The organism is Hydrogenophaga atypica, assembly GCF_042665215.1.
GTDB classification, from domain to species: domain Bacteria; phylum Pseudomonadota; class Gammaproteobacteria; order Burkholderiales; family Burkholderiaceae_C; genus Hydrogenophaga; species Hydrogenophaga defluvii_A.
The window spans coordinates 1-55,431 of the sequence record NZ_JBHTCA010000022.1 but is presented as its reverse complement, the minus strand read 5'-3'; the positions used below and the strand labels follow the sequence as shown (position 1 = coordinate 55,431).

Genomic DNA, 55,431 nt, shown 5'->3' with positions numbered 1-55,431 from the left:
TCCATCCTGTGGGTGGTGTTTGGTTTCTCCATGGTTCTGCTCTGGGACCAATGGCAGGTCTACAACGGCAACAAGGCGACGTTTTTCCCGACGCCTGCGCCGGCCAGCAGCGCCGCCAAAACAACCGACAGCCCAGCCGCCACCCCCAAGGCAGCCGATGGCAGCGTGCCCGCGACCAGCGCCGCAGGTGCTCCGGCCAACGTCGATGCGGTGCCGGCAGCGGCTGCGCCCCGCACCCTGCACACCATCAGCACCGACGTGCTGAAGCTGGTGATCGACAGCCAGGGCGCGGCCGTCGTGCGCGCCGAATTGCTCAAACATGACGCGCGCACGCCGCCGCCGAAAGGCCAGCCGGTTGAACCGTTGGTGCTGCTGGAAACCGACAAGAACTATGCCGCGCAGTCGGGCCTGGTGGGCAACGGTATGCCCAACCACACCACCCCGATGACACTGACCACACCGGCCACCACGCTGGCCGATGGGCAGGACCGCCTCGAACTGCGTTTCGAGTCGCCGGTGCTGGGCGGGGTCAAGCTGGTCAAGACCTACACCCTTCAACGCGGCGCCTATGACATCGCCGTGCGCCACGAGGTGATCAACCAGGGTGCTGCCGCCATCGAGCCCCAGCTCTACCTGCAACTGGTGCGTGATGGCAGCATTGCCGGCAGCGCCACGCCGTTCTACTCCACCTTCACCGGCCCCGTGGTCTACAGCAGCACGGCCAAGTACCAGAAGGTCGAATTCACCGACATCGACAAGGGCAAAGCCACTTTCGAGAAGAGCGCCAGTGACGGCTACGTGGCCATGGTGCAGCACTACTTTGCCAGCGCCTGGCTGCTGGCCGACGGCAGCCGCGACAACTACGTGGACCGCGTCACCGTCAACCAAACCCATCGCTACCGCACGGGGGCCATCACGCCGATGGCCACGGTGGCGCCGGGCGCCAGCGGCGCCTTCGACGCACGCCTGTTCCTGGGCCCCCAAGACGAAAAGCTGCTGGAACGCATGGCCCCTGGTCTCGAGCTGGTCAAGGACTACGGCTGGCTCACCATTCTCGCCAAACCGCTGTACTGGCTGCTGGAAAAAATCCACGGTTTTGTGGGCAACTGGGGTTGGGCCATCGTGCTGCTGGTCGTGCTGATCAAGGCCGCGTTCTACTGGCTCAACGCCACCGCTTACCGCAGCATGGCCAAGATGAAGGCGATCAACCCACGCATCATGGAAATGCGCGAACGCCTCAAGAGCAACCCGCAGCAGATGCAGCAGGAAATGATGAAGATCTACCGTGAGGAGAAGGTCAACCCGCTGGGCGGCTGCTTCCCCATCATGGTTCAGATCCCGGTGTTCATCGCGCTGTACTGGGTGCTGCTGTCCAGCGTTGAAATGCGCAACGCACCCTGGGTGGGCTGGATCGTGGACCTGTCCACACCCGATCCGTTCTACATCCTGCCGTTTGTGATGGCACTGACCACCGTGGTGCAAACCGCGCTCAACCCCACGCCGCCGGACCCGATGCAGGCCAAGCTGATGTGGTACATGCCGTTGATCTTCTCGGTCATGTTCTTCTTCTTCCCGGCCGGTCTGGTGCTGTACTGGATCACCAACAACGTGTTGACCATCGCTCAGCAGGCCTACATCAACCACAGCATGGGTGTGCCGTTCCAGTTCAATCTCCCCTGGAGCAAGAAGTAACCCCCCTGCGCCGCTGCGCGGCTTCCCCCCTGGGAGGGGGGGCGGCGCCACTGGACCGGCAGAGCCGGATCCACGGCGCCCACCCGGTTCGGGCACTTCGCGCCGGCCGATAGGCGCGATCACGCGGCCCGATACACTGCGGCCCACCTATGCTCTCCCGCCACGATGATCCAATTGCCGCCATCGCCACCGCCCCCGGGCGGGGTGCGGTGGGCATCGTGCGGGTGTCGGGCAAAGGCTTGGCGCCGTTGGTCGAAGCCATCTGTGGACGCGCACTGAAGGCGCGTGAAGCCACTTACCTGCCGTTTCGCGATGCCCACGGCGAGGCCATCGACCAGGGGCTGGCCCTGTTTTTTCCTTCGCCCCATTCCTACACCGGCGAAGACGTGCTGGAGTTGCAGGCCCACGGCGGGCCGGTGGTGTTGCAGCTGCTGCTGGCGCGCTGCCTGCAGGCGGCGGCCGAAGGTGCGCCCGCCCGCCTGCCCCACCTGCGTCTGGCCGAGCCCGGCGAATTCACCCAGCGCGCCTTCCTCAACCACAAGATCGACCTGGCCCAGGCGGAAGCCATCGCCGACCTGATCGACGCCAGCACCGAGGCGGCCGCGCGCAGTGCCGGGCGCTCGCTCTCGGGTGCTTTCTCCAAAGAGATTCACAGCCTGCGTGACGCGCTCATCCACCTGCGTATGCTGGTTGAGGCGACGCTGGACTTCCCCGAGGAAGACATCGACTTTCTGCAGCAGGCCGACGCGCGTGGCCAGCTCACCCGCCTGCAAACCCAACTGGCCGCCGTGCTGGCGCGTGCCCACCAGGGTGCGCTGCTGCGCGAGGGCATCAAGGTGGTGATCGCCGGCCAGCCCAACGCGGGCAAAAGTTCGCTGCTCAACGCCCTGGCCGGTGCCGAACTGGCCATCGTCACCCCCATCGCGGGCACCACCCGCGACGTGGTGAGCCAGACCATACAAATCGACGGCGTGCCCCTGCATGTGGTGGACACCGCCGGCCTGCGCGACACCAGCCTGCCCGAGGTGGACGTGGTGGAAAAAATCGGCATCGAACGGGCCTGGGGCCAGATCGAGGCGGCCGATGCGGTGCTGTTCCTGCACGACCTGACCCGACACGACCAGCCCGCCTACGCCAGCGCCGACGCCGCCCTGGCCCAGCGCCTGCCTGGCCACCTGCCCGTCATCCACCTCTGGAACAAGGCCGATGCTGCGCAGACGGCAGCACCCGGCGAGGGTCTGCGCATCTCGGCCAAAGCTGGCACCGGATTGGCCGAGCTGAGGGCGGAGTTGCTGCGCATCGCCGGCTGGCAATCCGCGCCCGAGGGTGTGTTCATCGCCCGCGAGCGCCACCTGCGCGCGCTGCGCGAGGTGGACGACCACCTGCAACAGGCCAACACCCAGATCGATGCCCGGGTGCCCGCGCTCGATTTGCTGGCCGAAGAACTGCGCCTGGCGCAAAACGCGCTCAACACCATCACCGGTGAATTCGGCGCCGACGACCTGCTGGGCGTCATCTTTTCCCAGTTCTGCATCGGCAAATAAGGCGCGGCCCTTGCGGGCGTCTCCGCCCTCCGCGATGGCGAGGGTGGCACCTTGCCGCGCCTCAATAGCCCTTCAACTCACTCGGAATTGCACCACCGGCCCCAGTTGCGCGTACCATTGATTCCGTAATGAATCATCGTTTCTTCAATGAAACAACTAACGCCAACATGAACGCTGAAATTCGATTGGAAGGCCGCCGTGTGCTGGTCACCGGTTCCGCACGAGGCCTGGGCGAGAGTTTTGCACGGGCGCTGGTCGCCGCCGGTGCCCGCGTGGCCATCAGCGACGTGTTGCACGACCGTGGCCAGGCCCTGGCCACCGAGCTGGGCATGCCCTATGTGCCCATGGACTTGATGGACCCGCAAGCGATCAGTGAAGGTGTGACCGCCGCCGCTGCCGCACTGGGCGGGCTGGACGGCCTGATCAACAACGCCGCCATCACCAACTCCGGCGGCAAAGACATGAACGACATCACCGTGGACACCTGGGACCGCGTGATGGACGTCAACGTGCGTGGCACCTGGCTGGTGACCGCCGCCGCCCGCCCGTTTCTCGCCGCCAGCGGCACGGGTCGCGTGGTCAACCTGGCCTCCGACACCGCCCTGTGGGGCGCGCCGCGCCTGCTGGCCTATGTGGCGAGCAAGGGCGCGGTCGTGTCCATGACGCGGTCACTGGCGCGCGAACTGGGCCCCGAGGGCATCACCGTCAACGCCATCGCCCCCGGCCTCACGCTGGTCGAGGCCACCGAATACGTGCCCCAGGCGCGCCATGAGTACTACGCCCAGGGCCGCGCCATCAGCCGCGCGCAGGTGCCTGACGACCTGAACGCCACAGCCTTGTTTCTGCTCTCGCGCGGGGCAGGCTACATCACCGGCCAACTGCTGCCCGTCAACGGCGGCTTTGTCATGAACTGAAGGAGAAACCCACCATGAACGCACCCATCAAGAACGACGTGTTGGCCGCCAACGCGCCCCAATTCAACGAACGTGGCCTGCTGGACGCCAACATCCCGCCGGAAGCCGAAATCCAGGCCGGCATGATGCAGAAGAGCGGCCAGAGCTTTGAGCAGTGGATGGAAAGCCGCGTGGCCCGCCGCGCCAGCCGCCGCTACGACTGGGACGCCTTGAAGTTCCAGGCCGACTACGACCCCAAGTACCGCCGCGCCCAGATGCGCTACGTGGGCACCGGTGGCACCGGCGTCAACAGCGACGTCAACACCGTGCCCGCCGGCCACTTCACGTTCTCCACCATGGTCATCCCGGCCGGCAACATCGGCCCTTCGCACATCCACCACGACGTGGAAGAAATCTTCTTCGTGTTGCGCGGCCAGATGAAGGTCATCTGCGAAAAGGACGGCCAGAAGTGGGAAGCCACCCTGGGCGAACGTGACCTGATCTCGGTGCCGCCCGGCGTGTACCGCGAAGAACACAACACCGGCGAGGAAGACGCGCTGATGTGCGTGATGCTGGGCTCGCCCAAGCCCATCACCCCGGTCTACCCGCCCGATTCGCCCCTGGCCAAGATCAAGCGCTGAGCCACTGCACCCGTCGCACGAGACCGACCATGGCCCATCTGTCGCCCCACGCCGCGCTGCAGCACTTCCCCACCGCCCTGGCGCTGCGCCCAGACGAGGTGGTGCAGTACCGCCAGGCGGGCCGCGCCGCCCGCGTGACCCACCTGCTGCTGCACGGCATCGGCTCCGGCTCGGGCAGCTGGGTGCGCCAGTTGCAGGCCGCCGAACCCCGCACCGATGTGCGCGTGCTGGCCTGGGACGCGCCCGGTTATGGCCGCAGCGCACCGCTCTCGCCCATCCACCCCCACGCCACCGACTACGCACGCCGCCTGTGGCAATGGATGGACGCGATGGACCAGCACCAACCCATCACCCTGGTGGGCCATTCGCTGGGCGCGCTGATGGCCGCCGCCGCCGCCGTGTTGCAACCACAGCGTGTGGCCGAGCTGGTGCTGCTGGCGCCCGCCCGGGGCTACGGCGATGCCGATGAGGTCGAACGCGAAGCCAAGCTCAGCGGTCGCCTGGCCACGCTGCAGAAGCTGGGTCCACAAGGCATGGCCAACGCGCGTGCCGCTGCCATGCTCTCGCCCGACGCCACACCCGAGATGGTGGACCTGGTGCGCGACACCATGGCCCGGATCCACCCGGCCGGCTACACCCAGGCTTCGCGCATGTTGTCCACCGGGCGGCTTGATGCCGACCTGGCCCGCGTCTCGGTGCCCCTCATCGTGGCCAGCGGCAGTGCCGACACCATCACCCCGCCCGCCGCCTGCGCCGACGTGGCGCACCGCAAGAACCTGGTCTGGGTCGACCTCGGGCCGGTGGGCCATGTGTGTGCCCTGGAAGCCGCCGAGCGCGTGAACCAGTTGCTGGGCCTTTGAACGCCAACGCCGCAGGAGACACCCCATGAGCGACCCCAAAAACGAAGACACCACCGACGGCAAGGGCGAAGACCGCTACACCGTGCCCGCGCTGGCACGTGGCCTGCAGTTGCTGATGAGCTTCAACCGCGACGAGCGCGAACTCACGGGTGCCGAACTCTCGCGCCGGCTCGACCTGCCCCGCGCCTCGGTGTTTCGCATGCTGCAAACCCTGGAGCAGGGCGGCTTTGTGGAGCGTGTGGGCGACGGCGCCAGCTACAAGCTGGGCTTGTCGGTGCTGCGCCTGGGTTTTGAGTACCTGGCCTCGATGGAACTGACGGAACACGGCCGACCCGTCATCGAAGACCTGCGCGACCTGTGCGGCTACTCGGCCCACGTGGTGGTGCGCGACAACCGCGATGTGGTGTTCGTGGCCAAGGCCGCTGGCCGCAGCGCCATGTTCCATTCCATCCAGGTCGGCGCCCGCCTGCCGGCCCACGCCACGGTACTGGGCCGCCTGCTGCTGTCCGATCTCGACCTCAACAGCCTGCGCCACCTCTACCCCGAGGAGCCGCTGCCCGCCTACACCGCCCGCACGCCCACCACGCTGGCCCAGCTCAAGGGCTTGATCGACGAAGACCGCGCACGCGGCTACGCCGTCAGCCAGGGTGGGTTTGAAACCGGGATTTCCACCATCGCCGCGCCTGTGTTCAACGACCGCAATGAAGTGGTCGCCTGCGTCAGCATCACCGTGCCGGCACAACGCGTGCAGGAAGGCGAACTGGATGTGCTGATCAACCAAGTCCGCGACGCCGCCGCCCAACTCACCGAACGCATCAGCCACACCCCGCACCGCGGCCAATGGCTGAACAAACCCAACGACAAAAAAGCCGCCTGAGCCCGAGCATGAGCCCCACCACCACGCAAACCACCGCCACCACCCGCATCACCGTGGGCGAGCTCGCCGTCCGCTTCCTGGAGCAATGTGGCGTGCGCGCCGCCTTCGGCGTGATCTCCATCCACAACATGCCCATCCTGGACGCCTTCCACGTGCGCCAGAAGATCCGCTTCGTGTCGGCGCGGGGTGAAGCCGGCGCCTGCAACATGGCCGACAGCTACGCCCGCGTCAGCGGCACGCTGGGCGTGTGCGTCACCAGCACCGGCACCGGCTGTGGCAACGCCGCTGGCGCCATGGTCGAGGCGATCACCGCCGGCACCCCCATGCTGCACCTCACGGGCCAGATCGAGTCGCCCTTCCTGGACCGCGACCTGGGCTACATCCACGAGCACCCGGCGCAGCTGGCCATGCTCAAGGCCGTCGGCAAGGACGCCTTCCGCATCCGCAACCCCGAGACCGCCCTGGCCACGCTGCGCGAAGCCGTGCGCCTGGCGCAAACGCCGCCTTGTGGCCCGGTCAGCATCGAGATCCCCATCGACGTGCAGAAGATGATGCTGGACCTCCCAGCCGACATCTCGCCCGTTGCCATGGCGCCCGTTCAGCCCAACCTGGCGGCGGTGGACCTGCTGGCCGAGCGCCTGGCCCAGGCCAAGCGTCCGCTGCTGTGGCTGGGCGGTGGCGCACGCGGCGCCACCGAAGCCGTGGCCCGTTTCGTGAAGCTGGGTTTTGCGGTGGTGACCTCGGTGCAAGGCCGTGGCATCGTGGCGGAAGACCACCCACAGACCCTGGGCAGCTACAACCTGCAAAAGCCGGCCGAGCAGTTCTACGAAACGGTGGACGCCATGCTGGCCGTGGGCACCCGCCTGCGCAGCAACGAAACGCTGAACTACAAGCTCAAGCTGCCCACGCGCCGTTTCCGCATCGACGCCAACACCTTGGTGGAAAACCGGGGCTACGAGACCGAGCTGTTCGTGCATGGCGACGCCACGCTGACCCTGAACGCGCTGGCAGATCGCCTGGAAGGCCGCATGTCCATCGACCCCCAGCTCACCGCCGACGTGCAAGCCGCACGCCAAGCCGCAGCCGCCTTGGTGGACAGCACGCTGGGCGCCTACGTCAAGCTCAAGAACACCATCGGCGAAGTGGCCGGCCAGAACATCTGGTGGGTGCGCGACATCACGCTCTCGAACAGCATGTGGGGCAACCGCGCCCCGGTGCTCAACCACCCCCGCGCCGGCGTGCACGCCCTGGGCGGCGGCATCGGCCAGGGCCTGGCCATGGGCGTAGGCGTGGCGGTGGCGAATGCCGAACACCAACTGGGCCGCAAGACGCTGTCGCTGTGTGGCGACGGTGGCTTCATGCTCAACGTGGGTGAACTCGCCTGCGCCGCACAAGAGAAGGCCGACGTGCTGTTCATCGTCATGAACGACAGCCGCTACGGTGTGATCAAGAACATCCAGGACGACATCTACGGCAGCCGCCACGCCTACGTGGAGCTGCACACGCCCAACTTCGCCCAGTTCTGCGCCAGCCTGCAGGTGCCGCACTTCAAAGTCAGCGACCCGTCCAACACCGCTGACACGCTGCGCGAAGCCCTGGCCATCAAGGGCCCGGCCGTGCTGGAAATCGACATGGACGCCTGGGGCCCGTTTGCCGTGAAGTTTGCCGGCCCGCCCAAGAAGAAAGACTGACCATGCAGAACGTCACCCTGATCGGCTTCGGTGCCATCGGCCGCACGCTGTTCCAGCGCATGGCCGGTGTGCCAGGCCTGCGCATCACCCACATCGTGGTGCCCCCCGAACACGCGGCCGCCGCACGCGAACACGCGGGCGACGCCCAGGTGGTCTCCACGGTGCCTGTGGACACCGACCTTGTCGTTGAGTGCGCGGGCCACCAGGCCCTGACCGAACACGTGCTGCCGGCCCTGGCCCGTGGCACCGAATGCGCGGTGTTGTCCATCGGCGCACTCAGCGAGCCCGGCCTGCCCGAGCAGCTGGCCGAAGCCGCCGCGAAGGGCGGTACGCAGGTGCACCTGCTGTCGGGTGCCATCGGTGGGGTGGACGCCATCGCGGCCGCACGCATTGCCGGCCTGGACAGCGTGACCTACACCGGCCGCAAGCCACCCACCGGCTGGCGTGGCACCCCCGCTGAAGACGTCGTGAACCTCGACACCCTCACCGAGCCCACGGTGATCCTGGAAAACACGGCGCGCGAAGCGGCACGCCTGTACCCCAAAAACGCCAACGTGGCCGCCACCGTGTCGCTGGCCGGCCTGGGCCTGGACCACACCCAGGTGCGCCTGATCGCCGACCCCACGGTGACGGAAAACATCCACCACATCGACGTGCGTGGCGCCTTTGGCGAAATGCAGATCACCATGCGCGGCAAGCCCCTGCCCGACAACCCCAAGACCTCGGCGCTCACCGTTCTGTCGGCGCTGCGCTTCCTGCACAACCGCGTGGGCGCGGTCACGATATGAAGCGCACCCCTGCGCCGCTTCGCGTCACCCCCTCAAGGGGGCGGCACTGGCAGACCGGCAAAGCCGGATCTGCGGTGCCCCCGGCTATGACATTGGCGTATGGCCGTGTCTCATTCTGAGAAAGGCACCCTCTCCATGACTGAACAACTCAAGAGCTTCATCGCCGGCCAGTGGCGCGATGCCTCCGGCCCCGAATACACCACCGAATACCCACACGACGGCAGCATCGTCGCGCGCCTGAACGCCGCCACCGCCGCCGATGTGGACGAGGCGGTGCAAGCGGCCGAGAAGGCTCGCCACCAACCCGCCTGGGCCAAGCTCAAGCACCACGAGCGCGCCGGCATCCTCTACCGCATCGCCACCGGCATCCGCGAGCGCGCCGAGGAACTGGCCCAGCTGCAGCGCCTGGACAACGGCAAGCCCATCAAGGAATGCCGCGCCCTGGTGGCCAGCGCCGCCGGCACCTTCCAGTTCTTCGCTGCCGCCGCCGAAACCTGGGAAGACACCATCACCCCCTCGCGGGGCGACTTCGTGAGCATGAGCGTCAACGAGCCGCTGGGCGTCGTCGGGGCCATCACGCCCTGGAACAGCCCCATCGCCAGCGAGGCGCAAAAGCTCGCCCCCGCGCTGGCCGCTGGCTGCGCCATGGTGTTCAAGCCGGCCGAAATCACGCCGCGCATGGCGCTGGAGCTGGCCAAGATTTGCCAGCAGGCCGGCGTGCCCGACGGCATCGTCAGCGTGTTGCCTGGCAAGGGCTCCATCGTTGGCGACGCGCTGGTCAAGCACCCGCTGATCAAGCGCATCGCCTTCACCGGCGGCACCACCGTGGGCATGGGCATCCAGCGCCTGGCGGCCGAAAAGCTCATGCCCACCTCGCTGGAACTGGGCGGCAAGTCACCCACCATCGTGATGCCTGACGCCGACCTCGACCACGCGGTGGCCGGCGTGCTGTACGGCATCTTCAGTTCCTCGGGCGAATCGTGTATTGCCGGCTCGCGCGCCTTTGTGCACGAAAGCCTGTACGACGAGTTCAAGCGCCGCCTGCTCGAAGGTGTGAAGAAACTGCGCGTGGGCGACCCCTCGCGCGAAGACACACAAATGGGCCCGCTGGTCAACCTGGGGCACCGCGCCTCGGTCGAAAAATACGTGCAGCTGGGCCGCGACGAAGGCGGCACCGTGTTGTGCGGCGGCGAGCGCCCCACCGGCGGTTATTTCGACGGCGGCAGCTACTACCTGCCCACCATCTTCGAAGGCCTGCCCAACAGCGCCCGCATGTGCCAGGAAGAAATCTTCGGCCCGGTGCTGGCCCTGCTGCCCTGGAAGGACGAGGACGACCTGATCGCCCAGTGCAACGACAACATGTTCGGTCTGGCCTCGGGCATCTGGACGCGCGACTTCAAGAACGCCTGGCGCATCGGCCGCGCGCTGCAGACCGGCACCGTGTGGGTCAACACCTACAAGGTGTTCTCCATCAGCACGCCCTTCAGCGGCGTGAAGATGAGTGGCTACGGCCAGGAGAAGGGCCGACTCGGCATCCTGGAATACACCAGTCAGAAGAGCTTTTACTTCGGCCTCAACGAAGCGCCCATGCCTTGGGCCAACAGCTGAGAGGGACCCCATGATTGTTCGCCGCTCCCTTCTGGTGGCTTGTGCGCTCATTGCAGCGAGTGTCACCGCCCACGCGCAGACCGCCGCCGAAAAAGCCCTGGCCGCCGACAAGTTCACCCTGGTCGCGCCCTTCCCGCCCGGCGGCCCCATCGACACACTGGCGCGCATCATTGCCGATGGCCTGGGCAAACGCTACGGCCAGGTGGCGCTGGTGGACAACGCGCCGGGCGCGGCCGGCAACATTGGCATGGAGAAGGTGAAAAAAGCCAAGCCCGATGGCCACACCCTGCTGGTCATCCCCGCCGGCAACCTGACCATCAACCCCACGCTGATGCCGAAGTTCCCGTTCAACGTGGACAAGGACTTCGTGCCCGTGGCCATGCTGGCCAAGACGCCCAACGTGCTGGTCACGCACCCCGGCACCGGCCTCAAGTCGGTGGCCGATTTGATCAAAGCAGCCAAGGCGAAGCCCGACAGCCTGTCCTACGCCTCGCCCGGCATCGGCAGCGGCTTGCACCTGGCGGGCGAGTTGTTCAAAGACCAGGCCAAGGTCGAGATGCTGCACGTGGCCTACAAGGGCACACCGCCCGCGCTCAACGACGTGCTGGGCGGCACCGTGCCGCTGATGTTCAGCAACCTGCCCACCGTGTTGCCCCACCTCAAGAGCGGCAAGCTGGTGGCGCTGGCCGTGACCGACAGCACGCGCACGCCCAGCGCACCCGACGTCCCCACCATGACCGAGGCCGGCGTGCCCGGCATCGTCGTGCCCTCGTGGTACGGCCTGCTGGCGCCGGCCGGCACACCCACCGACGTGGCCGAGCAACTCGCCCGCGACGCGCAAGACATCCTGACGCAGCCCGCCGTGCGCGAGCAGCTCAAGGCCCAGGGCATGACCGAGTGGAACCTGCAGACCGGCGCTTTTGGTGCCCACATCCGCGACGAGACCGCGCGCTGGGCCAAGGTCATCAAGGCCCGCAACATCACGATGGAATAACGCAATGGATCTCGGCATTCAAGGCAAAAAAGCCCTGGTCTGCGGCGCCAGCGCCGGGCTGGGTTTCGCATGCGCCCAGGCGCTGGTGCAAGCGGGTGCGCACGTGGTCATCGTGGCGCGCACGGAAGGGCCCTTGCGTGAGGCGGCCGAACGACTGAACGCGATCGGCCCCGGCCGAGCCGAAGGCGTGGCGGCCGACGTCACCACCGATGAGGGGCGTGCGCGCATTTTCACGCAGCACCCGGACTTCGACATCGTCGTCACCAACGCCGGCGGCCCGCCGCCGGGCGACTTCCGCCAATGGAACCGCGACACCTGGCATGCCGCCATCGACGCCAACATGCTCGCGCCCATCGAACTCATCAAAGCCACCGTGGACGGCATGATGGCGCGCGGCTGGGGCCGCATCGTCAACATCACCTCCAGCGCGGTCAAGTCGCCGGTCGATGGCCTGGGCCTGTCCACCGGGGCGCGCAGCGGCCTGACCGGTTTTGTCTCGGGCCTGGCGCGCACGACGGTGGCCAAGGGCGTGACCATCAACAACATCCTGCCCGGCACCTTTGACACCGCGCGCCTGGCCGGCAACTTTGTGGCCCAGGCCCAGCGCGAAGGCAAAAGTGTGGAAGACGTCAAGGCCGCGCGCCTGGCCAAACACCCGGCCCACCGTTTTGGTCAACCCAGCGAGCTGGGCCACACCTGCGCCTTTTTGTGCAGCGCCCACGCGGGCTACATCAACGGGCAGAACCTGCTGCTCGACGGTGGCTCGTTCACCGGCGTTTTCTGAAGCCAGAACGCCCCATTTTTTTCACCCCGCCCTCAACCCTTCGTAGGAGCTTTTCATGAACGTCCGTCGCAAACTGCTCGTGGCTGCCGCCGCAGCCACCACCCTGGCCCTGGGTTCGGGGGCCGCTCTGGCCCAGGCCTACCCCAGCAAGCCCATCAGCATCATCGTGTCCTTCCCACCCGGGGGTGACACCGACGCCCTGGCCCGCGTGTTTGCTGAAAAGCTCTCGGCCCGCGTCGGCCAGCCCGTGGTGGTGGAAAACAAAACCGGCGCCAGCGGCACCATCGGCAACTCGTTTGTGGCCAAGGCCAACCCCGATGGCTACACCCTGCTGTTCACGCCCAACACCATGGCCACCGCACCGCTGGTGCTCAAGCCGGGCACCGGCGCGGTGTACGACCCGGTCAACGACTTCACCCCCATCATCCTGGCCGGCACGCAGTCGCTGTTCCTGGTGGTCAATTCGAGCACCGGTCTCACCAACCTGAAGGACTTTGTGGCCGCGGCCAAGTCGGGCAAGGTGCAGGCCTACGCCAGCCCCGGCAGCGGTTCGCCCATGCACATCCTGGGCGAAATGTTCAACAAGGCCGCAGGCGTGAAGCTGCAACAGATTCCCTACCGTGGCAGCGGCCCGGCCGTGATCGACCTGGTGTCGGGTCAGGTGCCGGCCTTCTACACCACGCTGGGTCCGGTGCAGCAGTACATCAGCAACGGCCGCCTGACCAACATCGGTGTGGCCGACCCCAAGCGTTCGCCGCTGCAACCCAACGTGCCCACCTTTGCCGAAGGTGGCGTGAAAGACGCCGAAGTGGGCGCTTGGCAAGGTTTTGTCGGCCCCAAAGGTTTGCCCGCCGACATCGTGCGCACCCTCAACGGCCACTTCAATGACATCCTGAAGATGCCCGATGTGCTGGACCGCATGAAGACCCTGGCCCTGATCCCGGCCGGTGGCGCACCCGATGCGCTGGCCAAGGTGGTGGTGGAGCACAACACCCGTTATGGCAAGGTCATCAAGGAAACGGGGATCATGGCGGATTAAGGCCCCACCCCCGTTTCTCGCTCACTTCGTGTAGCTCGAATCCCCCCTCAAGGGGGCGACACCAGCCGTCCGGCAGAGCCGGCCCGGCGGTGTCCACCCGGAGGGGACACTTCACGCGGCGCGTCTCGGCCGTCCAACAGTCTTGCCTTCGCACCATGACCGACCTCAGCTTATCGCTCGCCGACGATCCGGATTCGCAAATGCCTTTGCCGTTTCCGGCGGCGGTGGACTACGCACGCACCGTGATGGCGTGGTCGCGCGAGCCGCTGCCGGCAAGGGTGGTGGCCACGCTGGACCAGGCCTATGGGTCACACCGTCTGCAGCGTTTTGACGTGTACGCACCTGCCGGTGCACAGGCCGCACCGGTGCTGGTGTTCTGGCACGGCGGTGGCTGGACCAACGGCTACCGCGATTGGGTGCGTTTCATGGCGCCACATGTGGCGGCGCTGGGGTTGGTGCTGGTGGCACCGAGCTACCGCCTGGTCACCGAATGCCCTTTCCCCGCCGCGCCCGACGATGCACTTGCTGTGTTGGCCCACCTGCAACACACGCTGCCCACCTGGGGCGGTGCCCCGCGCCGGCTGCTGTTGGGCGGCCACTCAGCGGGCGGGCACCTCGCGGCGCTCACCGCTTTGCGCCACACACTGTGGCCACGTTGGGGCATCGCACCCGATCTGGTGGGTGGCTGCCTGCCCATCAGCGGCATCATGGACCTGCACGACCCACAACCCGCGCCTGGCAGCCTGGAAGAGCGGGTCTACACCACCGTGCTGCGTGGGCTGGACCCGCAGCAGGATGGCGTCTTCAGCCCCCTGTGCTGGGGCAGCGGCAACCGCGTGCCGTTTGACCTGGGCTTTGGCCAACACGACAGCCCCCGGGTGCAGCGTGGCAACCGCCGCCTCTTGCCCCTGTTGCAAACCCAGGCGCCACCGGCCTCCTTGACCGAATGGCCCGGCCTGGACCACTTTCAAACCCACACGCAACTGCGCGACCCGGACAACGCCTGGTACGGCCGCCTGCGCCAAATGGCTGATCGCCTGGCCTGAGCCTCAGGCGTCGGCTGGCACGGAGGTCGGGGTCCCCATGGCCGCGCGCCGCGCCAGCTCGCGTTTGGCATAGGCCGTGGGCGACAGGCCGGCCCAGCGCCGGAAAGCACGCGCGAACACCTTGTCGGATTCGTAACCCGCGTCCTGCACCACCTGCGCCAGCGGCAGGCGCCCGGCCTCCAGTTGCTCGGCCGCCAGCGCCATGCGGTGCGCCCCCAGGTAGCCCATGGGGGTGTCACCCACCAGGGCCTTGAAACGCTCGCTGAACCGCGAGCGCGACATGGCTGCCTCGCGCGCCAGTGCCTCCACCGTCCAGGCGCGCGCGGGGTCTCGGTGCATGTGGGTGATGGCGCGTGCGATGGCGGGGTCGGACAGCGCCCGCCACCAGCCGGCATCACTGGAACCCACGGCGCGCAGCAGGTGCTCGCGCAGGATGTTGACCAGCAGCAGCTCGCCCATGCGGCTGGCCGACAGCCGCCAGCCCGGGCGCTGGGCCAGGGTTTCGGTGACCAGCGCCTCCATGGTGCCGGCCAGGCTGCCGGCCATGGGCAACTCGCTGGCGCGCACATGGATGAGCGGGGGCAGGATGCGCAGCACCGAATGCCGGCAGTAGGCGGAGAACCACAACAGCGCACTGAACATCTCGCAGGCTTCGCCACCACCGCCGTGGCGCAGGGTGAGCGGCGCCTCGTCGCGGGCGCCGGGTGTGCGCTGCGCCAGCAGTTCCGCAAATGGCACGGCCGGCACGTCGGGGGCCGAACCCATGCGGTGCGGCGCGCCCAGCGGCAGCATCACCAGGTCACCCGGTGCCACACACACAGGCGCCCGGCCTGCCACCTCTATCCACCAGGGCGCACCACGGGCCATGCGGATGATGGCGCTGCCTGCCACACCGTCGGAGCGCAGGCCCCAGGGCGCGAACAAATGGAAGCGCGCCGTCACCGCGCGTTCGGCGCGGCAGATGGCCAGGATTTCGCTCAAAACATCCATGCAGAAACCGGGCGTCTAGTGGGTGAAACGGGCTGGACGAATCGTGCCCAATCGCGGCGTTGCGGCGGTTGAGCGCAGCGGGCGACGCTTGAACAATCACCCCCATCGTAAAGCCAGGAGGCCACATGGGCACATTGAAAATCGGAATCGCCGGAGGCGGTGTGGGTGGATTGGCCGCCGCCATCGCGCTGCGCCAGCAAGGCCACGACGTCACCGTCTTTGAGCAAGCCAAGGGCTTCTCGAAGGTGGGGGCCGACATCAACCTCACGCCCAACGTGGTGCGCGCCATCGACGGCCTGGGCGCCGGTGCTGCCATCCGCGAGCGCGGTGCCCGCCCCACCTTCCGCATCAGCCGCGACTGGGACACCGGCCGGGAAACCTCGCGCCTGGGCATGAGCGACGTGGCCGAGCAGCAGTACGGCGCGCCGCAGGTCACCATCCACCGTTCGGACATCATCAACGCGCTGGCCGAGCAGTTCCCGATGGACCAGATCCAGTTCGGCAAACGCATCCGTTCGCTGCAACAAGGCGACGACGGCGTGACCCTGGCGTTTGAAGACGGCAGCAGCGCCAGCTTCGACGTGGTGGTGGGCGCCGACGGCATCCACTCGCGCGTGCGCACCGCGCTGTTCGGCGAAGAGCACCCGCGCTTCACTGGCGTGGTGTCCTTCCGTTCGGTGGTACCCACCGAGCGCGTGAAGCAGGTGCCCGAGATCGAAGCCTTCACCAAGTGGTGGGGCCCCAACCCGCACAGCCAGATCGTCACCTTCCCGCTCAACCAGGGCAAGGACACCTTCATCTTCGCCACCACCGGCCAGGCCAGCTGGACCGAGGAATCGTGGACCAGCGAAGGCGACGTGAACGAGCTGCGCGGCTTCTACAAAGACTTCCACCCCGATGCGCGCGCGCTGCTCGACGCCTGCGACAGCACGCTCAAGAGCGCGCTGTACGAACGCGAGCCGCTGGCGCAGTGGTCGGTGGGCACGGTGACGCTGCTGGGCGATGCCTGCCACCCCATGCTGCCCTTCATGGCGCAGGGTGCGGGCATGGCGATTGAGGACGCCGTGGTGCTGGGCCGCGCGCTGGCCAACGTGTCCACCCGAGCCGAGGCCGCGCAGGCACTGCAACGCTACGAGAGCGCGCGCAAGGAGCGCACCGCCAAGATCCAGATCGGCTCGCGGGGCAACCAGTGGATGAAAGGCCCCGGCAACGCCGACTGGGTCTACGGCTACGACGCCTGGCGCACGCCCTTGTGACCGATCAGACAACACATCAACAACCTTTGGAGACCCCATGAAACACCCCCACAAACGCGCGCTGATCGCGGCCACGCTGGCCGCCTGTGTCTGGCCCACCCTGGGCATGGCCCAGAGTTTTCCCAGCAAAACGCTCACCATCGTCGTGCCCTTCCCGGCCGGTGGTGGCCCCGATGTGGCGGCGCGCGTGCTGGCCGAAAAGCTGGCCCCCAAACTCGGTCAGGCCGTGGTGGTGGAGAACAAGCCCGGTGCTGGCGCGCTGTTGGGTGCCGGCACGGTGGCGCGCGCCACCCCCGATGGCCACACCCTGCTGCTCACGCCCAACACGCTGGCCATTTCACCCCACGTGTTGGCGGCGAGTGCGGTCGGCAACCTCGATGTGCAGAAAGACCTGGTGCCCGTGGTCGCGCCGGCCACCACGCCGCTTGCACTCGTTGCGCACCCGACACTGGGCGTCAAGAACCTTACCGAACTCAGCGCCCTGGCCCGCACGAAGGTGGACATGACCTACGGCAGCCCAGGCAACGGCTCGCCCATGCACTTTGCGGGCGAGATGTTCAAGAAGTCGACCAACCTGAACCTGTTGCACGTGCCCTACCGTGGTGTGGCGCCGTCGTTGAACGCGGCACTGGCCGGCGAGGTGCAACTGCTGTTCGTGGCCCTGGGCGGCGCATTGCCCCACATCAAGGCGGGCAAGCTGGTGCCGCTGGCGGTGGTGGAGGACGAACGCTCCGCCCTCCTGCCCCAGGTGCCCACCGCCACCGAACAAGGTGTCAAGGGCGTGGAAGTGGCCGCCTGGTACGGCGTGTTCGCGCCCGCTGGCACACCCTCAGCGGCCATCACCCGACTGAACATGGAAATCAACGAAGCCCTCAAGCTGCCCGACGTGCGCGAGCGCTTCACCGGCGCGGGCCTCGAAGTGTTGGGCGGCACGCCCGCACGCCTGGCCGACTTCGTGAAGGCTGACCACCAGCGCTACGGTAGCCTGGCCCGCGAACTCAAGATCCGCGCGGACTGAATTCCCCCAACCACTGGAGACTCCCCGCCACGAAACCACAACTGATCGCCTGTGCCGCCGCGCTGCCCTGCAACCAAGCGGCCCTGGCGCAAGAACTTTGGCAACGGCTTTCAGGCGGGGCGCCACCTACAGCTTCGGGCGCGACAGCGTGAACGCCGGCCCCAGCCCGACCGGCACCAACTGCCCCGGACAAACCACCCCCGACAGCGACCTGTGGCACCTGGGTGCGTCCATGCCGGTGTCGCCCACGCTGACGCTGTCGGGCCAGGTGGTCACGCTGCGCTACAAAAACGCCAGCGACTACAACGCCACCCTGATGGCCTTGCGCGCCACCTACGCCTTCTCCAAGCGCACCAACGTGTTTGCGCAAGTGGGCCACATCAAGAACAACAAGGCCTCGGCCGTGGCGCTCAGCGGTGGTTCACCGGGCAGCAGCCCCGTGGCCGGTGCGTCACAAACCGGCCTGAACATCGGCTTCCAGACCGCGTTCTGATCCCGTTTCTCCAAGGTCATTGCCCCGGGCTCGCGTCCGGGGCTTTTTTTGTTTCACGGGTGAAAGTCAATTTCGCGGCAAATTGATATCACAATAATCACTTTAAAATGATTCACAGAAACCGGCCATCCTGCGCCAGTCAAGGGGGAAGATGTGTGGACACTGTGGGTCAATGCCGGCGCCAAAGAGCTGGCCAATATGCCGTTGGTGCTGCTGCAGTACACGGCCATTCTGGGTATCGTCGGCTTGGTGCTTATTGCCTACCGCGCTGCGCCCGCCCCGGCCCAGCGCACCCAGTACGTGTACGGCGCGGTCCTGGGCGTCGCCGGCTACCTGCTCACCCTGCTGGTGGCTGAGTTCATCCAGTCGCCTTCCAAACCCTACATCCGCAACGACCTGTTGTTTCTGGCCTGCCTGCTGGGGGGCTGGCGCGGCGGTGGCATCGCGTTTGTGCTGTTGGTGCTGGCGCGGTGGCAATTTGGTGGCAGCGCCCAGATGCCCGCCGCGACGCTGGACCTGATGCTGTTTTTTGCCAGTGGCCTGGTGGCCCACTGGGTGGTGCGAAACCGTTCGGTGCTGGAACTCCGATGGCACCATCTGCTGCTGGTATGGCTGGTGCGTGTCGCCACGGGCTTGTTGTCGGTGGGTGTCATTGCCCTGCTGGGCTGGCTGCCCACGTCGCTCGTCTACCAGGTGACCGCGCTGCGCGTGTTCGGTGCCTTGCCTGCGTTGGCGCTGCTTGCCGGGCTCTACACCCTCTTCCGGCTTGATGCCCAGCACCACGTGCTGTTGCAACGCGAGCGCGACCGCGGCCAATTGCACCCGCTCACCGGCCTGCCGAACCGCCGCGCCATGCTCGACCACCTGCAATCGCTGTTTGCCGAAACACCCGCACGGCCCCACACCCTGGTGCTGCTGGAGTCGGCCAACTATGTCGAGATGCTGCTCGCGCAGGGCCACAGTTGGGCCGACAGCATGTGGCGCGAGGTGGCCGCCCACATGAACGGCGCCGCGTTGCCACACACCTTGTCGACCTGCCGGCCCCGGGTGTTTCAGTTCACCGACACCGCGCTGGCCGTGGTGTTGCATGGCGTGTCCAGCCAGGAGGTGGAGCACAAGGAGCTGGCCCAGGCGCTGCACCACAGCCTGCACCTGATCTGGCGCGAGGCGGGCAACCAGCCGCACCAGCCGCAGCTGCGGCTGACCGTGACGCCGCTGCACAGCCCCGACCACACCACCGCCGCCGAAGCCATGCGCGACGCCAGTCTGCTGCTGCAACAACGCATCGACCTGGGCGAGCCGGTGCACTTTTTCCACCGGGGGTTTGCGCAGCAGGCGGCGCTGGATTCGGTGGTGCTGTCACAGGTGCTGCAATGGATAGACACCGGCCAGCCGCCCATGGCCTACCAACCCAAATGCCACCTCGCCACGCTGCAGGTCAAAGGCGCCGAAGCCTTGTTGCGCCCTGCGCCGATTGACGGCACCCCCATCTCGCCCTCACACGTGCTGGCCGTGGCGGCCCGCCATCGCCTGTTGCCCGCGCTGGAGTGGAGCACCGTGGTGGCCGTGGTGCGCGATGCCCAGCGTTGCTGGCAGGAATCACCCGGGCTGAGCCTGTCGGTCAACATCTCGGGCGCGTCCTTGTCCACCCCGGGTTTTGCCGAGCGGGTGCAGGCCCTGCTGCACGACGCGCACCTGCCGCCCAGCACACTCACCATGGAGCTGACCGAATCGAGCCCGCTGCCCGATGTGGCGTCGGTCAAAACCAACCTGCGCACCCTCCACGCCTGTGGCATCGCCATGTCGCTGGACGATTTTGGATCGGGCTACTCGGGCCTGAGCGTGTTGGCCCACCACCCGTTTGCCGAGGTCAAGATCGACCAGCACATGGTGGCCATGATCGACGTGCCGCGCATGAAGTCGGCCATACAGATCGCGCTGGACACCGCCCGCCACTACGACGCCCGTTTTGTGGCCGAAGGCGTGGAAACCGAAGCACAGCGCGACACCCTGGCCGGCATGGGGGTGGACACCGGCCAGGGTTATCTGTTTGCCGCGGCCCTGCCCATCCAGGACTTTCTGGCGTTCGTTCGGCAGTCGCTGTTGCCCCGTCAGAGCGCTTTGCCGCTGCCGGCCTGAAGCTGCGCCTGGGCCAGGCTTTTGAGCCGGCGGCGCAGGCGCACGATGCCGGTGTCGTGCGCGTACAGGAACTCGCGGTGGTTGGCGTCGGGCTCCATGGCCTCCACGGCCACGCGGTCCTGCTCCAGCACGTTCCAATGGCGTTGCTCCAGCCGGTTTTTGTAGAGGAAACGCCAGGTGTCGCGCTGCCAGCCCTGCACCTTGCGGCAGCGCCAGAAGAAGACCTCGCTCACGTTTTTCTCAGCCGGGGCAAAGGCGCCCACGATGGCGAAGTTGCCGCCCGGGCCACCTGTCTTGGGGTAGGGAATTTCCAGGTGCATGGTGTGGATGTGGCCACTCTCGCGCCACTCGGTCCAGTCGAAGTTGACGTCGCGCTGGCCCTTCTTCTCGAAGATGAAACCCGTGGGCACATCGCGCACCTGGAACTCGGCGCTGATCTCGCCCTCGCTCATGGTGTGCGACTGCTTGTGCAGGTAAGCCCCGTGCATGGGGTCCATCACGTTGTCGATGACGTAGCGGTAGTCGCAACCCCATTCCACGTAGCACAGGAAACTGGACAACTCCGGCGACGTCAGTTCTTCCGGCAACACCAGCGGCGGTGGCGAGGGCAGGTGCGGGTCGGTGGCGTTGAACAGGAAGATGGCACCGTTGGACTCGGTGACGTGGAAACGCCGCGTGGCCTTGGAGCCTTCCAGCTTGCAGCCGGGGCTGCCCGGCACGCGGGTGACGGTGCCGTCTTCTCGCACCTCCACCCCGTGGTAAGGGCAGGCGATGCGGTCACCCAGGATGACGCCCATGGACAGCGGCGCACCCCGGTGTGGGCAGTGGTCTTCCAGCGCGTGCAGTGTGCCGGCCTGGTCGCGCCACAGGGCGATTTTGTAGCCCAGGCGGCGGATGGACACGGGGTTCTCTTTCACGTGCGCTGAAGGCAGCACCGGGAACCACAAGTCCTTGAGGCCACGCTCCAGGGCCTGGTCCACCGGGTCGAGTTGGGCGTTGATGGCGATGGTGTTCATGTGTGTGTCTCCCGGTTCAGGCGCCCAGACGGGCCATTTCGTCGCAGTAGGTCGTGGCCGTCCAAGGTTGCCCGTTGGGGCCGGACGGCCCCCCTTCGTTGAGGAAGGCCACCAGGCGTTCGAGGTCGTGGATACCTGCGGCGAAGGCGCGTTCGATGCTGTCGCCCAGCAGGCTCTCATAGGCCGTGGGCGGTGCGCTGCGGTTCTGGAAGGTGTCGTTGGACAAGGTGCGCATGGGTGCCTCCATCAGCGTTTGATCTGGGCCAGCGGGTGGCTGGGCGGGTAGGTGGGGGTGACCGGTTTGGCGTTGCCCACGATCACACACATCAGCGCTTCTTCGTCACCGATGTTGATGACGCCGCGGTACACGCCCACGGGCCAGGAAATCAGGTCGCGCTCGCCGGCTTCCATCTCCCAGCTTTCGCCATTGAGCTCGGCGATCAGCTTGACGCGGCCGCGCAGCACGAAGAACACCTCCTCCACGTCGGTGTGGATGTGCAGCGGGCCTTCGGCGCCGGCCGGCAGGATCATGGTGGAGAAGGTGAAGTGCTCGGCCGGCACGGTGTTCTCGTCGCTGGCCACACCGGTGGCGCCGGTGCCCACGTAGCGCATCTGGGCGCGGCGGTATTTCGGGTCGAGGTCGGCCTGAAACTTCAGGGCGTCCCAGTCGTAGCGCCGGGTGGCGCGGGTGGCCACGCGGCTTGTCATCCATTGCGAGAGGTTCATGCCGGCGGGCGGCTGGTAGGTGGCGGTGCTCATCAACAACTCCTGGTGTGGCGGTTTATTCGTTCCACTAAAGAAACAACAACTCTTTTGTGAAACGTGCCGCCATTACATCGCCAGCAACTCCAGACAACAAGCGCCAAAGCACGCACTTTTGAACCGAAGTGCTGGCAAGTTGATCTGCATCAAACCGCTTTTTCACACCCAAAACAGCCGGTTTACCGGTGTGCTTTTCACCCTAGGGATTACCCGTCCCGCGCGTGCACTGATGGCCTGAATCAAAAACACTGATTGGTCAGTTGCAGCATTTCGGCCTACGCTGTGACCACAACATCTGCAACAACAGACCGCACACCTTTCCTCGCGCCCGATCCCGTTCGCTGGCTTCGGCGCCCCGGACGGTGGAACGCTTGCCTTAAACCAGGCTGCGCAGCCACGCCGCGCATTCGGGCGCCGCCTGCACCGGCCAGCTCACCACGATGCGGGTGTCGCCACGCTGCACCTCCACGCGGATGTCTTGGCGGGCCCCGAACAGGCGGGCCCAGAAGCCGGGCGCGGGCACCTGCGTGGCCCCTGCGGGCACGGACAGTGGTGCCGCAGGCGCAGCAGCCACCGGTGCAGGGGCAGCGGCCTGAGTGGCAGCGGTTGCCGCCGGCACCTCAGGCGCTGGTACCTGCGCTGGCACAGGTGCGGCGGCAGCGGGCACCGCAGGCCGGTCAGCACCCGCCAGGCGCGCAGCGGCATTCACCCCGAATTCGTCCCACAGCCGGTCGGCCTTGGTTTTCATCACGCCCAGGCCGAAGGTGCCCATGCGGCCCAGCACATCGACCTTGACCTTCATGCGCAGCTCGGTGCCGCCACCGTCGCGCTCGGCCAGCCACATCTCGCTGACCTGCTTGAGCGAGCTGGCCACCGAGGTGTCTTCGCCCGTGCCTTCGGCGCGCAGGTAACGCGTCTCGTCGCGTTCGACGATGCGCGTCTTGAGCTTGAAGCGCGCACTGATGAAGGAGATCTTCACCTTCATCACGGCCACGTATTCGCTGTCGCTGACGACCTCGATGGATTCCATGCCGGGCACACAGGCGCCCATGGCATTGGGGTCGAGCAGCAGGGCCCACACGCGCGCGGGTGGCGCGTCCAGGGACAGGGTCTTTTCAATTTCCATGCATCTTCTCCGAAGCGTCGAGAACGGACTCGACGATCTGCGCGTAACCGGTGCAGCGGCACAGGTTGCCGTTGAGGCCGTGGCGTACCTCGTCCACCGTGGGCCGGGGGTTGTCTTTCAACATCGAGCAGGTGGCCATCACCATGCCCGGCGTGCAGTAGCCGCACTGCAGGCCGCCGCAGCGCATGAAACTTTCCTGTATCGGGTGCAAGCTGTCGCCCTGCGACAGGCCTTCGATGGTGGTGATGGCCTTGCCCTTGGCCCGCACCGCCAGACTCAGGCAGGACTTCACCACCTTGCCGTCCACCAGCACCGAGCAGGCACCGCAAATGCCGGTTTCGCAACCGCGCTTGGTGCCGGGCAGGGCCAGGTCGTCGCGCAGGAAATCGCTCAGCAGGCGGCGGGCGGGCACGGTGGCTTGCACGGCCTCGCCGTTGACGGTGAGGGATATCGTGTGTTGGCTCATGGCTGCTCCTGGGTCAGGCCAAACAGTTGGGCGAGGCTGCGACGTGCAACCACACCCACGATGTGGCGGCGGTAGTCGGCGCAGCCGCGCGCGTCGTCCACCGGCGTGATGTCGGCGGCCACGATGGCAGCGGCTTCGGCGATCAGGTCGGCGGTGATGGTCTGGCCGACCAGGCAGGCTTCGGCACTCGCCACACGGGTGGGGACGGGGGTAGATGCGCCAACCGCAATGCGCACCTCCGTGCACACGCTGCCTTGCCGCCGTGCGAGCAGCGCCACACTGGCCAGCGGCCGGTGTTCGGCGGCGGTGCGCAGGTGGCGGGTGTAAAGGCCGGTGGCATCGGGCGCGAGCGGAGGCACGCGGATCTCGGTCAGCAGCTCGTCCGGCTCCAGTGCGGTGGTGTAGTAGTCCACCAGGAAGTCGGCCATGGGCAACACACGGTCGCCACGAGCGCTGCTCAGCACCACCTGCGCATCGAGCGCCAGCAGGCAGCCGGGCGGATCGGTGGCGGGGTCGGCATAGCAGAGGTTGCCACCGAGGGTGCCCTGGTGGCGCACCTGTGGGTTGGCCACGCGCGAGGCCATGCTGGCCAGCATGGGCCACTGCGCGCGGATCAACGACGAAGCGGCCACCTCGGCGTGGGTGCACAAGGCACCAATGCGCAGCCAACCGCTGCCATCGGCGCTGATGCCACGCAGCGGCTGCAGGTGGCCCACCGATACCAGGTGGCTGGGCGTGAGCATGCGCTGGCGCATGGCCAGCATCAGCGCTGTGCCGCCAGCGATGACGCGGCAGTCTTCGCCCAGGTCGGCCACCATTTGGCTGGCCTCTGCCACGCTGGTGGGTTCGAGGAAATCAAAATCAAGCATGCTGGCTCTCCGGACGTTGGGCGCGCAACGCGGCCAGCACCTTCTCAGGTGTGATGGGCAGATCGGTGATGCGCACGCCCACGGCGTCAAACACCGCGTTGGCGATGGCAGGTGCGCCCGGCAGGATGGCGGTTTCGCTCGCGCCCTTGGCACCCAGCGGGCCGTTGGGGTCGTTGGATTCCACCAGGCCGCCGCGCAGCAGCGGAATGGCGTCTGCGGTGGGCATGTTGTAGTCGGCAAAGTTGCCGTTGGCGATGCGCCCGCCTTCCACCTGCAGCTGTTCGTACAACGCCCAGCCGAAGGCCTGGGCCGTGGCACCGTTGCTCTGGCCGTGGATGGCCAGCGGGTTGAAGGCCTTGCCGCAGTCGTCGGAGACAAAGCTGTCCACCACACTCACCTGGCCGGTTTCCGTGTCCACCTCCACTTCCACCACCTGCGCGGCAAACGAGTAGGCGGCGGCAATGTTGCCCATCAGCGTGGCGGGATCGAACATCTGGGTTTGTGGGTCCCAGCTGCCGCTGACTTGCAGGCCTTCGCCGCCATGACGCCAGATGTGCTGACGCACCACGTCGCCCAGCGGCTTGGCGCGTGTGGGTTCGCCAATCACGCGCACCTGGCAGTCGGCGATTTCGAGTTGCTCGGCTTCACAGCCGAGCAGGCCGGCGGCCACGTCGAACAGCTGCGCCTTGGCTTTGCGTGCGGCCACCAGGGCGGCGTTGCCGCCTGACATGGTGACGCGCGACGCCAGTGTGCCGATGGCGAACGGCGAGGTGTCGGTGTCCGGTGGCGCCACGTGCACGTGGGCCAGCGGGATGTTCAGTTCGTGCGCCACCACCTGTGCCAGCATGGTGGCCGCTCCCTGGCCCATGTCGCATTCACCGCTGAGCACCACCGCGCGGCCGTCTTCGTTGAGACGCAGCACCACGGTCGAGCCGTCCCAGTTGCCCATGGTGCGGTTGCCGCTCACGTGCATGGCGGCGGCCACGCCGACGCCACGGCGTTTGACGCCGGTCTGGCCGGCGGCACTGCGGGCACGCCGTGTGTGCCAGTCCATGGCTTTGGTGCACTGGTCCAGGCATTCGCGCAGCCCCGTGCTGCCGATCTTCCAGCCGTGCACCGAGGTGTCGCCAGCCTGCACCGCGTTGAGCTTGTGCACTGCCACCGGGTCCAGCCCCAGTTCGCGCGCCATGGTGTCGATGTGGCTGTTGAGGGCAAACAGCATCTGCGTGCCACCAAAACCCCGGAACGCGCCGTGTGGCGGTGTGTGGGTGTAGACCAGGGTGGCGTGCGAACGCACGTGTTGCAGGCGGTGCATGTTGTCGCTGCGCATGGCGCTCACGTGCATCACCTCGGGCGCGAGGCCCGCGTAGGCGCCACACTCGGCGACGATGCGCACGTGTTTGGCCACGATGCGGCCATCACGTTTCATGCCCAGCTTGAGGGTGATGCGTTCGGGCACGCTGCTGGGCGTGGCCAGAAAATCTTCCAGCCGGTTGTTCACCAGCCGCACCGGCTTGCCCGTCTTGAGCGCGAGCAGGCCACACACCAGCTGGTTGTCGTCTTCGACGATCTTGCCGCCGAAGCCGCCACCCGTCATGGCCTGCATCACCCGCACGCGCGAGACCGGCAGGCCCAACACGGTGGCGATGCGGCCGCGTGCGAGGAACACGGACTGCGTTGAGGTCCAGACCTGCAAGCGGCCGTCGCCATCCAACGCGGCCACGGTAGCCATGGGCTCAAGGTAGCCAGGGTACTGCGCGTGGGTGCTGTAGGTGGCCTCATGGACCAGATCGGCCTCGGCAAAGCCCGCGTCGACGCTGCCGCGTTCGAAACGGATGTCGTGCGCGATGTTGTTGCGGCCCGGGTGCACGCCCGGCGCTTCCTCGTCCAGCGCCTCGTCGGGCGAGAGGATGGCGGGCAGCTCTTCGTACTCGATCTGGATCAGGTCCAGCGCGTCGCGCGCTATCTCGTCGGACGTGGCGGCTACGGCAGCCACTTCCTCGCCCGCAAAGCGCACCACGCCTTTGGCCAACACGGCACGTTCCTTCTTGTGCACGCCCCACAGCGTGTCGGGGGCGTCGTCACCGGTGAGCACCGCCTTCACCCCCGGCAGCGCACGCGCCGCTGTCGCGTCGATGGAGACGATGCGCGCGTGCGGATAGGGGCTGCGCAGCACCTTGCCATGCAGCATGCCCGGCAGCTTGACGTCGCCCGCGTACACCGCGCGGCCCGACACCTTGGCACGGGCGGAGAGTTGGGGCACCTCCGTGCCCAGGGTCGAGGCGCTCATGGTCATTCGGCGGTGACGCCCAGTTCCTTGATGAGCTTGCCCATCTGCTCGTGCTCGGTGGCATTGGTCTTGCCCAGCACGTCCGGCGCGCCACCGGCGGGCAACGCGCCGAACGTGGCCATCTTCTCCACCACGTCGGGCATCTTCACGATCTCGTTGAGGTGGGTGTTGAGCAACTTGATCACGTCCGCCGGCGTGCCCTTGGGCGCAAAGAAGCCGTTCCACGCGCCCACCACCACGTCCTTGTGGCCCTGTTCGGCCAGCGTGGGGATGTTGGGTGCCAACGGCGAACGCTTGGCATCGGCAATGGCCAGAGGGACCAGCTTGCCAGTGGCCACGTACTGGGTGATGGGACCGAGCGTGACCCAAGCCGTGGCCACATGGCCGCCAACCACGTCATTGACCGACGGACCCACACCCCGGTACGGCACGTGCGCGATCTTCACGCCCGCGCTGCGGTTGAGCCACTCGGCGACGACGTGCATGGGCGAGCCCGCCCCCGGGCTGGCGTAGCTGAACGGCTTACCGGCCTTCACGGCGGCGACCATGTCCGGCACGGTTTTCACGCCAGCGCTGGGGTGAGCCACCAACACCAGCGGCTGTGTCGCCATCTTGATCACCGGCTCGAAGCCATGGAGCACGTCGTACTGGTTGCCCGCCGACAGCTTCATCACAAAAGGCGCGGTGGTGAAGGGGTTGGGCGTGAACAACAGGGTGTAGCCGTCGGCCCTGGCTTTGCCCACAAAACTGTTGCCCACCGTGCCACCGGCCCCGGGCTTGTTCTCCACGATGACCGGCTGCTTGAGGCGCTGCGAGAGCTTGTCGGCGAACAGGCGCGCCATGGCGTCGGTGTCGCCACCCGGCGGGTAACCCACCACCACGCTGATGGGTTTTTCGGGGTAGCTCTGCGCATTCGCGGCACCGGCGACCACGGCGCCGACGGCCATGACAACGGCCAAACACTGACGACGATCCAGTTTCATCTTTCACTCCTGAGAAGCGAGGCACATGGGGGAGGTCCAGCCGACGGCAGGCCGGCGTGGCACGGTGTGCGCACAAACGTGGGACACGCTTTCGACGCGTCGCCATCGTAGGCGTATTTTGTTGTGTCGTCAACATTTGTTGATCGGTCTACGATACGCGGCGTAAGATCGGGGCATGAGCCGACCACGTTCTCCCGCACGACCACCTGAGCCCCATGCCGCTCCCCCTTGCCCCTGGGACGATCTTTCGCCAGAAGGCACGGGCCTGGACGTGCACAACTTCCTGACCACGCTGTTCAGCCACACCAGCAACGGGCTGCGGCGCAGCATCACGCTGCCCTATGCGGAGCGTTTTGATTTGTCGGTATCGGAGTGGCGCCTGCTGTCGGTGCTTGCGGCGGCCGGCACGCTGCCTTTCCCGGAGCTGGTGGCGGAATCGGCGGCCGACAAGGCGCAGGTCAGCCGCACGCTGCAGCTGATGGCCAAGCGAGGCTTGGTGGATGTGGTGACACCACCGGCCGGGCGCAAAGGCATGGTGGTGGCCATGACGCCAGCGGGCCAGGCGCTGTACGAGCGCATCATGCCGGAGGCGCAACGCAGTCAGGCTGCCATGATCCTGACGCTGTCACCCCACGAACGCCGCACGCTGTATGAGGTGCTGCGCCGCCTGCGCGCGCAGTGCGGCGAGGCAGCGGGGAAAGACGAGGAATGAGGTGTGCGGCGCGGCCGCACACGGGGCTCAAAGGTCGAGCACCAGACGGGCCGATTTGCAGCCCGAAACGCAGACCATCATCATCTTGTTGCTGGCGTGCTCGGAGGCGCTGAGCACGGAATCGCGGTGGTCGGGCTCGCCTTCCAGCACGCGGGTTTCGCAGGCGCCACAAATGCCTTCCTCGCAGCTGTGGTCCACGTCGATCTTGTGGTCCAGCAGGGTGTGCAGCAAGGACTTCGCGGGCGTGATCTCGATGACCTTGCCCGAGCGCTTGAGCTCCACCGTGTAGCTTTGTTTGGCATCGGCCGAGGCAGCCACTTCCACGGCGGCAAAACGCTCGATGTGGGCGTTGGTGTGACCCAGCGCCTCGCAGGTGGCGACAAAGTTGTCGAGCATCACCGAAGGACCGCAGGCGTAGAAGTGGGTGTTTGCAACGCCACCCTTGTTGCCCAACAGCGCCTTGAGGTCCGGTGGGCCACCCTTTTCGACGTCGAAGTGCCAGTGCACCGGCACGCCCAAGGCTTCGATCTCGGCGGTGAGCGCGGCACTCTGGCGCGAGCGCGCAAAGTACAACACCTCAAAGGACTTGCCCAGCTGCTGCAGGCGGCGGCCCATGCACAGGATGGGGGTGACGCCAATGCCACCGGCCACCAGCACGGTGTGGCCGGCGTCTTCGTGCAGCGGGAAGTTGTTGCGCGGTGCGTCGATGGTGAGCTTCAGGCCCACACGCAGTTGGTCGTGCACACAACGCGAGCCACCCCGGCTGGCCTTGTCCTTGAGCACCGCCACCACGTAGCGGTGGGTTTCGCCCGGCGCATTCAGCAGCGAGTAGCTGCGCACCAAACCGTTGGGCAGGTGCAGATCGATGTGGGCGCCCGCCGTGAAGGCAGGAAAGGCGCTGCCGTCGACCGGTCGCAACTCGATGCCGAGGATGTCGTCGGCTTCAAAACGCAGGGTGTGGACAAAGGCTTGCAGGGTCTGGCTCATGGGAACACTTTCAGGCGGAGGCGGCTTGACGTTCCAATTGTGCCTGCGCCAGTTTCTTCATGTGGCGGCGCAGGCGCACGATGCCCATGTCGTGTGCGTACAGGTGCTCGTGCTGGTTGGCGTCGGGCTCCATGTTTTCCATGGCAATGCGGTCTTGCTCCAGCACGTCCCAGTGGCGTTTTTCCAGGCGGTTCTTGTAGAGGAAACGCCAGGTGTCGCGCTGCCAGCCCTGCACCTTGCGGCAACGCCAGAAGAACACCGCCGTCACGTTTTTCTCGGCCGGCGAGAAGGCGCCAATGATGGTGAAGTTGCCGCCGGGGCCACCCGTCTTGGGGTATGGAATTTCCAGGCGCATGGTGTGGATGCCGGTGTCGGTCCACTCGGTCCAGTCGAAGTTGACGTCGCGCTGGCCCTTCTTCTCGAAGATGAAGCCGTTGGGCACGTCGCGGATCTGGAACTCGGCCGTGTTTTCGCCTTCGGCCATGGTGTGCGACTGCTTGTGCAGGTACACGCCGTGCATCGGGTCCATCACGTTGTCAATAACGTAGCGGTAGTCGCCTGCCCACTCCACGTAGCACAGGAAGTTGGACCACTCGGGCGAGGTCAGCTGCTCGGGCAGGCGCAGCGGCGGCGCTTCGGCCAGGAAGGGATCGGTGGCGTTGAACAAGAAGATGGCGCCAGCGGCTTCCACCGCGTGGAAGCGGCGGGTGGCCTGGCTGCCTTCGAGCTTGCAGCCCGGACTGCCCGGCACGCGCACCGCCACACCATCGGTGCACACCTCGACACCGTGGTAAGGGCAAGCAATGCGGTCGCCCAGGATCACGCCCAGCGACAGCGGCGCGCCGCGGTGCGGGCAGCGGTCTTCGAGCGCGTGCACCTTGCCGGTGTTGTCACGCCACAGCGCGATCTTGTAGCCCAGGCGGCGCAACGAGATCGGGCTTTCCTTGAGGAAGTTCGACGGGCAGACGGGGTACCACAGGTCCTTGAGGCCCACTTCCAGCGCCTGGTCAACCGGGTCCAGCATCACGTTGATGGTTTGCGTGTTCATGTCGTGCTCCTTGTGCTTCAGGCGCCCAGGCGGGCCATTTCCTGTTGGTAGCTGGCGGTCGTCCAGGGCTGGCCGTTGGGGCCGGCAGGGCCACCTTCGTTGAGGAAGGCCACCAGACCTTCGAGGTCGTGGATACCGGCGGCAAAAGCGCGCTCGATGCTGTCACCCAACAGGCCTTCGTAAGCGGTGGGCGGCGCCGTGCGGTTCTGGTGGGTCTCGTTGTAAAGGGTGCGGTTCAGCATGGATGCCTCCTTCAGGCCTTGGGTTTGTCGGTCATGAACTTGCCGCTGGGCGCTTCGGCGTTTTTCTGGCGGCGGGTGTTGCCGTCGATGCCCCCCTTGATGGCCCATTCGGCGAACACGGTGGGGCCGGGTGTGAATTCGCGCGGCTGCCAGTCGGCGGTCAGCTCGTCCTCGTCGGTGTAGTACTCCCACAGCGCGCCGGCAGGGCTTTCGTAGTACCAGAACATGGCCGACGAAATGGGGTGGCGGCCCGGGCCCAGTTCGGTGTGCCAGCCCTGGCGCGACATGTTCAGCCCACCACCAATGACCTCGTGCAGGTCGCGCACGGTGAAGGCGACGTGGTTCAAGCCCACGCGTTTGTCAGGTGTTTCCAGCAGGAACAGGTCGTGGTGGCCACCGTTGGGCGCGCAGCGCATGAAATGGCCCCGGTTGGGGTAACGGTCGGAGACGACAAAACCCAGGCACTGCTCGTAGAAAGCCGTCATGGCCGCCAGGTCCTTGACGAAAAAGACCACGTGGCCCACCTCGACGGGCGTGGCGCGGTCGTAGGCCGGAGCCGGCTGGTTGACGCGCACGCGGTCGGTCCAGGTGTTGGTTTTGGCGGCGGTCAGTGCCACCGGGCGTTTGCGGCTGACCTGAACCCGCACGGCCAGGCCGTTGGGATCGGTGCAGCCCACGCGGTCGCCGCTGTCCACGAAGCCGGGTTGCGATTTGAATTTTTCGCGGATGGCGTCCAGATCGGCTTGCGTCTGCACGCCCCAAACCACCTCGCGCAAAGTCGGGTCCGGCTCGATGCCTGGCGGCAGACCGGGCGTGTCGGACGCGGCCGCGATCACGCGGCAGCCGTTGAGCGATTCGTACACCAGCTTCTGCGCCGACGCGCTGACCTGGGTGAGGCCCCAGTCGCCAAAGAAACGCTGGCAGGCCGCCAGGTCCAAAGCCCCAAAGCTGACTTCGTCGATACCTTCCACGCTCATGGCTGCCATCCTTGTGTGTGATGAAGCCCGACCGTCGGGTGGTTCATCTATAAAACATAGTTTCTTTATTGAAACGTTGCACAAATTATAGGAGCGTGCCTTGGGCTGTGGCAAAGGGTTAACCCTTGCTTTTGGTCGGATTTGACGCGGCGCGGCTTCAGTCGTCGTCCCCGGCGCCGGTGACCACCCGCCGAATGGCATCGGCAGAAAAGCCCCGCGTGGTCAGGAAACGCATCTGCCGGGCGCGTTCGTGCGGGTCGGCGGCGGGTTGGCCAAACTTGCGCCGCCAGACCTCGCGCGCCCGGGCCTCTTCGGTGGCACGCAACTCATCCACCGCCTCCGCCACCAGCTCGGCCGGCAGGCCCTTGGCGTTCAACTCGGCGCGCACGCGCTGGGTGCCCAGGCGTTCGGCACGGCGGTGCACCACGCTTTGCACCACACGGGCCTCGTTGATGAAGCCCTTGGCCTGCAGCTCATTCAGCGCCTGGGCCAGCTCGCCGGGCACGGTTTCGTGGGCCTGCAGCTTGCGCTCCAGTTCGGCCCGCGAATGTTCCCGGCTGGCCAGCAGGCGCAGGGCGCGGCCCTTGAGGGAAGGCGCCCCGAAGCCTAAGCGCTCACCCATGCTTATTCAGCGTCCTCGGCGGCCACCACCGGCACACTGGCCGGATCGAACGCCGGCAGCAGGGGCACGCCCACGGCTTCGCGCACCTTGTTCTCGATCTCGTGGCGCAGGGCGGGGTTTTCGCGCAGAAATTCGCGCGCGTTGTCGCGGCCCTGGCCAATCTTCTCGCCTTGGTAGGCGTACCAGGCACCGGATTTGTCGATGATCTTGTTGGCCACGCCCATGTCGATGATCTCGCCTTCGCGGCTGATGCCCTCACCGAACAGGATGTCGAACTCGGCCGTCTTGAACGGTGGCGAGACCTTGTTCTTCACCACCTTGACCTTGGTTTCGTTGCCGATGGCGTCGTCGCCCTTCTTGATGGTGCCGGTGCGGCGGATGTCCAGACGCACCGAGGCGTAGAACTTGAGCGCATTGCCGCCGGTGGTGGTTTCGGGGCTGCCGAACATCACGCCAATCTTCATGCGGATCTGGTTGATGAAGATGACCATGCAGTTGGTCTTTTTGATGGTCGCGGTCAGCTTGCGCAGTGCCTGGCTCATCAGGCGGGCCTGCAGGCCGGGCAGGCTGTCGCCCATGTCGCCCTCGATTTCGGCCTTGGGCGTGAGCGCGGCCACGGAGTCCACCACGATCAGGTCCACCGCGCCGGAGCGCACCAGGCTGTCCACAATTTCGAGCGCCTGTTCGCCGGTGTCGGGCTGGCTGATCAGCAGGTCTTGCAGGTTCACGCCCAGCTTCTGGGCGTACTGCACGTCCAGCGCGTGTTCCGCATCCACAAAGGCGCAGGTGCCGGCCAGTTTCTGCATCTCGGCGATCACCTGCAGGGTCAGCGTGGTCTTGCCCGAGGATTCCGGGCCATAAATTTCGACCACCCGGCCGCGCGGCAGTCCCCCCACGCCCAAGGCGATGTCCAGACCCAGCGAGCCGGTGGAGACGACCTGGATGTCCTCGATCACCTCGCCTTCGCCCAGCCGCATGATGGTGCCCTTGCCAAACTGCTTTTCGATCTGGGCCAAGGCCGCCTGCAAGGCCTTGGCTTTTTCGGTGTTCAGGGCTTTGGTGGGTGCATCCATGACTTTTCCTTCTTTAATGTAGAGCAATGTGAACTTTTTACCTGCATTCAGAGCCGGTTTGGCGCTGCGTTGAAGCGAAGTTTATCTGTGAATACATTTTTATTAACACGTTTTTTAGTCAGTTTGCATTACCATTTGCCATGACCGAAAACCCACCCACCACCGCGCTGGACGACCGCTGGCGCCAGGCCCACCTGGGCCGTCTGCTGGGCCACGCCATGCGCCGTTTTGACGAGCGCGTGCTGGCGCTCATGACCCACGACGCCGAGGTGCCATTGGCGCTGTCGAACCTGGCGGCGCGTGGCCAGGTGGGCGCCGCCCACATCCACATCACGCGGCACCTGGCCCTGGGCGGCTCGCGCCTGACCGACCTGGCGGCCAGTGCCGGCATGAGCAAACAGGCAATGGGCGACCTGGTGGACCAATGTGTGGCCTGGGACCTGGTGAAGCGTGAACCCGACCCACTGGACGCGCGCGCGCGTCGCATCGTCTTCACCCCCACCGGGCTGCTGTGGCTGGCCGCCTTTCGCGCGGCGGTGGCTCAGGCCGAGGCCGAGTTCCGCGCCCAAGTGGGCCAGGATGTGGCCACCGTGGTGGCGCTCGGGCTGGAGGCTTATGCGCTGGCTTGATACGGCGTCAGCTTGGGTCAAGGTCACACACCCTAGAATGAAATCCCCATCGAGGAGACCCCCATGCGCATCCTGATAGCCGAAGACGACCAGGTGCTTGCCGATGGCCTGTTGCGCACCCTGCGAGCGGCCGGCGCCGCCGTGGACCATGTGGCCAGCGGCAGCGAGGCCGACGCCGCGCTGATGACCAACCACGAATTCGACCTGCTCATCCTGGACCTGGGCCTGCCGCGCATGCACGGGCTGGACGTGCTCAAACGCCTGCGCGCGCGCGGCTCCACCTTGCCGGTGCTCATCCTCACCGCCGCCGACAGCGTGGAAGAGCGCGTCAAAGGCCTGGACTACGGCGCCGACGACTACATGGCCAAGCCTTTTGCGCTGCAGGAGCTGGAAGCCCGGGTGCGGGCACTGAGCCGGCGTGGCATGGGTGGCGCCAGCTCCACCATCAAACACGGGCCGCTGGTGTACGACCAGGCCGGCCGCGTGGCCACCATCGACGGCAAGATGGTCGAACTGTCGGCGCGCGAGCTGGGCCTGCTGGAGGTGCTGCTGCAGCGCGCCGGGCGCCTGGTCAGCAAGGACCAGCTGGTGGAGCGCCTGTGCGAATGGGGCGAAGAGGTGAGCAACAACGCCATCGAGGTGTACATCCACCGCCTGCGCAAGAAGATCGAGAAAGGGCCGATCCGCATCGCCACCGTGCGTGGCCTGGGCTACTGCCTTGAAAAAATCCCCAGCTGACGGCAGCGCGGCGCCGACCGAGAGCGGTCGCTTCTCCTTCGGGCTGTTCCAGCCCGAACAACGCAGCCTGTTCGGCGAAATCCTCGACTGGATGCTCACGCCGCTGCTGCTGCTGTGGCCCTTGTCGCTGGCCCTCACCTGGCTGGTGGCCCAGGGCATTGCCAACAAACCGTTTGACCGCGCGCTCGAATTCAACCTGCAGGCCCTGAGCCAGTTTGTGGTGACGGACGGCACCCGCGTGCAGTTCATCCTGAACCGGCAGGCGCGCGAGCTGCTGCGCGCCGACGACACCGACCTCATGTACTACCAGGTGCGCAACGCCAAAGGCGACCTGGTCAGTGGCGAGCCCGACTTCCCAGCGCCCAACGACGAAGCCCCGCCCACGCCGGCCAGATACGCCTGCGCAGCGATGTGGTGCGTGGCGACGAGGTGCGTGTGGCCTACACCTGGGTGGAACACGGTGATAAACGCGAGCTGGTGCTGATGCAGGTGGCCGAGACCTTGGGCAAACGCTCCACCCTGGCCACCGAAATCATCAAGGGCGTGATGGTGCCGCAGTTCGTCATCCTGCCGCTGGCGGTGCTGCTGGTGTGGTTGGCGCTGGTGCGTGGCATCCGCCCGCTCAACGAGTTGGAGCGCCGCATCCGCGCCCGCAAGCCGGACGACCTGAGTCCCATCGAAGTGTCGGTGGTGCCACAAGAGGTGGCGCCGCTGGTGGCGTCCATCAACGACCTGCTGACGCGCCTGAAAGCCTCGCTGACGACCCAGCGCCGTTTTCTGGCCGACGCGGCGCACCAGCTCAAAACGCCGCTGGCGGGCCTGCGCATGCAAGCCGACCTGGCCTTGCGCGAAACCGACCCGGCCGGCGTGCGCAGCTCCCTGCATCAAATCTCCAGTGCCAGCGTGCGCGCCACCCACACCGTCAACCAACTGCTGGCGCTGGCGCGCGCGGAGACCACCGGCCGCACCCTGCCCACCGCGCCCGTGGACCTGGCGCGGCTGGTGACCGCTGTGGTGCAGGACTCGGTGCCCCGCGCCCTGGACAAACAGATCGACCTGGGCTATGAGGGCCCGGAAGACGTGCCCGAGGAATGCATCATCCAGGGCAACCCCACGCTCCTGCAGGAGCTGGTGCGCAACCTGGTGGACAACGCGCTCAACTACACGCCGTCGGGGGGCGTGGTCACCGCGCGGGTGCTGATCGATCGCTTCAGCGGCGTGCTGGTGGTGCAGGTGGAAGACAACGGCCCAGGCGTGCCGGAAAACGAACGCGAGTTTGTGGTCCAGCCCTTCTACCGCGCGCTGGGCACCAACGTCGAGGGCTCGGGCCTGGGCCTGGCCATCGTGCACGAAATCGCCCAGCAACACGGTGCCACCCTGAGCATGGAAGACAGCTTCCCGCACCGCACCCAGAAGGGCCTGCGCGTGTCGCTGCGCTTCACCGCCCACCAAGCGGGCGACACCGAATAGGCCAGCTCACTGAAGCGGGCCGCGCACCGCTTGCAAAGCGCCTGACCCAGGGACACCGCCGGGCCGGCTTTGCCGGACGGCTGGTGTCGCCCCCTTAGAGGGGGGATGCGGCCACGCGCAGCGGGCAAGCGACGGGGGTGGGCTTGATCACTTCAGGTGTTTGCCGACGATGCCCGCCAGCTCGAACATGGTGATCTGCGGCTTGCCGAACACCGCGAGCAGTTTGGCATCGGCGTTGATGGCGCGTTTGTTGGTCGCGTCTTGTAGGCCGTTGGCCTTGATGTAGTCCCACAGCTTCTTGACCACCTGCGGGCGCGCCACCGGCTCGGCACCAATCACCGCCGCCAGCTCGGCACTGGGCGTGGCACCACCGGTGCTGGTGGTTTTGCGCGGCGCGGCTTTTTTGGCGGTGGGGGCCTTCTTGGCTGCTGCCGCCTTGGCGGGTGCACCCGCCGTCTTGCGCGGCGGGAATTTGCTGGCGCGCGGCTCGAACTCGAACAAAACCTTGCCTTCCTCAGCACTCCAGCTCAGGAAGGCCTTGAAGTTGCGGCGGGTGCGGTTGGAGACGAACTTGTCCAGCAGGTCGGTCTTGCCGGTTTCGAGCAGCTTGGTGATCTGCTCGGCGTCCACCGGCTGCTGCAGGATGATCTTGCCGCTCTTGAAGTCGCAACTGGGCGTGGGCTGGGCCGCCGTGGGCACGGCTTTTTCGCACACGTAGTTGCTGCCGTGTTCGCGCACGGGTGCGCCGCACTTGGGGCACTTGCCCAGCGAGGGCTGGTCGCCGAAGTCCACCAGCTCACCGGTTTCCTCGGCGTTTTTGTCGTCACCGAAGTCGAACTCCAGCTTCCAATTCTTGTCCTCTTCGCTGAAGACCAGCTTCATCTCGGCGGTGAAGGGCCAGCCGGCCTTGGAGCGGAAGCCCTCCAGCGGGCCGATCTGTTTGTCGCGCAGGAAGGCGTCGGCCTCGGCCACCTCGAAGGTGCGCCCACCGGGCGATTTGCCGAAGGAGAAGCCGCAGCCGTCGGACTGCCCATCGGCACCGGTGCAGGCGTAGCGGCGGTAGTTTTCCTTCACCACACCGCCGCAGTTGGGGCAGGGCGATGAGAGGGTGGCGTAGTCGCCGGGCACGGTGTCGCGGTCGTACTCTTTGGCCTTCTTGACGATGTGCTCCGTCATGGCCGCGATCTCGCGCATGAAGGCGTCGCGGCTGAGTTTGCCTTGCTCCATCTGGGCGAGTTTGTGTTCCCACTCGCCGGTGAGCTCGGGCTTGGAGAGTTCCTCCACACCCAGCCCACGCAGCAGGGTCATGAGCTGGAAAGCCTTGGCCGTGGGCACCAGGTCGCGGCCATCGCGCAGCATGTACTTTTCGTTCAGCAGGCCTTCGATGATGGCCGCGCGTGTGGCAGGTGTGCCCAGGCCCTTTTCCTGCATGGCTTCGCGCAGCTCGTCGTCGTCCACCAGCTTGCCCGCGCCTTCCATGGCACCCAGCAGCGTGGCTTCGTTGTAGCGCGCAGGCGGCTTGGTCTTGAGGCCCTTGGCGGCGACCTCGGTGTTGCGCACCACCTCGCCAGCGGCCACGGCGATGAGGTTCTGACCCTTCTCGCCGTCTTTGGCGCCTTCCACTTCGTCGGCCGCTTCCTTGCCATACACGGCCATCCAACCCGGCTTCACGAGGACTTTGCCTTCTGTTTTAAAGCGGTGTGCGGCGGCGGCTGCCTGGACGGTCGTTATGCGGGTGGTCACCTGGAATTCGGCGCTGGGGAAGAACACCGAGATGAAACGGCGCACCACCAGGTCGTACAGCTTCTGCTCAGCCTCGCTCAGGCCGCTCGGCGCCTGCAGCGTGGGGATGATGGCAAAGTGGTCGCTCACCTTGCTGTTGTCGAACACCCGCTTGGTGGGCTTGATGTAACCGTTGTTGAGCGCGGTCAACGCATGCGGCGCCAGGTGGCGCATGCCGCTGTCGGCCAGCATCTCGAAGGTTTGCTTGACGGTGCCCAGGTAGTCCTCGGGCAGGGCGCGCGAGTCGGTACGCGGGTAGGTGAGCGCCTTGTGGCGCTCGTACAGGCTTTGCGCCAGCTGCAGCGTGGTTTTGGCCGAGAAGCCGAAGCGGCCGTTGGCCTCGCGCTGCAGGCTGGTCAGGTCGTACAGCAGGCCACTCGCTTGCGTGGTGGGCTTGCTTTCTTCGGTGACGGTGGCGGGCTGGCCGCGCACCGCCTCGACGATGGCCAGCGCGCTGCGCTCGTCCCACAGGCGGTCGGCCTTGGCTTCCGCGTCGGCAAAATCCCCGGTGGGCTTTTTCCAGTCGGCATCGAACCACTTGGCCGGGTATTCGCCGGCCTGGGCCGCAAAGCTGGCGTGGATTTCCCAGTAATCGCGGGCGCGGTGGGCGCGGATTTTTTCCTCGCGTTCCACCACCACCGCCAAGGTGGGCGTCTGCACCCGGCCCACGGTGGTGAGGAAGAACCCGCCGTCGCGCGAGTTGAAGGCGGTCAGCGCACGCGTGCCGTTGATGCCCACCAGCCAGTCGGCCTCGGAGCGGCTGCGGGCCGCGTCGGCCAGCGGGCGCATCTGGGCGTCGCTGCGCAGCGAGGCAAACCCGTCGCGGATGGCGGCCGGCGTCATGCTCTGCAGCCACAGGCGCTGCACCGGCTTGCCTAGTGGCTTGGCGCCACCCGCGTACTGCTCGATCAGGCGAAAGATCAGCTCGCCCTCGCGCCCCGCGTCGCAGGCGTTCACCAGGGCGCCCACGTCCTTGCGCTTGGCCAGCTTGACCACCGCGTTGAGGCGCGACTTGGTCTTGTCGATGGGCTTCAAGTCGAAGTGCGGCGGGATCACCGGCAGGTGGGCAAAACTCCACTTGCCCCGTTTGACGTCGTACGCCTCCGGTGCGGCGATCTCCACCAGGTGGCCCACGGCGGAGCTGACCACGTACTGGTCGTTCTCGAAGTGGTCCTCGTGTTTCTCGAACTTGCCTGCTGTGGGCGTGAGCGCGCGCACGATGTCTTGCGCCACCGACGGCTTCTCGGCAATCACCAAGGTTTTCATCTCTACAATCCGTTGTCCTACGCGTGCGCACGCGAGCGCACACGCGCTCACACACGTGCGCACACGTGCATGAATTGACCTTACCAAAAATTTCTGACGTGTCGAAATCGCCCGCTTCCCAGCCCCGCGCGCCCCGTCAACGCATCCAGGCGCGCCGCTCCGGCGTGCATGGCAAAGGTGTGTTCGCTTTGGTCGATCTGGCCGAGGGCGAAACGCTGATCGAATACACGGGCGAGATCATCGACTGGGACGAGGCGCTGGAACGCCACCCACACGACCCGAAAGACCCGCACCACACCTTTTATTTCCACATCGACGGTGGGCGGGTGATCGACGCCAAGTACGGCGGCAACTCCTCGCGCTGGATCAACCACAACTGCGACCCCAACTGTGTGGCCGACGAGGAAAACGGCCGCGTCTTCATTCGTGCGCTGCGCAACATCCCCGCCGGCTCGGAGCTGTTCTACGACTACGGCCTCACCATCGACGAGCCCTACACCAAGAAGCTCAAGGCCCAGTTTCCTTGCTGGTGTGGCAGCGCCAACTGCCGGGGCACGCTGTTGGCGCCCAAAGAACGCAAGCGCAAGGCTTGAAGGTCGCGTCATGGACACACTGCGCGCTTCGCTCAACCACCACGCCGAACGCGTGTGGGAGGCGGTGGCGCCCGGCCTGCCCGCGTTTTCGGTCGAGGTGCTGACCGAGATCGACTCCACCAACACCGAACTCATGCGCCGCGCCCGCGCCGGCACGCTGTCGCCGACGCTGCTGGTGGCGCTGTCGCAAACCGCCGGGCGCGGGCGGCGGGGCAAGGCCTGGGTCAGCGCCCCGGGCGATTCGCTCACCTTCTCGCTGGGCCTGCCCATGGCGCCGGTCGACTGGAGCGGCCTGTCGCTGGCCGTGGGCGTGAGCCTGGCCGACAGCCTGCATCCTGAGGTGCGCCTGAAATGGCCCAACGACCTGTGGTGGCACGGCCGCAAGCTGGGCGGCATCCTGGTGGAGACCGCTAACCCGGGGGCCACCCAGGGCACTGGCCGCTGCGCCGTGGTGGGCGTGGGCCTGAACCTGGCCACACCCGTGCTGCCCGAGATGCCTGCGGCCGAGATGCCCGCCATGCCGCCGGCCGGCCTGCGCGAATGCCTGCCTGGGCTGGACGCCGGTGCCCTGCTGCTGCGCGTGTTGCCGGCCCTGGTGCGCGATCTGCAAGCCTTCGAGGCCCTGGGCTTTGAGGCCTTTGCCCAACGTTTTGCGCAACGCGACGCCTTGCTGGGCCAACCCGTGCACACCTCAGATGGCCTGACCGGCGAGGCCTGCGGGGTGGGGCCCGATGGCTGCCTGCGTGTGCTCACGCCCGAGGGCATGCGCGACGTCAGCAGCGCCGAAGTGAGCGTGCGCCCGTGCTGAGGCTGTTTGCCCTTGTGATGCTGCTGGCCAACGCCGGCTACTTCGCCTGGAGCCAGGGCCACCTGCGCACGCTGGGCTGGGGCCCGGTGGAGCAGCGCGAGCCCGAACGGCTGGCGCAGCAAATGGGTGCCGACAAGCTGCGGCTGGAGGGCTCAGCGCCCACACCTGCCCCCAGCCCTGCGCCCACAACGCCCGCGGCGGCGGCGACGGAAGCCACCACCTGCCAGGCCGTGGCCGGCCTGAGCCCTGCCCAGGCCACGGCCGTCACCACGGCCTTGGTCGGCGCCGGTCTGGACGACAAACATTGGGCCCTGGACGAGTCCGTGTTGCCCGAGCGCTGGATCGTCTACGTGGGCAAATTCCCCAGCGCCGACCTGCTCAACCGCAAGAAGACAGAGCTGCGCAGCCTGCGCGTGGAGTTCCGGGACGTCAACGCGCCCGCACTGCAACCGGGCCTGGCCTTGGGCACCTACTCCACCGAAGCGGCGGCCCAGACCGCGCTGCAGGAGCTGGGACGCTCCGGCGTGCGATCGGCCAAGGTGACCAAGGAGCGCGAAGAACAACGCAGCGTGGCCGTGCGCCTACCCGCTCTCACCGAAGCCGAGCGTGCGCGCGTCGAGCCCCTGGTGCAGCAGGCCGCCGGTAAACCCTTGGCGGCCTGCCCATAAAAAATGCCCCCAACAGGTGGGGGCTTGTTTTTGACAGGGGCCACCACAGCGGCCCCTGTTTGCGTTTCGCAGAAGTGGCTTACTTGCTCACCACACGCACCATCTCCAGGCACTTGTTGGAGTAGCCCCACTCGTTGTCGTACCAGCTCACCAGCTTCACAAACGTGCCGTCCAGCGCGATGCCAGCGTCGGCGTCAAAGATGGAGGTGCGGGTGTCGCCACGGAAATCGGTGGCCACGACCTTGTCTTCGGTGTAACCCAGCACGCCCTTCAAAGCGCCTTCGGACTGGGCCTTCATTTCGGCCTTGATCTCGTCGTAGGTGGCGGCTTTGTCCAGCTCCACGGTCAGGTCAACCACCGACACGTCGGAAGTAGGCACACGGAAGGACATGCCGGTCAGCTTCTTGTTGAGCGAAGGAATCACCACGCCCACCGCCTTGGCAGCGCCCGTGCTCGAAGGAATGATGTTTTCCAGGATGCCACGGCCACCGCGCCAGTCTTTGTTGCTGGGACCGTCCACGGTCTTTTGGGTGGCGGTGGCGGCGTGCACGGTGGTCATCAGGCCGCGCTTGATGCCCCACTTGTCGTGCAGCACCTTGGCCACGGGTGCGAGGCAGTTGGTGGTGCACGAAGCGTTGGAGATGATGGCTTCGCCCTTGTAGGTGTCGTGGTTCACGCCGAACACGAACATGGGGGTGTCGTCCTTGGAGGGGGCCGACAGGATGACCTTCTTGGCGCCGGCGTCCAGGTGCTTCTGGGCAGTGGCCTTGTCCAGGAACAGGCCAGTGGACTCGATCACCACGTCGGCGCCGACTTCGTTCCACTTGAGGTTGGCGGGGTCGCGCTCCTGGGTCAGGCGGATCTTCTTGCCGTTGACGATCAGGGTGTTGCCTTCAACGCTCACGGTGCCCTTGAAGCGGCCGTGCACGCTGTCGTACTGCAGCATGTAGGCCAGGTAGTCGGGCTCCAGCAGGTCGTTGATGGCCACGATCTCGATGTCCGAGAAATTCTGGATGGCGCTGCGCAACACGTTGCGGCCGATGCGGCCGAAGCCGTTGATACCCACTTTGATCGTCATGAGAGAACTCCTGATGTTGAAACGAAAACCTTACTTGCTCAGAACCTTGCGCACCGTGTCGGTCACGTTTTGGCTGCGGCCAACAAGCGCTGCGCGCAATTGTTACCCTGCGCCGAAACTTACTTTTTCAGAACCACCCGAACGGTTGTTGCAACGTTTTCTGGCGTGAAACCGAAGTGCTTGAACAGCACCGGCGCGGGGGCCGATTCGCCGTAGGTGTCGATGCCGACCACGGCGGCCACGCCGTACTTCCACCAACCGTCGGTCGAACCCATTTCCACCGCGATGCGGGGCAGGCCGGCCGGCAGCACCGAGGCCTTGTACTCGGTGGTCTGGCGGTCGAAGGTGGTGGTGCTGGGCATGGAGACCACGCGCACGGCGATCTTGTGTTCCTTGGCCAGCAGCTCCTGCGCCTTGAGGGCCAATTGCACTTCGGAGCCGGTGGCGATGATGACGGCCTGCGCCTTTTTCTTCAGACCCACTTCGGCCGGCTCGGCCAGCACATAGGCGCCACGGCTGATGTCGCCCAGCTCGTGTTTGGGCGCGTAGGGCAGGTTCTGGCGGCTCAGCAGCAGGGCGGTGGGCTTGTGGCGGTTTTCCAGGGCCACGGCCCAGGCCACAGCGGTCTCGGCGGTGTCGGCCGGGCGCCAGACATCCAGGCCGGGGATCAGGCGCAGGCTGGCCGCGTGTTCGATGGACTGGTGGGTGGGGCCGTCTTCGCCCAGACCGATGGAGTCGTGGGTGAAGACGTGGATCACGCGCTGCTTCATCAGCGCGGCCATGCGGATGGCGTTGCGCGAGTAGTCGCTGAAGGTCAGGAAGGTGCCGGCGTAGGGGATGAAACCACCGTGCAGGGCGATGCCGTTCATGATGGCGGCCATGCCGAACTCGCGCACACCGTAGTTGATGTGGCGGCCACCCTGGCCGGCCTCGTTCTTCACCACGGCGCCGGTGGCGTCAAAACGCAGGCTGGGCGTGGCCTTGGTGTTGGTGAGGTTGGAGCCGGTCAGGTCGGCGCTGCCGCCCAGCATTTCGGGCAGGGCGGCGGTGAAGGCTTCGAGCGCGATCTGGCTGGCCTTGCGGCTGGCCACGGTTTCGGCCTTGGTGTGGGCGCCGATGGTGGCGTCCACCGCGACTTGGGCAAAGGACTTGGGCAGGTCGCCCTTCATGCGGCGCACGAACTCCTTGGCCAGTTCGGGGAAGGCGGCCTTGTAGGCGGCGAACTTGTCGTTCCAGGCGGCCTCTGCGGCCTTGCCCTGCGACTTGGCGTCCCACGCGGCGTACACGTCCTTGGGGATGACAAAGGGCTCGTGGGTCCAGCCCAGGGCTTCGCGGGTGAGCTTGATTTCCTCGGCGCCCAGTGGCTCGCCGTGCGCCTTGGCGGTGTTGGCGCGGTTGGGGCTGCCCTTGCCAATGCTGGTCTTGCAGCAAATGAGCGTGGGCTTGTCAGCGCTCTGCTTGGCGGCAGCGATCGCCGCGTCCACAGCGTCGGCGTTGTGGCCGTCCACGTCGCGGATCACGTTCCAGCCACAGGCCTCAAAACGCTGCGGCGTGTTGTCGATGAACCAGGGCGCGACCTGGCCGTCGATGGAGATGCCGTTGTCGTCGTACAGGGCCACCAGCTTGTTCAGCTTCCAGGCGCCGGCCAGGGCCACGGCCTCGTGGCTGATGCCTTCCATCAGGCAGCCGTCGCCAAGGAACACATAGGTGTGGTGGTCCACGATGGCGTGGCCGTCACGGTTGAATTCGCTCGCCAGCAGCTTCTCGGCCAGCGCCATGCCCACCGCGTTGGTGATGCCCTGACCCAGCGGGCCGGTGGTGGTTTCCACACCGGGGGTGATGCCCACCTCGGGGTGGCCGGCGGTCTTGCTGTGCAACTGGCGGAAGTTCTTCAGCTCGTCGATGGGCAGCTTGTAGCCGGTGAGGTGCAGCAGCGCGTAGATCAGCATGGAGCCGTGACCATTGGACAGCACGAAGCGGTCGCGGTTGGCCCAGGCGGGGTTGCTCGGGTTGTGCTGCAGGTGGCGGCCCCACAAGGCCACCGCCATGTCGGCCATGCCCATGGGCGCGCCGGGGTGGCCAGAATTGGCCTGCTGCACGGCGTCCATGGCCAATGCGCGGATGGCGTTGGCCATGGTTTGGGACGAAACGGTGGTGGCGACGGCGGTGTCGGTCATGAAAACCTCGGGAGGAATGGGTCCAGGCCAACAACCGGTGCGCAGACGCACGGCCTGGGACAAACCCGAGATTTTACCGGCTGGCGCCCAAGCGCCACCCAAGCAGCGCACCACAGACGGTAAGCTTGTTGGCCATGCAAGAAGACATCCCTCCGCCCGCCCAAGCCCTCATACTCGCTGCGGGTCGTGGCGAGCGCATGCGTCCGCTGACCGACACCTGCCCCAAACCCCTGTTGTCCGTGCGCGGCCAAGCGCTCATGCAATACCCGCTGGACGCGTTGGCTCAAGCCGGCTTCACACCGGTGATGACCAACACCGCCTGGTTGGGCGAGCAGATCGAGGCCGCGTTCGGCGAACGCTTGATCTATTCACACGAAGGGCGCGACTTTGGCGGTGCGCTGGAAACGGCTGGCGGCATCGCGCGTGCGCTGCCACAACTCGACGAGGTGTTCTGGGTGGTGGCCGGCGATGTGTTTGCGCCCGACTTTGTGTTTGAGTCCGAAGCCCTGCTGCGCTTTCGCGCCAGCGATGCACTCGCCCACTTGTGGCTGGTGCCCAACCCCGCACACAACCCCAAGGGTGACTTTGGCCTGGCCGCCGATGGCCATGCCGTCAATGGCGACGGACCCGACGGCACCCGCCTGACCTACAGCACCATCGGCCTGTACCGCCGGGCGCTTTTCCAGGCCCCATGGTGCGACATCCCACCAGGCAACCCGCAAGGCGTCAAGCTGGCTTTGGCACCGATCCTGCGCCGCGCCATGGACGCCGGCCACGTGACCGCCAGCGTGTACACCGGCACCTGGGCCGACGTGGGCACGCCCGAGCGCCTTCAAGCACTCAACACAGGGCTTGATCACCTTGAAAATCGAAAGCATCCTTTTCGATTTTCAAGGTCTTAAAATGCCTCCATGATTGACCGAAGCGATCTCTACAAGGCCTTGCAGGATCGGCTTGGCGAAGTGCCTGCGGTGGCACTGTTAGGAGCGCGTCAAGTCGGCAAGACCACCCTGGCGCAAACCTACGCCACCCGATTCGAGTGCGCCTACTTCGACCTGGAAGACCCCCAATCGCTGGCCAGCCTGGACCAGCCACAGGCCGTGCTGCAGTCGCTGCTGGCACAGGGCAAAACCATCGTCATGGACGAAGTGCAGCGCCGGCCCGACCTTTTCCCTCTGCTGCGAACCCTCATCGACCGGCATCAGCGCAACGGCCAGTTTTTGCTGCTGGGCAGCGCGTCGCAGGCCCTGATGCAGCAGTCCGGCGAGTCACTGGCCGGGCGCATGGGGCTCATTCACATGGGTGGCCTGGCCTTGTCTGAAGCGCCCACCACCCCAGTTGAAACGCTGTGGCTGCGCGGTGGCTACCCGCGTGCCCTGCTGGCCGGCAGCAACCGCGCCGCCATGCGCTGGTTGCGAGATTACCTGGCTCTGGTGATCGAGCGCGATCTGCCCCAGTTGGGCTTGCATGTGCCCGCCCCGGTGTTGCAGCGTTTCTGGCGGTTGTTGGCCCACTACCACGGGCAAACCTGGAACGCCGCTGAACCGGCCCGCAGTTTGGGGGTGAGCGAGCCCACCATCCGCCGCTACCTCGAGTTCATGACCGGCCTGCAACTGGTGCGCCAACTGCCACCGTGGCACGAAAACCTGGGCAAGCGCCAGGTCAAGGCGCCGAAAATTTACATCCGCGACAGCGGGCTGCTGCACCACCTGTGGGGCACCGCCGATTTGGAAGCGCTGTGGCAACACCCAAAAAGCGGCGCCAGCTGGGAAGGCTTTGCGCTGGAGCAAGTGCTGCACGTGGCGCAACCCGACGAGGCCTATTTCTGGGCCACCCATGCAGGCGCCGAATTGGACTTGCTGATGTTCAAACACGGCTTGCGTGTGGGCGTGGAGTTCAAGCGCATGGACGCGCCGCGAATGACCCCTTCCATGCACACCGCGCTGAACGATCTCAAACTCGACGCCCTGTACGTCGTCTATTCTGGCGAGCGCCGTTACAGCCTGAACACCACAGGCCCGGCGGTGCAAGCCATTCCTTTGCAAGACCTCTCGCACCTGCATGCCGACTGGAACTGACCCCATGACCACCACCCCCTACGCCCAGCGCCGCGCCCGTGTGGCCCAGGCCATTGGCCCCGATGGCATCGCCCTCATCCCGACCGCGCCGGAATACCCGCGCAACCGCGACAACGACCACCTCTACCGGCACGACAGCTACTTCTATTACCTCACAGGTTTTACCGAGCCCAACGCATTTCTGGTGATCACGGGCGACGGTCGCAGCACGCTGTTCTGCCAGCCCAAAGACCTGGAACGCGAGATCTGGGACGGCATCCGCCTGGGCCCCGAGGCCGCGCCGGCCGCGCTGGGTGTGAGCGCCGCCCACGCCATCGGTGAGTTGGATGCGCAATTGCCCAAGCTGACGGAGAACCGCGATGCCGTCTGGTACCCCTTCGCCATCCACACCGGGCTGGAGGCGCGGGTGGGCAAATGGCTGGAACGGGTGCGCGCCCGCGTGCGCTTCGGCGCCCTGTGCCCCGAGCAGCAACGCGACCTGTGTGGCGTGCTCGACGAGATGCGGCTGATCAAGGACGCCCACGAGCAAGACATCATGCGCCGGGCCGCGCAGATCAGCGCCCGCGCCCACGTGCGCGCCATGCAGCGCAGCGCCGCCATGCTGCGTGCCGGCCAGGAGGTGCGCGAGTACCACCTCGACGCCGAACTGCTGCACGAATTCCGCCAGCACGGCTCACAGTACCCGGCCTACGGCAGCATCGTGGCCGCCGGTGCCAACGCCTGCGTGCTGCATTACCGCGCCGATGCCGCACCGGTGCGCGATGGTGAGCTGGTGCTGATCGACGCCGGCTGCGAGCTGGACGGCTACGCCAGCGACATCACCCGCACCTTCCCGGCCAATGGCCGCTTCACCGGCCCGCAACGTGCGCTGTACGACCTGGTGCTGGCCTCGCAAGAGGCGGCCATGGCGGCCACAAAAGCAGGCGCCCGCTTCAACGACCCCCACGAGGCCACCGTCAAGGTGCTGGCGCAAGGCATGCTCGACCTCGGCCTGCTGGACAAAAACAAGGTGGGTACGGTGGCGGACGTGATTGAAAAGCGCGCCTACTTCCCGTTCTACATGCACCGCACCGGCCACTGGCTGGGCATGGACGTCCACGACTGCGGCAGCTACGTGGAGCCGACCGAAGTGGGACAGACCAGCGAGCGCCGCGACCCGCTCAGCGGAGAAACCATCACCAACCGCCCGAGCCGCATCCTGCGCCCTGGCATGGTGCTGACCATCGAGCCCGGCCTCTACGTGCGCCCAACCGAAGGCGTGCCCGAAGCCTTCCACAACATCGGCATACGCATCGAGGATGACGCCATCGTGACGGACACCGGCTGTGAACTCATCACCCGCGACGTGCCGGTGGCGGCCAACGAGATCGAAGCGCTGATGCGCGGCTGAGCCCCGTCGGTCACCATTTGTTTCATGTTGGGGCGATCCAAGGTCGCCCTTTTTTTTCGCCATCTGTGAAAAAATGTGACACATGAAACAACATGCCGGTGTCAGCAGGCGCATGCTGCTGGGCGCTACGGCGGCACTGCCGCTGGCTGCCCGGTCGGCCCATGCGCACACGCTGCGCGTGCTGACCTGGCCCGGCTACGCCGACCCGGACGTGGTGGCCACCTTCGAACGGCGCGAAGGCGTGAAGGTCGAAGTCAGCGTGGTCGACTCGGACGACACCCTGTGGGAACGCATGAACGCCCGCCAGGGCGGGGACTTCGACGTTTTTGCGGTCAACACGGCCGAACTGCAACGCTACATCGCCGCCAACCTCGTGGCCACGCTGGACCCCCAACGCCTGCCCCACCGCGCCGATCAGCTGCCGCGCTTTCGCGACTTGGACAAAGTGCCCGGCCTGGTGCACCAGGGCAAGACCTACGCCATTCCCTACACCTACGCGGAAATGGGCCTGATCCACGACCGTCGCCAAATGCCCCAGGCCCCCGATTCGGTGGCCGCGCTGTGGGACCCGCGCTGGCGCGGCAAAGTGCTGGCCTACAACGGGGGCACCCACAATTTTTCGCTGGCCGCCATCGCGTTGGGGCTGAGCACCCCGTTCCATCTGGGCGCCAGCGAATGGCCCCGGGTGGTCGATCACCTCATCGCACTGCGGCGCAACGTGCTGAGCTTCTACACCGAACCCGAGGAATCGGTCCGTTTGTTCACCTCGCGCGGCGCCGCCCTGATGTTTGCCAACTACGGGTCACAACAGGTCAAGCTGCTCCAAGCTGCGGGCGTGGACGTGGGCTATACGGTTCCGCGCGAAGGGGCTCTGGCATGGCTGGACTGCTGGGCCATGAGCCGCAGCGCCCACGATCCGGATCTGGCCACGCGCTGGATCGACTACCTGCTTGAAGCCGGACCAGGCGAGGTGCTGGTGCAGCGCCAGGGTCTGGCCAACACCACCTCACCTTCCCCATTTCACCGCCCGGATGCCCGCTTGCGCTGGCTGGAACCGGTGGAAGACACCCAAAAGCGCACCCGCATGTGGGACCGCATCGTGTCAGGCGATCGCGCGGCCAAAGTGCTGGCCGCATGAAATTCGGCATCGCGCTCAAGCTCAGCCTGCTGCTGGCCTTGGCCGGCGCGCTGGCGGCGGGCCTCACCGGCTATTACGCCTTTGAAGCCAGCCGCACCCTGCTGGTGAACGCGGCCAAAGACCGGCTGCTGACCTCGACCCTGGTGCTGGCACGCCGTGTGGCGTTGGCGCGCGAGGAAATCGAGCGCGACCTGGTGCTGGTGGCGGAACACCCCGCCGCACGCGCCCTGCTGCAAGGCCCTGGCACGCCATCGCAACAGCAAACCTTGCAGGACCTGATGGTCCTGATGCTGCAATCACAACCGTCCTACTTTCAGGTGCGGCTGATTGCCGCCGACCAGCACGGCATGGAACGTGTGCGGGTGGACCGCGCCCCCCGAGGCCCGATGGTGGTAGCAGACGACGACTTGCAGGAAAAGGGGCACTTCGATTACGTCTCGCAGGCGCTGCGGCTCGGACCCGACCAGACCTACATGTCGCGGGTGGCCATCAACCACGAGCGCGGATCACACCTGGGCGTGGACAAGCCCTCGCTGCAACTGGCCCGCCCGGTGCGGGACGCACAGGGTCGCACCCTGGGGGTGGCGGTCATCAACATCGACTTGAACGGCACCTTCGAGTTGCTGGCCAAGGACATGCCGGAGAGCATCCAGCTGTACTTTGCCAACCACGAGGGCGACATCCTCATCCACCCCGAGCCTGCCAAGACCTTTGGCTTCGACCGCGGCCGGCGCATCTTCATCCAGGACGAATTCGCTGCCACGGGGCCTGTCGTGCGCGGCGACAACAACGTCGCGGTGTTCGAGTCCCACGAGGGCGCCCACGCCAACCAACCCGTGGTGGCCGCCTTCATGAGCCAACCGCTGAAGGTGAGCTCGCCCGAAACACGGCTGACCTTGGGCCTGACCCAGCCCCTTCAGGCGGTGCTGGCCGACTCCAACCGGCTGGGCCAGACCGTGCTGCAAATCGTGCTCGCCCTGTGCGCACTCAGCCTGCTGCTGGCCCTGTGGATGGGCCGGGCACTGACGCGCCCCATCAATGCCATCAGCCACGCCGCCCGCATGGTCGCCAGTGGTCTGCCGGCGGGCGCCTTGCCGGTGGAGCGGCGCGATGAGATCGGCGATCTGGCGCGCGCCTTCCGTGACATGCGCCTGCAAATCGGCGAGCAGATCAGCGAACTGCGCGACAACCAGGACGAGCTGGAGCACCTCGCCCAACACGACCCCCTGACCGGACTGGCCAACCGGCGCAAGTTCCAGGAACGCCTGGACCACGCACTGGCCCAGGCGCGGCGTGTGCCGCAGACGGTGAGTGTGCTGTTCATCGACCTGGACCGCTTCAAGCCGATCAACGACCACCACGGCCACGACGTGGGTGACGTGGTGCTGCAGACCGTGGCACGCCGGTTGAAAGGTGTGCTGCGCGAGGTGGACACCGTGGCCCGCATCGGCGGCGATGAGTTTGTGGCCTTGCTGGGCGCACCCGCCACCCAGGAACAGCTCGAAGCCATCGCCCGCAAACTGCTGACGCTGGTGAGCGAGCCCATGGTGGTGGACAAGCTGCAACTCGACCTGGGCTGCAGCATAGGCATTGCCAGCTACCCAGACCACGCCAGCACCGCCACCGACCTGCTGGCCGCCGCCGATCACGCCATGTACCAAGCCAAAACGGCCGGCCGCAACACGTTCCGCTTTTTTGACGCAACGCCGCCCGCGGCCTGACCCCACCACCGCCTGTCGGAACACCCTCAAGCCGCGGCAGTCGGCGCCGATTTCGACAGAACCATGAAAATCGAAACCGCCAGCGTGGCCATGGCCAGCCAGCACAGCGAGGTGTCGCACCACCGCGTGCAAGAGCAGCTGCGCCTGTGGAACGGCAACCACCGCCTGGAGCTGAACCGCGACAGCAGCCGCACCAGCGCCTCTTCGATGGTGACCCACCTCTCCGCACGGGCGCAGGCGATGCCACGCAACCTGCCTGCGGCAGCGCCGGCCACCATGGCGCAGGCCGCACCCGCCAGCCAAGCCGCCTCCAGCGCCGATGCCGAATCGGTGGACCCCAAGCTGGAACCACTGATCCGGCTGGTCGAACTCATCACGGGCCGCAAGGTGCGCCTCTTCCGCGCCGAGGACTTGACCGGCAAAGCCCCATCACAAAGCACCCCCAACCCCAACCCCGCCGCACAACGCGCGGGCTGGGGCCTGAGCTACGACCGCACGGAAACCCGCTACGAGGCCCAGCACACCCAGGTGCAGGTGGAAGGCACGGTCAAGACCAGCGACGGCCGTGAGATCAACTTTGCCCTGTCGCTGGAGATGCGGCGAGAGTACCTGGAGACCAGCAGCGTCTCCCTGCGCGCCGGCGACGCGCTGCTCAAAGACCCGCTGGTCATCCACTTTGATGGTCCTGTCGGCGAGCTGTCCGACCTGCGCTTCGACTTCGACCTGGACGCCGATGGCAACCTCGACAACATGGCCTTTGTGGGCGCCGGCAGCGGCTTTCTGGTGCTCGACAAAAACGGCAACGGCAGCGTGGACGACGGCCGCGAGCTGTTTGGCGCCTTGAGCGGCGACGGCTTTGCCGACCTGGCCGCACTGGACGACGACGGCAACGGCTGGATAGACGAAAACGACCGCGCGTTCGACCAGCTGCAGGTGTGGCAAAAGGACGCTGAAGGCCAGGACCGCCTGCGCAGCCTGCGCGAGGCCAACGTGGGCGCGCTCTACCTGGGCCGCGTGGCCAGCCCGTTCTCGGTGCGCGACGCCTCCAACCAGACCCTAGGCGAGGTGCGCAGCACCGGCGTGTACCTGCGCGAGGACGGCGGCGCCGGGGCGCTGCAGCAGATCGATCTGGCGGTGTAGGCCTACCTCGGGTACTGCTGTCTGGCGTGGAGCACGCTCAAAATTTCGATGCAATCCACCGTGTACCGGTACACCAGTATGTAGTTGGGATGCGATACCAGCTCATGGGTACCGGCCACCCGACCCCGCCGGTACTGGGCAGGCAGAACGGCCAGCGCATCGGCATCGTCGATCAAACGCGCCACCAGCCGACGTGCTGCCCGCACATCGCGTTCGGCGATGAACTCGGCAATGGTGCTCAGGTCTTCCAGCGCGGACTCAAGCCACAGAACCTTGAGCATGCCCTGCTTCGGCTGCGTGAATCACCGCGTCCATGCGTCGCATGACTTCGTCTGTGCTGAACCGGGGCGTCTCTGGATCGTCAGCGCGGCGCAGTGCCGCCTCGACCCGGGCGCGAAACCACTGGTCGTGCGCGTCCGCCTCTTGTTGAGTGGAAAACTCGGACACGATGGGGTCAAGCGCGACGTTCATGCGAAAAGGTTAGCACAGGCCACAAGCGTACGCACACATTTCTGTCGCCACCTACCCTGCCCCCATCCCAAACCGGTCCGCCCGCGCCGGTGCCCAGAACTCGGTGAACACGCGGTGCAAACCTTCGGTGCTGTCTTGCAGCAAGGCGCCGGGGCGCACCTGGGGCAGCAGGTTGGAAAGCAGGCGCACGTCGTTCTCGTTCACACGGCGCACGATGTGGTGGGCGGTGATGCTGCTGGGGTGTTGCAAGCCGGCGGCCTGCACCAGCTCCTGCAAGGCCTTGAGCGTGTTCTGGTGGAAGTTGAACACCCGCGTGGTCTTGTTGTTCACGTCCAGCGCCTGCTGGCGCAGCGGGTCTTGGGTGGTCACGCCGGTGGGGCAGTGGCCGGTGTGGCAGGCCTGGGCCTGTATGCAACCCAGTGCAAACATGAAGCCACGCGCGCTGTTGCACCAGTCGGCGCCCATGGCCATGGCGCGCGCGATGTCGAAGGCGCTGACCACCTTGCCGGCGCAGCCGATTTTGATGCGGTCGCGCAGGTTCACGCCCACCAAGGTGTTGTGTACCAGCAGCAGGCCTTCCTGCAGCGGCGCGCCCACGTGGTCGGTGAACTCCAGCGGCGCGGCACCGGTGCCGCCTTCCGCGCCGTCGACCACGATGAAGTCGGGCGTGATGCCACTTTGTTGCATGGCCTTGACCAGCCCAAACCACTCCCACGGGTGGCCCACACAGAACTTGAAGCCCACCGGCTTGCCTTCGCTCAAAGACCGCAGGCGGGCGATGAAGTCCATCAGCTCCAGCGGCGTTGAGAAGGCGCTGTGCGAAGCGGGCGACACGCAGTCCTGCCCTTGCGGAACACCCCGCGCAGCGGCGATTTCGGCCGTCACCTTGGCGCCCGGCAAAACGCCGCCGTGGCCGGGTTTGGCGCCCTGGCTGAGCTTGATCTCGATCATGCGCACCTGGGGGTCAAGCGCGTTGGCGCGGAACTTGTCGGCGTTGAATGTGCCGTCGTCGTTGCGGCAGCCAAAGTAGCCCGAGCCGATCTCCCAGATCAGGTCGCCGCCATGCACACGGTGCCAGGCAGAGATCGAGCCTTCGCCCGTGTCGTGCGCGAAGCGCCCTTTTTTGGCACCGGCGTTGAGCGACTGGATGGCGTTGGCGCTGAGCGCTCCAAAACTCATGGCCGAGATGTTGAAGATGCTGGCGTCGTAAGGCTGGGTGCATGCCGGCCCGCCGATGGTGAGGCGAAAGTCGTGGCTGTCGATCACGCTGGGCACCATGGCGTGGTTCAGCCACTCGTGGCCGTCACCTTTCACATCCACCTGCGTGCCAAAAGGGCGCTTGTCGGTTTCACCTTTGGCGCGGGCGTACACCAGGCTGCGTTGCGAGCGCGAAAATGGCGTCGCCTCGGTGTCGTTCTCGATGAAGTACTGCCGCATCTCGGGCCGGATCTTCTCCAGCATGAAACGCAGGTTGCCAATGACCGGGTAGTTGCGTCGCACCGCGCTGTACCCTTGCCGCAGATCGCGCACGCCCACCACGCTCAGGCCGCCAAACACCAGCAAGGCCAGCAGCCCCTTGCCAAAGGCGATCAGCGTGAACAAGCTCAACAGCGCGGCCACCACACACACGCCCAGGGCGGTGTAGCGCACCGGGTAAAGGTGGTTGAGTTTGTCCAGCATGCGGCGCTCCTGCGGTCGGTTGGCGGCCATCATAAGCCGCTATCGCCGTACACTTGGCGCCCCGTTACCGACCGACACGCCGCGATGAACACCGATACCACTGCGCCCAGCAACGCCCCTTCCACAGCGATGTCGCCCGACGACTTCGACGCCCTGGACAGCATCCTGGACGGCCTGCGCGAACGCCACGACGAAATCCCGCAGTGGGAGTTCTGCGAAGGTTTCATCGCCGCGCTGGTCTGCTGCCGCCGGGTCATCCTGCCCAGCGAATATTTCCCTGTGCTGTTTGGTGACGGCGACAACGGAGGCATCGCCACCAGCAGCCTGTTCCAAGACGAAGCCCAGTTCACCCAGTTCATGACGCTGTGGACACGCCGCTGGAACGAGGTGGCGCAAGCCCTGGGCACGCCGGTGGAGTCGCTTGACGACGAGCGCGCCTACTCGCCCGAGGTGGTGGACATCCGGGGCGCCGTGGCCTGCCTGAGCGACGAAGAGCGTGCCGACATGGGCGACGACCCCCTGCCGAGTTTTGGCCAGGTGTGGGCGCTGGGCTTCATGTTCGCGGTGGAAAACTGGCCCGAAGAATGGGCGCCCCCGCGCGACCGCGACGCCGCCAAGTGGCTGGACGAATCGCTGGAAACCATCGTCGCCCTGAGCGAAGACGACACCGGCGAACCCACGGTGTCCATGTACAAGGAAGACGGCCCGCCCAGCGTGAGCGAGGACCGCATCAACCTGTTCGGCGAAGGCATCTGGGCGGTTTACGACCTGGCCGAAATCTGGCGCAACATCGGCCCGCGTGTGGAAACCGTGCGCAAGGAAGCCGAACCCGGCCGCAACGACCCGTGCCCGTGTGGCAGCGGCAAGAAGTACAAGAAGTGCCACGGGGCGTGACACGCACCCGCCCCTGACCGCTCGCCCACGCGAACGTGGTGGGGGCTTTGAAGCGACCTAACAGGCCGTTGAAAAATCCCCTGCGAGCGTCCGCGTCGGCCGCTACGATCTGAAGTCATCCCGCAACAACTGCGACGATAAAGATGAGAGGCAACCAAGACTTCCAGGGGGCGATGTTTAGCTA

51 protein-coding genes and 1 pseudogene (1 of these 52 only partly in view) are annotated in these 55,431 nt (G+C 66.4%); 31 read left to right on the top strand and 21 right to left on the bottom strand.

All coding sequences use genetic code 11. The annotated features are described in order from the left end of the window. The 13 genes from yidC to ACFQPB_RS19305 form a co-directional block, all read left to right on the top strand. Positions 1 to 1,692 carry the 3' portion of a membrane protein insertase YidC gene (yidC, locus tag ACFQPB_RS19365; RefSeq protein ID WP_382226821.1) on the top strand. The gene continues 18 nt to the left of window position 1, outside the view, so only the last 1,692 of its 1,710 coding nucleotides appear in the window; its start codon lies off the left edge, out of view; it ends in the stop codon at positions 1,690 to 1,692. A 149-nt stretch (positions 1,693 to 1,841) separates the two neighbouring features. Next, positions 1,842 to 3,236 (top strand): tRNA uridine-5-carboxymethylaminomethyl(34) synthesis GTPase MnmE, encoded by a 1,395-nt coding sequence (gene mnmE / locus ACFQPB_RS19360; protein ID WP_382226818.1) that lies wholly within the window; start codon positions 1,842 to 1,844, stop codon positions 3,234 to 3,236. Positions 3,237 to 3,403: 167 nt separating this feature from the next. Next, positions 3,404 to 4,150: an SDR family oxidoreductase gene (locus ACFQPB_RS19355; protein ID WP_382226815.1), complete on the top strand. Its 747-nt coding sequence runs from the start codon at positions 3,404 to 3,406 to the stop codon at positions 4,148 to 4,150. A 122-nt stretch (positions 4,151 to 4,272) separates the two neighbouring features. Next, positions 4,273 to 4,770, top strand: a complete 498-nt coding sequence (locus ACFQPB_RS19350) for a cupin domain-containing protein (protein WP_382199665.1) — start codon at positions 4,273 to 4,275, stop codon at positions 4,768 to 4,770. Positions 4,771 to 4,799: 29 nt separating this feature from the next. Beyond that, positions 4,800 to 5,630 (top strand): alpha/beta fold hydrolase, encoded by an 831-nt coding sequence (locus ACFQPB_RS19345; RefSeq protein ID WP_382226812.1) that lies wholly within the window; start codon positions 4,800 to 4,802, stop codon positions 5,628 to 5,630. Between the two features lie 25 nt (positions 5,631 to 5,655). Further along, positions 5,656 to 6,507 (top strand): IclR family transcriptional regulator, encoded by an 852-nt coding sequence (locus tag ACFQPB_RS19340; protein WP_382226809.1) that lies wholly within the window; start codon positions 5,656 to 5,658, stop codon positions 6,505 to 6,507. 8 nt (positions 6,508 to 6,515) lie between these two features. Continuing rightward, positions 6,516 to 8,198 (top strand): thiamine pyrophosphate-binding protein, encoded by a 1,683-nt coding sequence (locus ACFQPB_RS19335; RefSeq protein ID WP_382226807.1) that lies wholly within the window; start codon positions 6,516 to 6,518, stop codon positions 8,196 to 8,198. 2 nt (positions 8,199 to 8,200) lie between these two features. Then, on the top strand, positions 8,201 to 8,986 hold the full coding sequence (locus tag ACFQPB_RS19330; protein WP_382226804.1) for an aspartate dehydrogenase: 786 nt from the start codon (positions 8,201 to 8,203) through the stop codon (positions 8,984 to 8,986). Between the two features lie 135 nt (positions 8,987 to 9,121). Then, positions 9,122 to 10,594, top strand: a complete 1,473-nt coding sequence (locus ACFQPB_RS19325) for an aldehyde dehydrogenase (protein ID WP_382226801.1) — start codon at positions 9,122 to 9,124, stop codon at positions 10,592 to 10,594. A gap of 10 nt (positions 10,595 to 10,604) precedes the next feature. Continuing rightward, positions 10,605 to 11,588 carry a Bug family tripartite tricarboxylate transporter substrate binding protein gene (locus ACFQPB_RS19320; RefSeq protein WP_382226798.1) on the top strand — a complete coding sequence of 328 codons (984 nt, stop codon included), beginning with the start codon at positions 10,605 to 10,607 and terminating at the stop codon, positions 11,586 to 11,588. Positions 11,589 to 11,592: 4 nt separating this feature from the next. Continuing rightward, entirely contained in the window at positions 11,593 to 12,372 is a 780-nt protein-coding gene (locus ACFQPB_RS19315) for an SDR family oxidoreductase (RefSeq protein WP_382226795.1), read from the top strand. Positions 12,373 to 12,427: 55 nt separating this feature from the next. Continuing rightward, entirely contained in the window at positions 12,428 to 13,411 is a 984-nt protein-coding gene (locus ACFQPB_RS19310; RefSeq protein WP_382226792.1) for a Bug family tripartite tricarboxylate transporter substrate binding protein, read from the top strand. Positions 13,412 to 13,566: 155 nt separating this feature from the next. Continuing rightward, positions 13,567 to 14,457: an alpha/beta hydrolase gene (locus ACFQPB_RS19305; protein WP_382226789.1), complete on the top strand. Its 891-nt coding sequence runs from the start codon at positions 13,567 to 13,569 to the stop codon at positions 14,455 to 14,457. Positions 14,458 to 14,460: 3 nt separating this feature from the next. On the opposite strand, the gene ACFQPB_RS19300 is transcribed toward ACFQPB_RS19305, so the two are convergent. Beyond that, on the bottom strand, positions 14,461 to 15,447 hold the full coding sequence (locus ACFQPB_RS19300; protein WP_382226786.1) for an AraC family transcriptional regulator: 987 nt from the start codon (positions 15,445 to 15,447) through the stop codon (positions 14,461 to 14,463). Between the two features lie 125 nt (positions 15,448 to 15,572). On the opposite strand from ACFQPB_RS19300, the gene ACFQPB_RS19295 reads away from it, so the two are divergent. From ACFQPB_RS19295 to ACFQPB_RS19280, 4 genes are all read left to right on the top strand, one after another. Further along, a complete protein-coding gene (locus ACFQPB_RS19295) occupies positions 15,573 to 16,703 on the top strand; it encodes an FAD-dependent monooxygenase (RefSeq protein ID WP_382226784.1) in 1,131 nt (376 codons plus the stop codon). Positions 16,704 to 16,740: 37 nt separating this feature from the next. Further along, positions 16,741 to 17,721, top strand: coding sequence for a Bug family tripartite tricarboxylate transporter substrate binding protein (locus tag ACFQPB_RS19290; protein ID WP_382226781.1), 981 nt, complete (start codon positions 16,741 to 16,743; stop codon positions 17,719 to 17,721). Between the two features lie 97 nt (positions 17,722 to 17,818). Then, complete coding sequence (locus tag ACFQPB_RS19285; RefSeq protein ID WP_382199633.1) at positions 17,819 to 18,214, top strand: porin; 396 nt, start codon at positions 17,819 to 17,821, stop codon at positions 18,212 to 18,214. Positions 18,215 to 18,367: 153 nt separating this feature from the next. Beyond that, positions 18,368 to 20,353 carry an EAL domain-containing protein gene (locus ACFQPB_RS19280; RefSeq protein ID WP_382226778.1) on the top strand — a complete coding sequence of 662 codons (1,986 nt, stop codon included), beginning with the start codon at positions 18,368 to 18,370 and terminating at the stop codon, positions 20,351 to 20,353. Here the strand turns inward: ACFQPB_RS19280 and ACFQPB_RS19275 are convergent. From ACFQPB_RS19275 to ACFQPB_RS19240, 8 genes are all read right to left on the bottom strand, one after another. After that, positions 20,326 to 21,369 (bottom strand): Rieske 2Fe-2S domain-containing protein, encoded by a 1,044-nt coding sequence (locus ACFQPB_RS19275; RefSeq protein WP_382226776.1) that lies wholly within the window; start codon positions 21,367 to 21,369, stop codon positions 20,326 to 20,328. The two genes, ACFQPB_RS19280 and ACFQPB_RS19275, sit on opposite strands and share 28 nt — an antisense overlap. Positions 21,370 to 21,385: 16 nt before the next feature. Next, a complete protein-coding gene (locus ACFQPB_RS19270; RefSeq protein ID WP_382226772.1) occupies positions 21,386 to 21,604 on the bottom strand; it encodes a recombinase-like helix-turn-helix domain-containing protein in 219 nt (72 codons plus the stop codon). 11 nt (positions 21,605 to 21,615) lie between these two features. Beyond that, entirely contained in the window at positions 21,616 to 22,128 is a 513-nt protein-coding gene (locus ACFQPB_RS19265; protein ID WP_382226769.1) for a cupin domain-containing protein, read from the bottom strand. Positions 22,129 to 22,507: 379 nt separating this feature from the next. Further along, positions 22,508 to 23,257: a CoxG family protein gene (locus ACFQPB_RS19260; RefSeq protein WP_382226766.1), complete on the bottom strand. Its 750-nt coding sequence runs from the start codon at positions 23,255 to 23,257 to the stop codon at positions 22,508 to 22,510. Then, a complete protein-coding gene (locus ACFQPB_RS19255; protein ID WP_382226764.1) occupies positions 23,247 to 23,723 on the bottom strand; it encodes a (2Fe-2S)-binding protein in 477 nt (158 codons plus the stop codon). The genes ACFQPB_RS19260 and ACFQPB_RS19255 overlap by 11 nt, the downstream gene beginning before the upstream one ends. Next, positions 23,720 to 24,592, bottom strand: a complete 873-nt coding sequence (locus tag ACFQPB_RS19250) for an FAD binding domain-containing protein (protein ID WP_382226761.1) — start codon at positions 24,590 to 24,592, stop codon at positions 23,720 to 23,722. The genes ACFQPB_RS19255 and ACFQPB_RS19250 overlap by 4 nt, the downstream gene beginning before the upstream one ends. Next, positions 24,585 to 26,888: a xanthine dehydrogenase family protein molybdopterin-binding subunit gene (locus ACFQPB_RS19245; RefSeq protein ID WP_382226758.1), complete on the bottom strand. Its 2,304-nt coding sequence runs from the start codon at positions 26,886 to 26,888 to the stop codon at positions 24,585 to 24,587. Before ACFQPB_RS19245 ends, ACFQPB_RS19250 begins: the two co-directional genes overlap by 8 nt. After that, a complete protein-coding gene (locus ACFQPB_RS19240; RefSeq protein WP_382226756.1) occupies positions 26,885 to 27,865 on the bottom strand; it encodes a Bug family tripartite tricarboxylate transporter substrate binding protein in 981 nt (326 codons plus the stop codon). The genes ACFQPB_RS19245 and ACFQPB_RS19240 overlap by 4 nt, the downstream gene beginning before the upstream one ends. 175 nt (positions 27,866 to 28,040) lie before the next feature. Here ACFQPB_RS19240 and ACFQPB_RS19235 point away from each other — a divergent pair, with 175 nt between their 5' ends. Then, a complete protein-coding gene (locus ACFQPB_RS19235) occupies positions 28,041 to 28,577 on the top strand; it encodes a MarR family winged helix-turn-helix transcriptional regulator (protein WP_382226753.1) in 537 nt (178 codons plus the stop codon). A 27-nt stretch (positions 28,578 to 28,604) separates the two neighbouring features. Here ACFQPB_RS19235 and ACFQPB_RS19230 read toward each other — a convergent pair whose 3' ends face one another. The 6 genes from ACFQPB_RS19230 to recA all read right to left on the bottom strand — a co-directional run bounded on the left by ACFQPB_RS19230 (position 28,605) and on the right by recA (position 33,526). Then, positions 28,605 to 29,564: a PDR/VanB family oxidoreductase gene (locus ACFQPB_RS19230; protein WP_382226750.1), complete on the bottom strand. Its 960-nt coding sequence runs from the start codon at positions 29,562 to 29,564 to the stop codon at positions 28,605 to 28,607. A 10-nt stretch (positions 29,565 to 29,574) separates the two neighbouring features. Beyond that, positions 29,575 to 30,612, bottom strand: a complete 1,038-nt coding sequence (locus tag ACFQPB_RS19225) for a Rieske 2Fe-2S domain-containing protein (protein WP_382226747.1) — start codon at positions 30,610 to 30,612, stop codon at positions 29,575 to 29,577. Between the two features lie 17 nt (positions 30,613 to 30,629). Next, positions 30,630 to 30,854: a recombinase-like helix-turn-helix domain-containing protein gene (locus ACFQPB_RS19220; RefSeq protein ID WP_382226745.1), complete on the bottom strand. Its 225-nt coding sequence runs from the start codon at positions 30,852 to 30,854 to the stop codon at positions 30,630 to 30,632. A gap of 11 nt (positions 30,855 to 30,865) precedes the next feature. After that, entirely contained in the window at positions 30,866 to 31,831 is a 966-nt protein-coding gene (locus ACFQPB_RS19215; RefSeq protein ID WP_382199619.1) for a VOC family protein, read from the bottom strand. Between the two features lie 157 nt (positions 31,832 to 31,988). Further along, positions 31,989 to 32,453, bottom strand: coding sequence for a recombination regulator RecX (recX, locus tag ACFQPB_RS19210; RefSeq protein WP_382226742.1), 465 nt, complete (start codon positions 32,451 to 32,453; stop codon positions 31,989 to 31,991). 2 nt (positions 32,454 to 32,455) lie between these two features. After that, the gene (recA, locus tag ACFQPB_RS19205) at positions 32,456 to 33,526 is read right to left on the bottom strand and encodes a recombinase RecA (protein ID WP_382226739.1); all 1,071 of its coding nucleotides are present in this window, start codon (positions 33,524 to 33,526) and stop codon (positions 32,456 to 32,458) included. 140 nt (positions 33,527 to 33,666) lie between these two features. Between recA and ACFQPB_RS19200 the strand changes: the two genes are divergently transcribed. From ACFQPB_RS19200 to ACFQPB_RS19190, 3 genes and pseudogenes are all read left to right on the top strand, one after another. After that, positions 33,667 to 34,155, top strand: coding sequence for a MarR family transcriptional regulator (locus ACFQPB_RS19200; protein ID WP_382226736.1), 489 nt, complete (start codon positions 33,667 to 33,669; stop codon positions 34,153 to 34,155). 63 nt (positions 34,156 to 34,218) lie between these two features. Next, positions 34,219 to 34,893, top strand: a complete 675-nt coding sequence (locus tag ACFQPB_RS19195; protein WP_382226733.1) for a response regulator — start codon at positions 34,219 to 34,221, stop codon at positions 34,891 to 34,893. A gap of 91 nt (positions 34,894 to 34,984) precedes the next feature. Further along, positions 34,985 to 36,363, top strand: a pseudogene (locus tag ACFQPB_RS19190) (sensor histidine kinase N-terminal domain-containing protein). A gap of 147 nt (positions 36,364 to 36,510) precedes the next feature. Here ACFQPB_RS19190 and ACFQPB_RS19185 read toward each other — a convergent pair. Further along, positions 36,511 to 39,411 (bottom strand): DNA topoisomerase III, encoded by a 2,901-nt coding sequence (locus ACFQPB_RS19185; RefSeq protein ID WP_382226730.1) that lies wholly within the window; start codon positions 39,409 to 39,411, stop codon positions 36,511 to 36,513. A gap of 98 nt (positions 39,412 to 39,509) precedes the next feature. On the opposite strand from ACFQPB_RS19185, the gene ACFQPB_RS19180 reads away from it, so the two are divergent. The 3 genes from ACFQPB_RS19180 to ACFQPB_RS19170 are packed head-to-tail and all read left to right on the top strand — an operon-like array spanning position 39,510 to position 41,480. Then, complete coding sequence (locus ACFQPB_RS19180) at positions 39,510 to 40,004, top strand: SET domain-containing protein (RefSeq protein WP_382226727.1); 495 nt, start codon at positions 39,510 to 39,512, stop codon at positions 40,002 to 40,004. Between the two features lie 10 nt (positions 40,005 to 40,014). Continuing rightward, positions 40,015 to 40,812 (top strand): biotin--[acetyl-CoA-carboxylase] ligase, encoded by a 798-nt coding sequence (locus ACFQPB_RS19175; protein ID WP_382226724.1) that lies wholly within the window; start codon positions 40,015 to 40,017, stop codon positions 40,810 to 40,812. Then, positions 40,806 to 41,480: an SPOR domain-containing protein gene (locus tag ACFQPB_RS19170; protein WP_382226721.1), complete on the top strand. Its 675-nt coding sequence runs from the start codon at positions 40,806 to 40,808 to the stop codon at positions 41,478 to 41,480. Before ACFQPB_RS19175 ends, ACFQPB_RS19170 begins: the two co-directional genes overlap by 7 nt. Positions 41,481 to 41,559: 79 nt before the next feature. On the opposite strand, the gene gap is transcribed toward ACFQPB_RS19170, so the two are convergent. Further along, positions 41,560 to 42,558 (bottom strand): type I glyceraldehyde-3-phosphate dehydrogenase, encoded by a 999-nt coding sequence (gene gap / locus ACFQPB_RS19165; protein ID WP_382226718.1) that lies wholly within the window; start codon positions 42,556 to 42,558, stop codon positions 41,560 to 41,562. 119 nt (positions 42,559 to 42,677) lie between these two features. Further along, complete coding sequence (gene tkt, locus ACFQPB_RS19160; protein WP_382226715.1) at positions 42,678 to 44,735, bottom strand: transketolase; 2,058 nt, start codon at positions 44,733 to 44,735, stop codon at positions 42,678 to 42,680. 134 nt (positions 44,736 to 44,869) lie between these two features. On the opposite strand from tkt, the gene ACFQPB_RS19155 reads away from it, so the two are divergent. The 6 genes from ACFQPB_RS19155 to ACFQPB_RS19130 all read left to right on the top strand — a co-directional run bounded on the left by ACFQPB_RS19155 (position 44,870) and on the right by ACFQPB_RS19130 (position 52,202). Next, on the top strand, positions 44,870 to 45,637 hold the full coding sequence (locus ACFQPB_RS19155) for a nucleotidyltransferase family protein (RefSeq protein WP_382226713.1): 768 nt from the start codon (positions 44,870 to 44,872) through the stop codon (positions 45,635 to 45,637). A gap of 9 nt (positions 45,638 to 45,646) precedes the next feature. After that, on the top strand, positions 45,647 to 46,813 hold the full coding sequence (locus tag ACFQPB_RS19150) for an ATP-binding protein (protein WP_382226710.1): 1,167 nt from the start codon (positions 45,647 to 45,649) through the stop codon (positions 46,811 to 46,813). Further along, the gene (locus tag ACFQPB_RS19145; RefSeq protein WP_382226707.1) at positions 46,797 to 48,203 is read left to right on the top strand and encodes an aminopeptidase P N-terminal domain-containing protein; all 1,407 of its coding nucleotides are present in this window, start codon (positions 46,797 to 46,799) and stop codon (positions 48,201 to 48,203) included. The genes ACFQPB_RS19150 and ACFQPB_RS19145 overlap by 17 nt, the downstream gene beginning before the upstream one ends. Positions 48,204 to 48,285: 82 nt before the next feature. Then, entirely contained in the window at positions 48,286 to 49,341 is a 1,056-nt protein-coding gene (locus tag ACFQPB_RS19140; RefSeq protein WP_382226704.1) for an extracellular solute-binding protein, read from the top strand. Beyond that, on the top strand, positions 49,338 to 51,062 hold the full coding sequence (locus tag ACFQPB_RS19135) for a diguanylate cyclase domain-containing protein (protein ID WP_382226701.1): 1,725 nt from the start codon (positions 49,338 to 49,340) through the stop codon (positions 51,060 to 51,062). The genes ACFQPB_RS19140 and ACFQPB_RS19135 overlap by 4 nt, the downstream gene beginning before the upstream one ends. 63 nt (positions 51,063 to 51,125) lie before the next feature. Then, positions 51,126 to 52,202: a hypothetical protein gene (locus ACFQPB_RS19130; protein WP_382226698.1), complete on the top strand. Its 1,077-nt coding sequence runs from the start codon at positions 51,126 to 51,128 to the stop codon at positions 52,200 to 52,202. A 2-nt stretch (positions 52,203 to 52,204) separates the two neighbouring features. Here ACFQPB_RS19130 and ACFQPB_RS19125 read toward each other — a convergent pair whose 3' ends face one another. From ACFQPB_RS19125 to ACFQPB_RS19115, 3 genes are read right to left on the bottom strand one after another with little or no spacing between them, the layout of a single operon-like run. Then, positions 52,205 to 52,483, bottom strand: coding sequence for a type II toxin-antitoxin system RelE/ParE family toxin (locus ACFQPB_RS19125; RefSeq protein ID WP_382199602.1), 279 nt, complete (start codon positions 52,481 to 52,483; stop codon positions 52,205 to 52,207). Then, positions 52,461 to 52,673 (bottom strand): type II toxin-antitoxin system RelB family antitoxin, encoded by a 213-nt coding sequence (gene relB / locus ACFQPB_RS19120; RefSeq protein WP_382199601.1) that lies wholly within the window; start codon positions 52,671 to 52,673, stop codon positions 52,461 to 52,463. The genes ACFQPB_RS19125 and relB overlap by 23 nt, the downstream gene beginning before the upstream one ends. A 51-nt stretch (positions 52,674 to 52,724) precedes the next feature. Further along, positions 52,725 to 54,353 (bottom strand): FMN-binding glutamate synthase family protein, encoded by a 1,629-nt coding sequence (locus ACFQPB_RS19115; RefSeq protein ID WP_382226695.1) that lies wholly within the window; start codon positions 54,351 to 54,353, stop codon positions 52,725 to 52,727. 84 nt (positions 54,354 to 54,437) lie between these two features. Here ACFQPB_RS19115 and ACFQPB_RS19110 point away from each other — a divergent pair, with 84 nt between their 5' ends. Beyond that, complete coding sequence (locus ACFQPB_RS19110; protein ID WP_382226692.1) at positions 54,438 to 55,247, top strand: UPF0149 family protein; 810 nt, start codon at positions 54,438 to 54,440, stop codon at positions 55,245 to 55,247. Positions 55,248 to 55,431: the final 184 nt, after the last annotated feature.

What these genes read in the sequence shown, in the direction of transcription:
- mnmE (WP_382226818.1), top strand. Translation starts at nt 1,842, where the DNA reads ATGCTCTCCCGCCACGATGATCCAATTGCCGCCATCGCCACCGCCCCC.
- ACFQPB_RS19355 (WP_382226815.1), top strand. Translation starts at nt 3,404, where the DNA reads ATGAACGCTGAAATTCGATTGGAAGGCCGCCGTGTGCTGGTCACCGGT.
- ACFQPB_RS19350 (WP_382199665.1), top strand. Translation starts at nt 4,273, where the DNA reads ATGATGCAGAAGAGCGGCCAGAGCTTTGAGCAGTGGATGGAAAGCCGC.
- ACFQPB_RS19345 (WP_382226812.1), top strand. Translation starts at nt 4,800, where the DNA reads ATGGCCCATCTGTCGCCCCACGCCGCGCTGCAGCACTTCCCCACCGCC.
- ACFQPB_RS19340 (WP_382226809.1), top strand. Translation starts at nt 5,656, where the DNA reads ATGAGCGACCCCAAAAACGAAGACACCACCGACGGCAAGGGCGAAGAC.
- ACFQPB_RS19335 (WP_382226807.1), top strand. Translation starts at nt 6,516, where the DNA reads ATGAGCCCCACCACCACGCAAACCACCGCCACCACCCGCATCACCGTG.
- ACFQPB_RS19330 (WP_382226804.1), top strand. Translation starts at nt 8,201, where the DNA reads ATGCAGAACGTCACCCTGATCGGCTTCGGTGCCATCGGCCGCACGCTG.
- ACFQPB_RS19325 (WP_382226801.1), top strand. Translation starts at nt 9,122, where the DNA reads ATGACTGAACAACTCAAGAGCTTCATCGCCGGCCAGTGGCGCGATGCC.
- ACFQPB_RS19320 (WP_382226798.1), top strand. Translation starts at nt 10,605, where the DNA reads ATGATTGTTCGCCGCTCCCTTCTGGTGGCTTGTGCGCTCATTGCAGCG.
- ACFQPB_RS19315 (WP_382226795.1), top strand. Translation starts at nt 11,593, where the DNA reads ATGGATCTCGGCATTCAAGGCAAAAAAGCCCTGGTCTGCGGCGCCAGC.
- ACFQPB_RS19310 (WP_382226792.1), top strand. Translation starts at nt 12,428, where the DNA reads ATGAACGTCCGTCGCAAACTGCTCGTGGCTGCCGCCGCAGCCACCACC.
- ACFQPB_RS19305 (WP_382226789.1), top strand. Translation starts at nt 13,567, where the DNA reads ATGACCGACCTCAGCTTATCGCTCGCCGACGATCCGGATTCGCAAATG.
- ACFQPB_RS19300 (WP_382226786.1), bottom strand. Translation starts at nt 15,447, where the DNA reads ATGGATGTTTTGAGCGAAATCCTGGCCATCTGCCGCGCCGAACGCGCG.
- ACFQPB_RS19295 (WP_382226784.1), top strand. Translation starts at nt 15,573, where the DNA reads ATGGGCACATTGAAAATCGGAATCGCCGGAGGCGGTGTGGGTGGATTG.
- ACFQPB_RS19290 (WP_382226781.1), top strand. Translation starts at nt 16,741, where the DNA reads ATGAAACACCCCCACAAACGCGCGCTGATCGCGGCCACGCTGGCCGCC.
- ACFQPB_RS19275 (WP_382226776.1), bottom strand. Translation starts at nt 21,369, where the DNA reads ATGAACACCATCGCCATCAACGCCCAACTCGACCCGGTGGACCAGGCC.
- ACFQPB_RS19270 (WP_382226772.1), bottom strand. Translation starts at nt 21,604, where the DNA reads ATGCGCACCTTGTCCAACGACACCTTCCAGAACCGCAGCGCACCGCCC.
- ACFQPB_RS19265 (WP_382226769.1), bottom strand. Translation starts at nt 22,128, where the DNA reads ATGAGCACCGCCACCTACCAGCCGCCCGCCGGCATGAACCTCTCGCAA.
- ACFQPB_RS19260 (WP_382226766.1), bottom strand. Translation starts at nt 23,257, where the DNA reads ATGGAAATTGAAAAGACCCTGTCCCTGGACGCGCCACCCGCGCGCGTG.
- ACFQPB_RS19255 (WP_382226764.1), bottom strand. Translation starts at nt 23,723, where the DNA reads ATGAGCCAACACACGATATCCCTCACCGTCAACGGCGAGGCCGTGCAA.
- ACFQPB_RS19250 (WP_382226761.1), bottom strand. Translation starts at nt 24,592, where the DNA reads ATGCTTGATTTTGATTTCCTCGAACCCACCAGCGTGGCAGAGGCCAGC.
- ACFQPB_RS19245 (WP_382226758.1), bottom strand. Translation starts at nt 26,888, where the DNA reads ATGACCATGAGCGCCTCGACCCTGGGCACGGAGGTGCCCCAACTCTCC.
- ACFQPB_RS19240 (WP_382226756.1), bottom strand. Translation starts at nt 27,865, where the DNA reads ATGAAACTGGATCGTCGTCAGTGTTTGGCCGTTGTCATGGCCGTCGGC.
- ACFQPB_RS19235 (WP_382226753.1), top strand. Translation starts at nt 28,041, where the DNA reads ATGAGCCGACCACGTTCTCCCGCACGACCACCTGAGCCCCATGCCGCT.
- ACFQPB_RS19230 (WP_382226750.1), bottom strand. Translation starts at nt 29,564, where the DNA reads ATGAGCCAGACCCTGCAAGCCTTTGTCCACACCCTGCGTTTTGAAGCC.
- ACFQPB_RS19225 (WP_382226747.1), bottom strand. Translation starts at nt 30,612, where the DNA reads ATGAACACGCAAACCATCAACGTGATGCTGGACCCGGTTGACCAGGCG.
- ACFQPB_RS19220 (WP_382226745.1), bottom strand. Translation starts at nt 30,854, where the DNA reads ATGCTGAACCGCACCCTTTACAACGAGACCCACCAGAACCGCACGGCG.
- ACFQPB_RS19215 (WP_382199619.1), bottom strand. Translation starts at nt 31,831, where the DNA reads ATGAGCGTGGAAGGTATCGACGAAGTCAGCTTTGGGGCTTTGGACCTG.
- recX (WP_382226742.1), bottom strand. Translation starts at nt 32,453, where the DNA reads ATGGGTGAGCGCTTAGGCTTCGGGGCGCCTTCCCTCAAGGGCCGCGCC.
- recA (WP_382226739.1), bottom strand. Translation starts at nt 33,526, where the DNA reads ATGGATGCACCCACCAAAGCCCTGAACACCGAAAAAGCCAAGGCCTTG.
- ACFQPB_RS19200 (WP_382226736.1), top strand. Translation starts at nt 33,667, where the DNA reads ATGACCGAAAACCCACCCACCACCGCGCTGGACGACCGCTGGCGCCAG.
- ACFQPB_RS19195 (WP_382226733.1), top strand. Translation starts at nt 34,219, where the DNA reads ATGCGCATCCTGATAGCCGAAGACGACCAGGTGCTTGCCGATGGCCTG.
- ACFQPB_RS19185 (WP_382226730.1), bottom strand. Translation starts at nt 39,411, where the DNA reads ATGAAAACCTTGGTGATTGCCGAGAAGCCGTCGGTGGCGCAAGACATC.
- ACFQPB_RS19175 (WP_382226724.1), top strand. Translation starts at nt 40,015, where the DNA reads ATGGACACACTGCGCGCTTCGCTCAACCACCACGCCGAACGCGTGTGG.
- gap (WP_382226718.1), bottom strand. Translation starts at nt 42,558, where the DNA reads ATGACGATCAAAGTGGGTATCAACGGCTTCGGCCGCATCGGCCGCAAC.
- tkt (WP_382226715.1), bottom strand. Translation starts at nt 44,735, where the DNA reads ATGACCGACACCGCCGTCGCCACCACCGTTTCGTCCCAAACCATGGCC.
- ACFQPB_RS19155 (WP_382226713.1), top strand. Translation starts at nt 44,870, where the DNA reads ATGCAAGAAGACATCCCTCCGCCCGCCCAAGCCCTCATACTCGCTGCG.
- ACFQPB_RS19150 (WP_382226710.1), top strand. Translation starts at nt 45,647, where the DNA reads ATGATTGACCGAAGCGATCTCTACAAGGCCTTGCAGGATCGGCTTGGC.
- ACFQPB_RS19145 (WP_382226707.1), top strand. Translation starts at nt 46,797, where the DNA reads ATGCCGACTGGAACTGACCCCATGACCACCACCCCCTACGCCCAGCGC.
- ACFQPB_RS19140 (WP_382226704.1), top strand. Translation starts at nt 48,286, where the DNA reads ATGAAACAACATGCCGGTGTCAGCAGGCGCATGCTGCTGGGCGCTACG.
- ACFQPB_RS19135 (WP_382226701.1), top strand. Translation starts at nt 49,338, where the DNA reads ATGAAATTCGGCATCGCGCTCAAGCTCAGCCTGCTGCTGGCCTTGGCC.
- ACFQPB_RS19130 (WP_382226698.1), top strand. Translation starts at nt 51,126, where the DNA reads ATGAAAATCGAAACCGCCAGCGTGGCCATGGCCAGCCAGCACAGCGAG.
- ACFQPB_RS19125 (WP_382199602.1), bottom strand. Translation starts at nt 52,483, where the DNA reads ATGCTCAAGGTTCTGTGGCTTGAGTCCGCGCTGGAAGACCTGAGCACC.
- relB (WP_382199601.1), bottom strand. Translation starts at nt 52,673, where the DNA reads ATGAACGTCGCGCTTGACCCCATCGTGTCCGAGTTTTCCACTCAACAA.
- ACFQPB_RS19115 (WP_382226695.1), bottom strand. Translation starts at nt 54,353, where the DNA reads ATGCTGGACAAACTCAACCACCTTTACCCGGTGCGCTACACCGCCCTG.
- ACFQPB_RS19110 (WP_382226692.1), top strand. Translation starts at nt 54,438, where the DNA reads ATGAACACCGATACCACTGCGCCCAGCAACGCCCCTTCCACAGCGATG.